Raw genomic sequence first — 57671 nt, 5'->3', positions numbered from 1 at the left:
GCGAGGAAGTCGTCGTAGGCGTAGGGGAAGTCCGGCCCGAACATGGTGATGGGCGGCTGGGCGTCCGCGTGGTGGGCGGCGGTGGGCACGGTCATCGGTTCGGGCTCCTTGCAGGCAGGTACATGAGGGGGGTGCGGGTGCGCGCGGGCAGGCGGGCGGGCGGCGCGGTGGCGCCGCTGCGGGGTCGTCCAGGCCGGTGTCAGGGCCGGCTGTGGGGGGGCCTTCAGGCCGCTTCCGGGGTCAGGTGAGCGAGCCGTAGAGGCCGGGGCGCCGGTCGGCGAGGTACGGGTTGTCCTCCCGCGACCGCTTGAGGAGACCGGCGTCGACGTCGGCGAACACCATTTCCGCGCCGCGTCCGGCCCTGGCGCGTACGGTCCCGTCCGGGCCGGCCAGACAGCTCAGGCCGACGAACTCGAAATCGCCCTCCGGGCCGACCCGGTTGACGTAGGCGATGTAGAGCTGACTCTCGAAGGCCCGTACCGGTACGAGCGACTCGGCGACGAACTGGAAGGGGTGCAGCTGGGCGGTGGGCACCAGCAGCAGGTCGGTGCCGGCCAGCGCGTGGGCGCGGACGTTCTCCGGGAACTCCACGTCGTAGCAGATCATCAGGCCGAGACGCAGCCCGCCCAGTTCGGCCTGGACGACCGGGGCGTCCCCCGGGGTGAACCAGTCGCGTTCGAAGCAGCCGAAGAGATGGGTCTTACGGTAGTTCGCCAGCGGCTGCCCGTCGGGACCGATCAGCCGCGCCGAGTTGTAGACCGCCGCGCCGTCGCGCTCCGGGTAGCCGTAGAGCACCGCGACGCCGTGCTCGGCGGCGATCCGGGCGACCGTCCGGGCGGCCGGACCGTCGGCGGTCTCGGCGAGCCGGTGCAAGTCCTCACCGATGGCGTAGCCGGTCAGGAACAGCTCCGGGCAGACCAGCAGCCCGGCACCGCCCGCCGCCGCTTCGCGCGCCGCGTCCTCGACGGCCTTCAGGTTGTACGCGACATCGCCGGACCGTCCCGAACTCTGGAGCAGGGCGGTGCGCAGCGACGACATGGGACCCCTCGGAGGACACGACTGGGCGGACCGGCCGGCCGGCCCGGGCGCTTCGGCTCCGCGGCGGCCCGGCGATCGGCGGGACGCCTAGACGGTACGGTTCGCCGAACCGCCCGTACAAGGCGTCACCATTGCGTGCAGCCGGGTGTTTCGTTGCGTGTTGTACGGCCGGTACGGCGATTCGTTGCGCCATGGGGTGCGGCAGGTGGTGCGGGGGTCATGAGACGACGCGCGCAGGCCGCCCGGGCCGGGTCGCCCTCCGGTCGCATCCCGGTTCCGCCGCGCGGCGGAACCGGGGTCGCCCCCAGGCGCGATGTGGCGCACGCGGCCGGACGGCATCGTATGAGGCGCCCGGAGAAGCCGGGCGAACGCTCACGATTCCGGCCGGTGGAGGTCCGTCATGCACCGTTCTGTTCACCGTCACGACGCCAGCACGCACCGCATCGCCCCACGCAGCACCACCCGCACCATCCGCATTACCCGCACCATTCGCACCACCACCCGGAGACGCCTCCGGGTCCTCGCCGTCCCGACGGCGGTCCTGCTGGCAGCGGGGGCGGGCGGCTCCGCGCTCGCCGTGCCCCCGCCCGACGCGGCGCACCCGGCGCCGCCCGCGGCCGCCGCGCGGAGCGCCGCCCACCGGCCCGACGACCCGCGGCTCACCGGGTCGGCGAAACTCCGCCGCGTCGACGGCGACGACGTCCGCTTCTCCTTCGACGCGCATTTCCGCCGGGACCAGACGCCCGGCGACGCGCGCGGCACCTTCGGTTTCCGGCACGTCGGCAAGACGGACAGCGGCTGGGCCAAGGGCCGTGTCGACTGCCTGGTGACCGGCGGGAAGGTCGCGACGGCCAGCGGCATCGTCACCGGGACCGACATTCCCGGACTCAAGGGCAAGCGGGTCGGGTTCTCCGTCCACGACGTCCGGGGCGGCCCCGACCGGCTGGGCTACAGCTGGGCCGCCACCCCGGGCCCCGCCACCACCAAGGATCTGCCCCGGTGCGTCAGCGCGGCACCGTTCGAGACGGTGGAGCGCGGTGACTTCACCGTCGTCCCGTGGGACGAACCGGTGCGCTGAGCGGGCCTGCCGCCGCTCCTCGTCCAGGGCCGGTACCTGCCGCGAACGACACCGAACACATGATCGCCCTGGCTACGATGTGTTCATGCTCGCGTACGCCCTACCGGCCCTGTTCTTCGTCCTGTTCGCGATCGGTGTGCTGCGCGACCGGCGCCGCTTCAGCAACGCCGTCTACCTGGGTCTCACCGTCGTCTTCCTGGTGCCGGCCCTGCTCCTGCAAGTGCCCCGGATGCCCACACTGGCGGCCGTGGCGGTCACCGTGCTCATCCTGCTGCTGCCGTCGCTCGGCGTCATCGTTCTCGGGGTCTTCCTGATCCTCAACGGCGTCAAGATGATCCGCAAGGAAGGCCGGAGCCTGGCGAATCTGCTGTCGCTGCTGGCCGGAGTCGGCATCTTCGGGGTCATCGCGCTGCTGATCACGGCCGTCGCCACCGGGTCGCGCACCCTGGTGGCGCTGGCGGGCACCACGCTGCTGATCGTCGGCTACGTGTCCTTCCTCTTCCTGTGCTTCGTCGGCTACGCGTTCCTCTACGGGCGGCTGCGGGTGCGCCGCGACGCCGACTTCGTGGTGGTGCTGGGCTCCGGGCTGATCGGCGGCACGCGCGTACCGCCGCTGCTGGCGAACCGGCTGGAGCGGGGCCGTGCGGTGTACGAGCGCCAGGCGCGGCGCGGCAACCCGCCGATGCTGCTCACCTCGGGCGGCCAGGGCCCCGACGAACAGCTCCCGGAGGCCCGGGCGATGGCCGCCTACCTGGTCGAGCGCGGCTTCCCGGCGGACCGGATCGTGTGCGAGGAGCAGTCCAGGACCACGGAGGAGAACCTGGCGTTCAGCAAGAAGATCATGGAGCAGGCGGTGCCGGACCACCGGTGCGTGATCGTCACGAACAACTACCACGTGCTGCGCGCCGCCATCCTGGCCCGCCGTGCCGGCGTCAACGGCCAGGTCGTCGGGGCCCCCACCGCCGCGTACTTCTGGCCGAGCGCCACCATCCGGGAGTTCGCCGCGGTCTTCCTCTCCTACAAGCTCGTCAACCTCGGCATCTGCGGACTGCTCGTCCTGTGCGGCGCACTCGCCCTGCTGAGCGTCTGAGCGGGACTGCCGAGGTTCACGGGAGGACGGGTCAGGCGGAGGGGACGGGCCGGAGGCGCATGGCGCCGGGGCCCGCCTGAACGGCGCTGTCGGAGCAGACCTCCCGGCCTTCGAAGGCGCGGGACAGGTCGAGGAACTCCGCACCCGCTGGGCGGGCGGCGGCAGCGAGGGTGGTGCTGATCTGTGGGACGAGTTCGTCATGGGCCCAGGTGAGGTCCTTGTCGAAGAAGGGGCAGCCGCTTCCTGACCTTCGGCCCCCAGGCCGGAGCGCAGGGGGGATCCGACCAGCTGCACGAAGTTCTTGGCGCAGGAGGTGATGACGTCCTCGAAGCCGAGGTCGTTGCCGCCGATGGAGACGACGACCGCGCGGACGGGACGGCCGGTCACGGCCTTCTGGAGCTGCCGGGCCTGGGACGGTCCGCCTTTGGCAGGGCTCCCGCCGTGCTCGGGCAGCAGAACGGCGGTGGAGGTGGCGCCTGAACAGGCGAGGTTGAGCCGTTGGGCCCGTAAGCGCGCGGAGTTGGCTTCGGCACTGTCCGAGCGGTTGCAGCCGTCGTCGTAGGACGTGCCGTACACCCGGTGCGGATCGGTCGTCTCCGTGGCGGGGGCGAAAGCGCGGTCGGTGCCCGAGGAGCCGTCGGCGCTCTCGTTGCTGTTGCCTGCCCGTCTGCCCGCCTCGCCGGAGATGAAGCTGTCGCCCAGCGACACCGCCCACGGCTCTTTTGCGGCTTTGCTTCCCGCATGTGCGGCATTGGTCGGCGTGCTGCCTGCCAGACACAGGGCAGCCCCCGCCGCAACGGTCACGGCCGTCAGGCCCCGTCGACGCCAAGAAGGGTGCATACCCTGTTGAATCCGCAGCGGAGAGCAGCGACACCCGCCCCGCGCCCGAAGTCCTTTCAACGAGTGAGGGGCTTCTCACTCGTTGACGGCAGGTGCAGGGCCTCAGCCCGGCGACCCCGAGCTGAAGCGGCGCAGCAGCGGGGAGAGGACCAGGACCGACTTGGTGCGTTCCACGAAGGGTTCGCCCGCGATGCGTTCCAGCACCCGTTCGAAGTGCCGCATGTCGGAGGCGAAGACCTGGACGATGGCGTCCGCCTCACCGGTGACGGTGGAGGCGGACGCCACTTCCGGATAGCGCGACAGACCCCGGTGGATGGAGTCCGGTGAGGTGTTGCGGCGGCAGAACAGCTCGATGAACCCCTCGGTCTCCCAGCCCAGCGCCGCCGGGTCGACCCGCACCGTGAACCCGGTGATGGCGCCTTCGGCGCGCAGCCGGTCCACCCGGCGTTTGACCGCCGGGGCGGAGAGCCCGACCTCCGCCCCGATGTCGGCGTAGGAGCGGCGGGCGTCCTCCGCCAGGGCATGGACGATGCGCTGGTCGAGTTCGTTCATCTGTCGCACTGCGGGTGGATCACTTCTCTGCGGTGGCCAATCGGGAGCGGCGGATGCCGTAGACGAAGTAGACCACGAGCCCGACGGCCATCCAGACACCGAAGACCACCCAGGTGACCGGGCCGAGGCTGCCCATCATGTACAGGCACAGCAGGAAGCCGATCGCCGGGAAGACCGGCGCCAGCGGCGTACGGAAGGTACGCGGCATGTCCGGCTTGGTGAAGCGCAGCACGATCACCGCGATGTTGACCAGCGCGAAGGCGAAGAGGGTGCCGATGCTGGTGGCGTCGGCGAGCTGGCCCAGCGGAACGGCGGCGGCCAGGATGCCGCAGAACAGCGAGACGATGACGGTGTTGGCGCGCGGGGCGCCGGTCTTCGGGTGGACCTTGGAGAACACCTTCGGCACCAGGCCGTCGCGGGACATCGCGAACAGGATGCGGGTCTGGCCGTACAGCACGGTCAGGACGACGCTGGCGATGGCGATGACGGCACCGGCGGCCAGCAGCACGGCCCAGAAGCTCTGACCGGTGACCTCCTTCATGATCCCGGCGAGCGCGGCCTCCGAGCCCTCGAAGCCCTGCCAGTTCTTGGCGCCCACCGCGACCGCCGCGACCAGGCAGTACAGCGCGGTGACGATGATCAGCGACAGCATGATCGCGCGCGGCAGGTCGCGCTGCGGGTTCTTGGCCTCCTCGCCCGCGGTGGAGGCGGCGTCGAAGCCGATGTAGGAGAAGAAGAGGGTGGCTCCGGCGCCGCTGACGCCGGCGATGCCCAGCGGCATGAAGTTGGCGTAGTTGCCCGAGGAGATGCCCTGGACGGCGACGCCGCAGAACAGCAGCAGCGCGATGATCTTGATGGTCACCATGATCGCGTTGGCGCGGGCGCTCTCCTTGGCGCCGCCCAGCAGGAAGACCATGGCGAGCATGACGACGATCAGCGCCGGCAGGTTGAAGATCCCGCCGTCGCCCGGCGGCGCGGACAGCGCGGCGGGGATGGTGACGCCGATCGTGCCGGACAGCAGCTCGTTGAGGTACTCGCCCCAGCCGACGGCGACCGCCGCGACGGAGACGCCGTACTCCAGGATCAGGCACCAGCCGCAGACCCAGGCGACCAGCTCGCCGAGGGTGGCGTAGGCGTAGGAGTACGACGATCCGGAGACCGGGATGGAGCCCGCCAGCTCCGCGTAGGACAGCGCGGAGAACAGCGCGGTGACGCCCGCGATGACGAACGAGATGATGACGGCCGGACCGGCCTTGGGCACCGCTTCGCCGAGCACGACGAAGATGCCGGTGCCCAGCGTCGCACCGATGCTGATCATGGTCAGCTGCCACATGCCCAGCGAGCGGCGCAGGGTGCCGCCCTCGCCCTGGCCGCCCTCGGCCACCAGCCGCTCGACGGGCTTGCGCCGCATGAGCCGAGCGCCGAGGCCCCCGGAAGGGGCGGGGGGCCGGGGATCGCTGCCCGCTGCGGGCGGGGCTGCGCCGTGCTCCAACACTGGGGTGGCTCCTTCATCGCTGCCGGTCACGGTGGCGGACGACCGACAGCGGTCCCCGTGCGCGGGTACGCCGAAACGACCCACGTCACGAAAGGGGGGAACCGCCGAGCAGGCGGTCCCCGCCACTCCACGTACAGCGCATGACTGTACGGGGCGCGTGTGAGCTGCCGTAATGCAGGTTCCTTGCGCAACAGTGAACTTTCGTTGCGCACCTTGTCGCGGAACGGTCGTTCGTTGCGCACAAACGACAAATCTCACCGGTCGGACGTTCCCGGCCGGTCCGCGCCACAAACGCGTCCGGCCCCGCACCGAAGCACTCGGTGCGGGGCCGGACGGCCGGTGCCCGGACGGGCGGCGGATCAGCTCCAGCTGGCGTGCAGCGGCTTGCCCTCCGCGTAGCCCGCGGCGCTCTGCACGCCGACGACGGCCTTCTCGGCGAACTCCTCCAGGGAGGCCGCGCCCGCGTACGTGCAGGAGCTGCGGACGCCCGCGATGATCGAGTCGATCAGGTCCTCGACGCCGGGGCGGGCCGGGTCGACGAACATCCGCGAGGTGGAGATGCCCTCCTCGAACAGGCCCTTGCGCGCCCGGTCGTACGCCGACTCCTCACTCGTACGGTTGCGGACCGCACGCGCCGAGGCCATGCCGAAGCTCTCCTTGTACGGGCGGCCGTCGGCGGTGTGCTGGAGGTCGCCGGGCGACTCGTACGTACCGGCGAACCAGGAGCCGATCATGACGTTGGACGCGCCCGCGGCCAGCGCCATCGCCACGTCGCGCGGGTGGCGCACGCCGCCGTCCGCCCAGACGTGCTTGCCGAACTTCTTCGCCTCGGCGGCGCACTCCAGGACGGCGGAGAACTGCGGGCGGCCCACGCCGGTCATCATGCGGGTGGTGCACATGGCGCCCGGGCCCACACCGACCTTGATGATGTCCGCGCCGGCCTCGATCAGGTCGCGCACGCCCGAGGCGGCGACGATGTTGCCGGCCACGATCGGCACCTGCGGGTCCAGCGCCCGGACGGCCTTGACCGCGCTGATCATGGACTCCTGGTGGCCGTGCGCGGTGTCCACCACGAGCGTGTCCACACCGGCCGCCAGCAGCGCCTTGGCCTTGCCGGCCACGTCGCCGTTGATGCCCACGGCGGCGGCGACGCGCAGCTTGCCGTCGGCGTCCGTGGCGGGCGTGTAGAGGGTCGCGCGGAGGGCGCCCTTACGGGTCAGGATGCCCGCCAGCATGCCGTCCGCGTCGACCGCCGGGGCCAGCTTGCGGTTGGCGGCGTCGAGCCGGTTGAACGCCTCGCGCGGGTCGATGTCCGCGTCCAGGACCAGCAGGTCCTTGGACATGACCTCGGAGACCTGGGTGAAGCGGTCCACGCCGGCCAGGTCGTGCTCGGTGACGATGCCGACCGGGCGGCCGCCCTCGACGACGATGCCCGCGCCGTGCGCCCGCTTGGGCAGCAGCGACAGGGCGTCGGCGACGGTGGAGACCGGGGACAGCACGATCGGCGTGTCCAGGACGAGGTGACGGCGCTTGACCCAGCCGACGACGTCGGAGACGACCTCGATCGGGATGTCCTGCGGGATGACGACCAGGCCGCCGCGGCGGGCCACGGTCTCGGCCATCCGGCGGCCGGCGATGGCGGTCATGTTGGCGACCACCAGCGGGATGGTCGTGCCGGTGCCGTCCGGCGAGGACAGGTCCACGCCCTGACGGGAGCCCACCGCGGAGCGGCCGGGCACCATGAACACGTCGTCGTACGTCAGGTCGTACGGCGGCTTGGCATCGTTCAGAAACTTCATACTGGCTCTCTCACCTGCGGGTTCACTGCTCGGGCGGGTGGGGAGTCAGCTTCCGAACCGGCACCGGTCAGGATGCGGCTCCTAGGACATCATCCCTGATGAACCCGGCCGGGGGCGAACCGGTGTTCCCGTACCCCCGCCGCGCGCCCCGCCCGGGACGGCGCCGGACACCGCGCGGCGATCTCTCACAGAACGCCACTTCGTGACTCCCCGTAACCGAAATGGCTGGTCTTCGACGGTACGGACGGCCGGTCACCTGCGGTTCGACGCTGATGTGACCATATGACGGGCCGGGAGGTTCTCGCTGGCCAGCAGGTGGGTAGAACCGTGTACAGGCCGCTTCGGGTGTCGATCCGGCGCGGCCTCCGGGCCACCGAGCGCCTGGGCGATCACTTCGCAAATGGATACGTACAGTAACCGCGACGCGCGGTGGAGCCCGGCCGGGCCGGGCGCAGCCGCACCGGCCGTGGGGGAAGGGGAGGACATGCGCGAAGTCCGACAGGGCGCCCTGCTGCTGCTCACGGCCGTGGCGGGGGCCGCCGTCGCCGCCTGCGACCTGGCACTGGGCCCCGATGTCAGCCTGGCCGGGCTGCTGCTGGTGGGCCCACTGGTGGCGGCGACGAGACTCGAAGGCGCGTGCACGGCCGTGGTCTCGTTCACCGCCCTGCTCCTGGGCGTGGCCGTCGCCGGACGCGAACACACCCTGGGCCGCACCGATCAGCTGCTGTCCCTGACCGTGCTCGCCGCCGCCGCTGCCTACGCGACCTGGGCCAGCGACCGGCAGGCCGCCCTGGACCACCAGCTCGCCGGAGTGGCGGCCGCGGCCCAGCGCGCCATCCTGCGGCCGACCTCGTTCCGGGTCAGCGGCGCCTCGGTCTGTGCCCGCTACCGCTCCGCCGCGCCCCGCGCCGTCATCGGCGGCGACCTGTACGCCTTCGCCGACACCCCCAGCGGGCTGCGGGTGCTGATCGGCGACGTACGCGGCAAGGGCCTGGAGGCCGTCCGCCTGTCCGCCGCGGCCATAGGGCACTTCCGCGACTGCGCCTACACCCGGAGCAACCTCGCCGAGGTGGCCGAGGAGGTCGACCGGCGGCTGATCGACGACCTCGGCCCCGAGGACTTCATCACCGCCGTGATCGCCGAGATATCCCCGGGCCGGCTCCGGCTCGTCAACTGCGGCCACCACCCGCCCCTGCACCTGCCCGCCGCCGGCCCGCCCGTCCTGCTCACCCCGTCCGAGCCGACCACCCCCATCGGGCTGCTGCCGCTGCCGCGCGTGCAGGAGGTGGAGCTGGCCCCCGGCGACCGGCTGCTGCTCTACACCGACGGCCTCGCCGAGGCCCGCGACCCCGACGGCACCATGCTCGACCTGGCCGGTCTCCTGCCGGCCTGCTCGCTGCCCGATCTCAACGACGCGATCGAGGCGGTGCTGTCGACGATGTGCCGGCACACCCACGGCGCCCAGGACGACGACGTCGCGCTCGTCCTGGTCGAGCTGGAGCCGAGCATGCCCCGGCAGCACCACGGCCGCACCCCGCCCGCCGTCACCCGCACGAGCGCCGAGCCCCCTGGTGGGCTGCGGAAACCGGCCGGCCGTCCTTCGCCCTCCGCGGCGGTGTCCGACTGAGCGCCGCGGTGTGCGGACCTCCGCGCCTGCGCACCTGCCCTGTCACGACTCCCGGTCCCGCCGCGCTTCCCGGCCCTGTCACGACTCCCGGTCCTGCCGCGCTGCCCGGCCCTGTCACAACTCCCGGTCCGCGCGCCCGTCACGGTGCCCGGCCCGGTCCTGGCTCCCGGTCCGCGCGCCCGTCACGGTGCCCGGCCCGGTCCTGGCTCCCGGTCCGCCGGCCGGCGCCGGACCCGTTCCGGCGGGTCCGTTCCGGCGCGCCCACCAGCTCGTCCAGTACGTCCGTCATGGTGACGAAGCCCAGCACCACGCCCTGCTCGCCGCTGACGGCGGCCAGCTGGGTGCCGGCCGTCCGCATCGCGGTCAGGGTGTCGTCGAGCGGGGTCCCGCAGCCGACCCGCGGCATCGGGCGCAGCGCGTCGCGGGGGAACGGCCGGTCCCGGTCGGTGACGCCGAGGGTGTCCTTGATGTGGAGGTAGCCGAGGACGGTACCGGCCGGCCCGGTGACCGGCAGCCGGGAGAAACCGGCGCGGGCCGCGATGCGTTCCAGCTCGTCCGGGGTGACGTCCCGGTCGACGGTGACCATCTCCGCCAGCGGGACCAGCAGCTTGCCGACCGGCCGCCGCCCGAGGGCCAGCGCGTCCCGCAGCCGCTCGCCGCCGGTGTCCGAGAGCAGCCCGGCATGGTGTGACTCCTGGACGATACGGGCGAGTTCCTCGTCGGTGAACGCGGCGGCGACCTCGTTCCTGGGCTCGGTCCTGAAGAGCCGCAGCAGGCCGTTGGCGAGGGCGTTGATGCTCACGACGACGGGGCGCAGCGCGCGGGTGAGGGCCACCAGCGGCGGCCCCAGCAGCAGCGCGGCGCGTTCCGGCGCGGCCAGGGCGACGTTCTTGGGCACCATCTCGCCGACGAGCATGTGCAGATACGTGGCCAGGCTCAGCGCCAGGACGAACGCGATCGGGTGGACCAGCCCGTGCGGAACGTGCAGCGCCTCGAAGGCGGGCTCGGCGAGGTGGGCGATGGCCGGTTCCGCCATCGCGCCGAGCACCAGCGAGGAGGCGGTGACGCCCAGTTGGGCGGTGGCGAGCATCTCGGAGAGGTGTTCCAGGCCCCACAGCACCCGGCCGGCCCGCCGGTCACCGGTCCTGGCACGCGGTTCGACCTGACTGCGCCGTACGGAGATCATCGCGAATTCGCCGCCGACGAAGAAGGCGTTGCTGAACAACGTCAGTACGGCGACGGCCAGTTGCACGGCGGTCACGGTCGCTCCCCTCCCCCGTCGGCGGCCCGGGCGCCCGGCGAGGACGAGCCGGCGGGCGCCGTCACCCGTACCCGCTCCGCCCGGTGCCGGCGCGCCGCCAGGACCGTCAGCCGCCAGCCGTCCGCCACCCCCACCTCGTCGCCGTCCGCCGGAATCCGGCCCAGCCGGGTGGCCAGCAGGCCCGCGAGCGTCTCGTACGGTCCGTCGGGCGCCTCCAGGCCGATCCCGGCCAGCCCGTCCAGGCGTACCCCGCCGTCCGCCTCCCAGGTGCGCGCCCCGGTCCGCAGCAGATCCGGGCCCGCCGCCGGGTCGTGCTCGTCCCGTACGTCGCCGACGATCTCCTCGACGATGTCCTCCAGGGTGACGATGCCGGCCGTACCGCCGTACTCGTCGATCACCACGGCCATGGTGCGGACCGTGCGCAGCCGGTCCAGCAGCCGGTCGACGGGCAGCGACTCCGGTACCGGCACGGGCTCGGCGGCCAGCTCCGCGACGGGGGTTGCGGCCCGCCGCTCCGGTGTGAGGGCGAGGACGTCGCGGATGTGGACGGTGCCCACGACCTCGTCCAGGGTGTCGCGGTACACCGGGAAGCGGGACAGCCCGGTGGCCAGGGTCAGCGTGGCCGCGTCGGCCGCCGTGGCGTGCGCCTCCAGGGCCCGTACGTCCACCCGTGGCGTCATGACGTTCTGCGCGGTCAGCTCACCCAGATGCAGGGTCCGGACGAACAGCTCGGCCGAGTCGGCCGGCAGCGCGCCCTCCTGCGCCGAGTAGCGGGCCAGGGAGACCAGTTCGGCCGGGCCGCGGGAGGACTCCAGCTCCTCGGTGGGCTCCAGGCCGAAGCGGCGTACGAGCCGGTTGGCGGACTGGTTCAGATGGCGGATGAACGGGGCGAACAGCGCGCTGAAGGCGCGCAGCGGTCCGGCCACGATCCGGGCCACGGCCAGCGGCCGGGAGATCGCCCAGTTCTTGGGCACCAGCTCGCCGACGACCATCAGCACCACCGTGGACACGCCGACGCCGAGCGCCGACGCGACGCCCGGGGCCACCGTTCCGGGCAGCCCGGCCGCGGTGAGCGGGCCGCGCAGCAGCGCCGCCAGGGACGGTTCCGCGAGCATGCCGATGACCAGGGAGGTCACGGTGATGCCGAGCTGGGCGCCGGACAGCTGGAACGCGAGCGCGCGGACGGCGCTCAGCACCCCTTCCGCGCCCCGCTCCCCCTCCTCGACCGCGCGCTCCACCGCGCTGCGCTCGACCGTCGTCAGCGAGAACTCCGCCGCGACGAACACGGCGCAGGCCAGCGTGAGCGCCAACGCCGCCAGTAGGAGCAACACCTCGGCCACCGCATCACCTCCCGCCGCACCTCGGTGCCCGGCGGTGGGCGGGCGAAACCTCGCGGGCGCGGGAGCGGGTGCGGGAGCGGGTGCGGGAGCGGGTGCGGGAACAGGCGCGGGAGCGGGCGCGGGCGCGGGAACAGGCGCGGGAGCGGACGCGTGTCCGGGGTGGCGGGCGGCTGCGGCTTCCGGCTCAGTACGCCCCGCTACGGCACCGGGCCCGCAGCCACCCGTGCGCCGCCCACGCGGCCGCCGCACCCACCGCGTACCAGAGCAGGTCCGGCGCGTTGAAGGTCGAGCCGAGCACCAGGCGGGCCACCGCACTGCGCCGGGAAAGCTCTGCCGGTACGTCGCTGAGCTGCGCGAACTCCACCGCCCAGCTGAAGGCCAGCGCCACCGCGGCCGCGACCGGCGGCCGGATGCGCGGCACGGCCAGCACCACCAGCGCCTGGACGAGCACGGTGTACAGCGCGTCACCCGCGTACTTGGCCACCTCGGGCCCCAGCCCCACGCGCGCCGCGCCGGCTCGCACACCGAGCCCTGCGGCAACCGTCAGCAGCGCGGCCACCCCTGCCACCAGCCGCGTCCTCGCCCCACCGCCGAAACCCGCCTCCCGCTGATCCCCGGCACCGGCCTTACCGCCTCGCGGCCCCCCACCCCCGTACGTCACGCCGTCCGTGCCCCCGGCTCCCGGCCCCGCGCCATCACGACGACCAGTCCGGTGTCCGTGTCCCGCCAGAAGCCCACCGCGTCCGCGATGACCTCCTCCGCGACGCTCCAGTCGTCGGGCGCGGCGGACGCGTACTGCTGCCAGCCGCACACCACCAGCACCCGGCCGCGGTCGGCAGGGCACCACGACAGGTCGGTGAGGCAGTCCGCGAGCGCGTCCCAGTTGCGGCCGAACCAGTCCGGCAGACGCAGGGCCCGCGCGCAGCGGTCCATGAACTCCGCCTTGCCGGTGACCCCTTCGAGGTCGAGCAGCGCACCGTGCCAGCCGGCCGCGCGCGCCGCGTCCAGCGCTTCGTGCGCGGGCCGGTCGTGCGGCCAGGGCACGACCCCGGGGGGCGTACTGCCGTCGAGCACCGCCGCGAGCGGCCGGGGCACGGGAGCCGTCATCGGAGCACCGCCTTGAAGGTCCGGTAGTGGTCGTCGGTGTAGTACGTCTCGTGGCTGTCGCCGGTGACGATCCGGCGCGCGCCGCGGTCCTTCGAACCCGGGGTGCGGACCGTGTACTCGTGGTAGTAGCCGCGCTTCTGCTTAGGGAGCTGCCGCTCGTGGTTGCCGAAGACCGTGCCGTCCTTGGGGTACGGGAACGGGCCGCGCGCGTCGATCAGCCGCAGCGTGTCGCGGGCCTGCTCGGGCAGCTTCTCGGCCGGTACGGTCGCCATGCCCTCGGCCCAGTCCGGCGCGGCGGCGCTCGCCGGGGGCGCCCCGTGCGTGGACTTCGCGCTCCCCTGTCCGCCGCCGCCTCCGGAGCAGCCGGACACCAACAGCAGCAGGCAGGCCAGCAGCGCAGCGAGTACGCCTGACGGCCGCGCGGGGAGCGGAGCGGATCACCATGCGCCGATGCTGTCACAGCCCGGCACGGGGTGCGCGCCCGCACCCCGTACAAGATCACTTGGCTGGCCGGTACCGGGCGGACAGCGGCTGCCGCACGGTCGGCCGGCGGCCGGTACGGGAGCCGGCAGCCGTCCACAGCCGTCCGCCCCGGGGCTCAGGCCCTACGCCGGTCGCCTCGCTCGGCCCCGTCCGGGTCCGCCCTCTCAGGCCCCGTCCGGATCCGCCCGCTCCAGCGCCGGACGCGGACCGGGCCCGGTCTCCAGCAGCAGATGATCGGCGGCGGCCGTGTCCGTCACCAGGCTGGTCACCAGCCCGGACCGCAGCACCGCGCCGATCGCCGCCGCCTTCTGCCGGCCGCCCGCGATGGCCACGACCTCGGGGATGCGCCGCAGCCGGTCCGCCTCGACCGTGATGCACCGCTCGCCCAGGTCCCGCCCGATGCGGCGGCCGTCGGCGTCGAAGAGGTGCGCGGACATCTCGGCGGCGGCGCCCAGCGAGGCGTAGTGCTCCCGCTCCTGCTCCGAGAGCATGTCGTAGACGGTGGAGATGCCCGGCGCCCAGGAGCCGATGGAGACACAGGCGACGGTGACCTTGTCGAAGTACTCGAACGCGCGGGCGATGCCGGTCTGGCCGCGCAGCGCGGCGGCCGTCGCCGAGTCGGGCAGCAGCATCGGCGCGTAGATCGGGTGCGCCTCGCCGCCGGAGACGTCGGCCGCCCGGCGCACCGCCTCGACCGAGCCGCGGTCCGCGGTCCCCGCGTCGTACACGCCGGTCAGCTGGACGACCGTGCACGGCGGGAGCCGGTGCAGCGCGGCCGCCATGTGGATGGTCGACCGGCCCCAGGCGAGACCGAGCACGTCCCCCTCGGTCACCAGCTCCCCCAGCAGGTCGGCCGCGACCTCGCCGAGATTCTCCGGGTCCGGGGCGTCGTCGGTGGCGTCGGCGGGCGACTCCACCACGACCGCGTGCCGCAGGCCGTAGCGGGCCCGCAGCGCGTCCGAACGCTCGGCGTCCAGCTCCGCCGGGACACGGATCTCGATCCGTACGAGGTCACGCTCCAGCGCCGTCTCCAGCACCCGGGCGACCTTGAAGCGGCTGACGCCGAACTCCTCGGCGATCTGGATCTTGGACTTGCCCTCCAGATAGAAGCGGCGGGCCATGGCCGCGGCCTGCACCAGCTCGGCGGGGCCCATTGCGGACTGCGGGCGGCTGGCAACCACGAGATTCTCCCCTTGTGCGCACCTGATCGAGTCTTTGCTCATCCTTGCAGAAACCCGAGGTGGTCGGGGACCATCACCGCCCCGGCCGTCGTGAACACCCGGTAGCGGCGACACCAAGAAACACCGGCGTACGGGGATCGGCGCGCGCTCCCCGCACACCACGTGCGGCGCCGGCGCCCGCGGCGGTCACCCGGGCGCCCCTGTGCCGGTGCGCGTCAGTGGGCGCAGCCCCAGCCGGCCGCGGCCGTCGCCGACTCCGCCTGCGCGCGCAGCTCGCGCACCGCCTTCGCCGGGTCGTCCGCGCCGTAGACCGCCGAACCCGCCACGAATACGTCCGCGCCGGCCTCCGCACACCGCTCGATCGTGGCCGCCGACACCCCGCCGTCCACCTGGAGCCACATCTCCAGCCCGTGCTTGGAGATCAGCTCCCGGGTCCGGCGGATCTTCGGCAGCATGATGTCCAGGAACGCCTGACCGCCGAAACCGGGCTCCACGGTCATGATCAGCAGCATGTCCAGCTCGGGCAGCAGGTCCTCGTACGGCTCGATCGGCGTGGCCGGCTTGAGCGCCATCGACGCCCGCGCGCCCTTGGCCCGGATCTCCCGCGCCAGCCGTACGGGCGCGGCCGCCGCCTCCGCGTGGAAGGTGACCGAACCGGCGCCCGCCTCGATGTACTGCGGCGCCCAGCGGTCCGGGTCCTCGATCATCAGGTGCAGGTCGAGCGGGGTGTCCGTCGCCTTGCTCAGCGCCTCGACGACCGGAGCGCCCAGCGTCAGGTTCGGCACGAAGTGGTTGTCCATCACATCGACATGCAGCCAGTCGGCGCCCTCGACGGCCTTCGCCTCCTCGGCGAGCCGGGCGAAGTCTGCGGACAGGATGCTGGGGTTGATCAAGGCCATACCTCCAGTATGTCCTGCCGCCCCGGACGCGCCTAAGCGGGTGGGCCGGGCCGCAGGTCAGGGGCGGTGCAGAGGGGCCACCGGGCGTACGGGAACGCCCCCGGCGTCCTCTCCGAGCCGCGAAACCAGCAAGCCGCCGGCCTTTCGTCCGCCCCAGGACGGACGAAAGGCCGGCGGCCGATGCGCAGAACCCGTCACCATCTCAGGGACCGGTCACGTCCCTGTCGCGCGCCGAACCCGCCGGCGCCTTCGGAGCTCAGCTCCAGCGCTGGTGCTTGATGCCGCCGTCGAAACCCGCGTACACGGGCGAGCCGGCGCTGGTCTTCGACCCGAGGGTGAGCCCGGTGGCCTTGTTCTGCAGGCGCCAGCCGAGGGAGTCCTTGAGCTCGCGCCACTTCTGGTTCTTGCCGCCGTTGCAGACGTTGGCGCGGACGGTGCCGTCCTTCTTGCTGTCGAGGCAGAAATCGTGGTCGGCGGACTTCAGGACGAAGGTTCCGTCGGACTGCTTGGTCTCCTTCCACTTCGCGGCAGCCCCGCAGTCGCCCACGCCGACCCAGAAGCCCCGGGCCACCAGGCACTTGCCGTTGCCCTTGTTCTTCCAGGTGACCGTCTTGCTGGCGGCGAACGCCTGTCCCGAGGCGCTGAACATCAGAGCGGGCGCGAGAACCGCGGTGGCCGCGACCGTACCGATCAGACGCTTCTTCATACTGTTTTTTCCCCGTTCCGAGGGTCGAATGACGACCCCGACAGCTTCGGCTGCCCCTCTGACAGACATCTGACAGAGAGCTGACAGCCGGTTCCTGAACCCCGTGGCGGCGTACGTGGACAAGGGCGGTCGACGCCTTGTCCGTACACGTGGTGGTGTGGGGCCCGACAAGCCTCAGGACCGCTCACCAGCGTCGGACCGCTCAGCAGCGTTCCGTGCCCGGCCTGTTCGCCGTCTCCCCACTCACGTCCCCGCGAGGTCCGTTCCCCGTGCCTGTCCGACACCTCTGCGGCCGTGATCCCCGTTGTCACCGGCAGCTTATCCCTGCATGATCACGTCAGGCAAAGTGCCCCTTGAGCAGCGGCGGAACGCTCTCCGGGCGTCACGCCGTCCGCCGCAGCAGCGCCAGATACATCGCGTCCGTCCCGTGCAGGTGCGGCCACAGCTGCACGTCCGGGCCGTCGCCCAGTGCGGGCACGCCCGGGATCAGCGGGCGGGCGTCGATCCACTCCGCCGTCACGTCCGCTCCGGCCCGCCCCTTGAGGACGTCCTCCACCACGGCGCGCGTCTCGGCCGGGTGCGGCGAGCAGGTCGCGTAGCCGACGACGCCGCCGACCCGCACCGACACCAGCGCCTGACGCAGCAGTTCCCGCTGCAGCGGCGCGAAGCCGTCCAGGTCCTCCGGGCGGCGGCGCCAGCGCGCTTCGGGGCGGCGGCGCAGCGCGCCGAGACCGGTGCACGGGACGTCCATCAGGACGCGGTCGAAGGAGCCGGGGCGCCACGGCGGGCGGGTGCCGTCGGCCGCGATGACCTCGTACGGGCCGGGGTTGCCGGCCAGCGACCGTGCCACCAGGCGCGCGCGGTGCGGCTGCTTCTCGGATGCGAGAAGCCGCGCACCGCGCTGCGCGGCGAGTGCGCCCAAGAGGGCAGCCTTGCCGCCCGGGCCCGCGCAGCCGTCCAGCCAGACGCGGTCGGTGCCTTCGACGGGCGCGTTGGCCAGCGCCGTCGCGACGAGCTGGCTGCCCTCGTCCTGCACACCGGCCCGGCCCTCGCGCACCGCGTCCAGGGCGCCGGGCTCGCCGCCCTCGGCGAGCCGTACCGCGTACGGGGACCAGCGGCCCGGCAGGGCGCTCTCCTCGCCCACGGCCTCGATGAGTTCCTCGGTGGTGGACCGGCCCGGCCGGGCCACCAGCGTGACCTCGGGCCGCTCGTTGTCGGCCGCCAGCAGGTCCTCCATGCCGGCGCGGCCGCCGCCGAGCGCGTCCCAGAGCGCCGAGACCACCCAGCGCGGGTGCGCGTGGACGATCCCCAGGTGCTCCTCGGGGTCGTCGTCGTACTCGGGCGCGACGCGCTCCAGCCAGCCGTCCATGTCGTCCGCGGCGATCTTGCGCAGCACCGCGTTGACGAACTTGGCCCGCCCGTCGCCCAGCACCACACGCGCCAGTTCGACGGTCGCGCTCACCGCGGCGTGCGTCGGGATGCGGGTACCGAGGAGCTGGTGCGCACCGAGCGACAGGACGTCCAGGACCGGCGGGTCCACCTCCCGCAGCGGCCGGTCCACGCAGCGCGCGATGATCGCGTCGTAGGTGCCCTGCCGCCGCAGCGTGCCGTACACCAGCTCGGTCGCCAGCGCCGCGTCCCGCCCGTCGAAGTCCTCGTTCTCCCGTGCCTTGCGCAGCATCGGGGGCAGCACCAGGTTGGCGTACGCGTCCCGCTCGTCGACGGCCCGCAGCGCCTCGAAGGCGAGTATCCGGACCGGGTCCTTCTTGGGCCGGCGGTAGGGCTTGCTGGGACGACGCGACTGACCACTCACGAGAAATGTGCTCCGCTGTTACGAGACGAGGTTCGCCCCCAGCCTACGTGGCACGGCGGGGCGCGCCACGGGGCGGTACGAGGCCGGACGGCCCACAGCTCACCCGGGCCCTCACCGCCGCCCCGCCCCGTCCCCGCTCAGCTCCTCCCCTGCGCCCCTCACACTCCCCTTCACTCCCCTTCACTCCCCCAGCCGCTCGCCCTCACCGATCCGCACCCCGCGCGCCCAGTCCGCGCCGCGCATCGGCTTCTTGCCCTGCGGCTGTACCCACTGCAGTTCCACCGCGTGGCTGCCCGTGCCGGCGTACACCGCCTTCTTGGTGACGGCGAGTTCGCCGGGGGCCAGGTCCGAGCGGTCGGTCACCAGCCCGACCGTCATCAGCTTCAGCCGCTCGCCCCGGAAGACGGTCCACGCGCCGGGCGCGGGCGCACACCCGCGCACGACCCGGTCCACGCGCAGCGCGGGCGCCGTCCAGTCCACCTTCGCGTCCTCGACCTCAAGTTTCGGCGCGAGGGTGATGCCGTCGGCCGGCTGCGGCACCGGTGTGAGCGTGCCGTCCTCGATGCCGTCCATGGTGGCCGCGAGCAGCCCGGCCCCGGCGAGGGCCAGCCGGGTCAGCAGATCGCCGCTGGTGTCGGTGGCCCGTACCTCCTCCGTCACCACCCCGAACACCGGCCCGGAGTCCAGCCCTTCCTCGATGAGGAAGGTGGAGGCGCCGGTCACCTCGTCGCCCGCCAGGACCGCGTGCTGCACCGGGGCGGCGCCGCGCCAGGCGGGGAGCAGCGAGAAGTGCAGGTTGACCCAGCCGTGCGCGGGAACGTCCAGGGCCACCTTGGGGAGCAGCGCCCCGTAGGCCACCACCGGGCAGCAGTCCGGCGCGATCTCCCGCAGCCGGGCGAGGAAGTCCTCGTCGCGCGGCTTGGCGGGCTTGAGCACCTCGATGCCGGCCTCCGCCGCGCGCTCGGCGACCGGGCTGGCGACCAGGCGCCGGCCGCGGCCGGCGGGGGCGTCGGGCCGGGTGACGACGGCGACGACCTCGTGCCGGTCCGAGGCGATCAGGGCATCCAGGGCGGGTACGGCGACCTCGGGGGTGCCGGCGAAGACGAGCCTCATGGGTGGCGTACTACCTCTCACACGCTGCGGAACGGCGCACCAGTCTATGGGCCACACCTTCGGGGGGCGTGCGAACAGACGCGCGCCCCTCATTGGAACCCGTACGCCCCCATACCGTGACCGAAGCCGCGTCTGTCGCGTTGGTCAAGCAGCATTGACCGACCGGGCCGCCCTCGCGGCCCGCTCGTTTTCACCTTTTGTCACGTTCCTCTGCACATTCAACGCCGGTTCGAGAGGCTTGTTCATGGCCGACCACGCAACCCACGACGCCCAGGCACGCGCCAGCCTGCACCTTCTGGTACGGGACATCGAGCGGGTCCGCCGGCAGGTGGACGCCCTGCGCACCCTGACAGCTCAGCTCGGCAACGTCTACCGGCCGCGGCGCACCGGCCCGTCCGCCGGCTTCGTCGTCTACGGGCGCGCCCCTGCCCCGACCGTACGTCTCGCCCAGGAACTGCGCGACAGCGTCGAGACCCTCGTCACGGCGGCGGTGGACTTCGACCGTTCGCTGGGCTTCTCCTGGGACGCGGTGGGTTCCGCCCTGGGCGTCACCAAACAGGCCGTGCACCGCCGTTACGGCGCCCGCCGCTCCACTTCCCAGCCCGGCCCGGAGAACGGCGAGGCGGTCCGTACGCCCGAGCCTTCCGCTGCCCGCAGCCTGGCCGTCTCCCCCGGCCTGCCGGGCGCCCCGGCCGTCCCCGCCGCGCGCGCTCTGCCGGGGCAGTCCTCCGTCCCCGCACGGGAAGAAGCGCGCCCCGGCGTCTTCCCCGGCCCCCGCAACGGCTGACCGCGCCCACCGCCCCGGCCCGCCCCGGGGCGGCCTCCTTGTCCCCCACCCCAGCCGCGTCCGCACCATCAGCCCCACGGAAACGCTGTCCGCCGACACCACGGAAGCCGGTCGATCCGCCGGCACCCCGGCAGCCCTGTCCGGCGGCACCCAGGCGCCCCTGCCCGGCAGCACCACGGAGGCCGGCCCCTCCGGCAGCGCCACGGAGGCCGGGCTGTCCGGCAGCATCCGGGAAGCCGGCCCGCCCGGCAACACCCCGGAAGCCGGCCCGCCCGGCAACACCCCGGAAGCCGGCCCCTCCGGCAACACCCCGGAAGCCAGCCCGCCCGGCAACACCCCGGAAGCCGGCCCCTCCGGCAACACCCCGGAAGCCAGCCCGCCCGGCAACACCGCGAGCACATCGTCCGCCCCCACCGCGCCCCCGTCCGACCCCACCGCGCCCCCGTTCGCCGTCCCCCGTCCGCCGTCCGCCATCCGCCTATCCGAGATCGGGCGGATCCACCCGCACCCGTACTGCCTCCCCCTCCCGTTTGACCAGCCGCGCCGCCTGCGCCGTCTTCAACGCCGCCGCCAGCGCGGCACCCTGGCCGGGGCGTACCCGTACCAGCGCCCGTTCCCATTCCTCGCCGGGCGGCGGGTCCCCCGGCCGGCGCGGCCGCCCCGCGTCGGGAGCCGGCACCGGTACAGGGCCCAGCACCTCGGCGCCCTCCGGCAGCGCGGCCGCCGCGAGCATCTCCGCCACGTCCTCGGGGCGGCCCGTCACCGACGCCATCCGGGACACCGGCGGGAACCCCAGCTCGGCCCGCTCCGCCAGCTCGCGCACCGCGTGCCCCGCCGGATCCCAGCGCACCAGCGCCTGTACGGGGCGCAGCGTCGCCTCCGCGATGACCGCGACCGTGCCGCCCTCGGCATGGCCCCGGACCAGCGCCGCGGCCTGCAGCCAGCGCCGCAGCGCCTCCTCGCCCGCCCGCAGGTCGGGGCGGCTCAGCAGCGCCCATCCGTCCAGCAGCAACGCGGCGGCGTAACCGCCCTCGGCGACCGGCTCCGCCCCCGGCGTACTCACCACCAGGGACGGGACACCGGGCACCGTGTCCAGCACATGATCACGCCCCGACGTACGCACCGGCACGGCCGGAAACGCCCGCCCCAGCTCCTCCGCCGTCCTCCGGGCCCCCACGATCTGCGCCCGCAGCCGTACGCCCCCGCACTCCCCGCAACGCCAGTCCCCCTCCTCACGCCCGCACCAGCCGCACCGCAGCTCGCCCGCGTCCCGCGCCTCCAGCGGCCCCGCGCAGGCCCGGCAGCGCGCGGGCTCCCGGCAGCGCTCGCACGCCAGCCGCGGTACGTACCCCCGCCGTGGCACCTGCACCAGCACCGGCCCGCGCTGCAGCCCGTCGCGCACCACCTGCCACGCCAGCGTCGGCAGCCGCGCGGCCCGCGCCGCCGCGTCCCGCGCCTCGTCGGCGTCACCGACCGTACGGACCAGCGGCGCCGCGGCCCGCACCTGCTCACGCTCGGCCGTCAGCGGCCGTGCCCAGCCCGTCTCCACCAGCTGCGCCGCCTCGACCGTGCAGCTCAGCCCGCCCAGCAGGAACCCTGCGCGCTCCGTGACCGACCGCTGCAACAGCACTTCCCGCGCATGCGGCTGCGGTGCGTGCGGATCACTGTGACTACCGTCCCCGTCATCCCAAATAGCCACCAACCCGACATCCCGCACCGGCGCGAACATCGCCGCCCGCGTCCCGATCACCGCCCGCACCGCACCCCGGCTGACCGCCAGCCACCGGCGGTACCGCTCCTCGGGCCCGGCATCGGCACTCAGCACCACATGCCGCCCTTCCCCGATCAGCTCCCCCAGCGCCGCGTCCACCCGCGCCGCGGCCCGCCCGTCCGGCAGCACGGCCAAGGCGCCACGCCCGGACGCCAGCGTCGCGGCCATCGCCCGCGCCAGCTCCTGCGGCCAGTGCGGCCCCGGCAACGCCGTCCACACGGCACGCGGCGCGTCCCCCCGCCCCAGCGCCGCCAAGAACCCCGGCCCCGCCGGATACCTCTCCCAACTCCCCGCCTCCGGCATCACATTGGGCGGCAGCGGCGCACCACTCCCCTTCCCCTCCGCCTTCGCCCGCCGCGGCGGCACCGCCAGCTGCACCACGTCCGCGAGCGTGCCGGCATACCGGTCGGCGACGGCGCGGCACAGCCCCAGCAACTCCGGCGACAGCACCGGCTCGGACGACAGCACCTGCGCGATCGGCGCCAGCACCCCCCGGAACTCGCTCTCCGCCACCCGCTCCACCACGAACCCGCTGACCAGCTTCCCCCCCTCCCGCCGGCCCCCCTTCTCCCCGGCCCCGAACCGCACCCGCACCCGCACCCCCGGCTGCGCCTCCGCGTCCATCGCCGCCGGCACCGCATAGTCGAAATACCGGTCGAGATGCACCAGCCCCTTGTCCACCAGCACCCGCGCCACCGGCAACCGCTCCGCCAGCTCGGCCCCCCGCCACGTCCGCGGCTTCGCCCGCGCCGCCTTCGTCCCCCGCACCGCCTCCCGAATCAACGCAAGCTGCTCCGGGCCGGCACCTTGCTCGTCGTCTTGCCTGCTCACGGGATCAGGTTTAGCAGATGGGACTGACAGTGCGATCCGGGCCGAATGCTCACGCCCGACTGCTGCATCGCTCCGGTCCTCGGCCTGGGCTCAGCACCAGGCACTCGGCGAGCCGGCCGACCAATCCATCCGGACAGGCCCGGCCCTTGCCGACCGGCCACCGTCCTGCGTTCCCCCCTCCACTGCGCTGCGGCACCATGTACCCGTGCATCCGGGAAACTCAGCGCACCGCAGCGAGGACACGTCACCACGGAACGGCAGCAGCGTTCCAGCGCGACACTGGCCGGAATCGACTTTGCTCGGCCGTCTGCCGGAGCGCTGCCGAGAGGTCCTTCTGCAACTGGGCACCGTCGTGCACTATCCGACACACCGCACTCTTCTGCGGCAAGGCGACGGCGGCAGGCACGTGCTGTTGCTCACCCGGGGTGTCGTCAAGGTGGAGTCGCACTCGGAAGGCGGTTACGCGATGCTGCTGGCCGTCCGTGTTGCCGGGGACCTGGTAGGAGAGATGGCCGCCTTTGAGGGCCGGCCCCGTTCCGGTTCGGTGGTCGCCTGCGGCGATGTATCGGCTCGCGTCATCCAGATGGAAGCTTTGACCGCGTACCTGACGCGGCACCCTGATGCGATGGTGGCTGTCCTCGGGATGCTCAGCGCCCGCCTGCGCTGGGCGAACAGGCGTCGGCTGGACTTCCGGGCCTACCACGCCTCGGTCCGGTTGGCCCGGGTTCTCGTCGAGACGGCCCAGACGTACGGGCACGCACCTCAGTCGGCCCCTCGGCACTGGCTGCTCGGTGTGACGCTGACCCAAGCGGAACTCGCCTCACTCGCCGCCCTCGGGCTGGCCACCACGGAAAAGGCACTCGCTGACCTTGCCAAGAGGGGTCTGGTGGAACGCGGGTACCGCGAAATCATCATCAGCGACATCTCGCGACTGCGCGCATTCGCGAGATTGAGCAGCGAGAATCCCTACTGATACGGAATCTCCTGCTCGCCGCCCTCCTAACCTCGCCGTCAGCGCTTCGCCGAAGCGTCGCGCTTCACCGAGGAAGAGGGGAACCGTCACGTGTCCGTACGGACCGGCTACCGCCACAGCACTTGTCTCGCCTTGGACGTGCAGGCGTACGGGGGGAATAACGACCGGCGGCAATCGGAGATCCAGCACGAGCTGCCGCGGCTACTCGAACAGGCGGCACACAGGGCCGGGCTGGACCGCTCCCGCTGGCACTTCCAGCCCAAGGGCGATGAGCAGTTGGCTGTCCTCCCCATGGACGGGAGTGAACCACGCGTCATCGACGACTACATGCGGCACATCGCCTCCGAACTTCATCAGCACAACCGGCTGCGCGTCGAAGAGGCCTGGCTGCGACTGCGTGCCTCCGTCCACCACGGTCTGGTGGAGGTCGCGGACAACGGATTCGCCGGCCGGACCGTGGTCACCACGTCTCGGCTGCTGGCTTCCGACGTCCTGCACCGGGCGCTGAAAGCCGCGGACCAGGCCGACCTCGTGGTGGCACTGTCCGACGACGTGTACGACGCCACAGTGGTCGGCGGCCACACCACTCTTCGCCCCGACGCCTTCCGGCCCGTGACGATCCACGAGAAGGAACTGCGAACAGTGGCCTGGCTATGGGCCCCCGGGGACGACGTGCACCGCTTGGACCTCGGCGCGTACGACACATCACCCCGAGACCGAGACATGCCGGATTCCCACGGCCCGCGGCAGCGGGACAAGGACTGGCAGGCAGGCCCGGTCGCATCGGCCGGCACCGGAGCGGACGACCACCGAATGCCGCCTCCCGTCCACGGACATCAGGTCAGCCAGAACAACTTTCACGACCCGGTGAACGCCCCGGGCAGCGTTTTCGGCATCAGCAACTCCCATGGCTGAGTTCGGAGAGCCTCCACGCTTCGCCGCGGAGCCGAACGGCCACGACGCCAACGCAGGCGAGCGGCCATTCGATGACCACCCCGCACACAACGCTCCCGGCCCTGAACCGGTCAGCAACTCCGACGGGCCGGAACTTTTCCGACACGGCGGCCACGAACAGGATCAGGACGAACAAGGCTATCGGGAACTCGACCAGGTTCTCGGGCAACGCGTCGTCAACTACTTTTACGGTCACGTCAACGCCACAGACGCGACGTTCGGCTTCGGTTCTCCTTCCTCACCCGGTCTCGCCCCGGGCCTGGTGGAGCCGGACGAAATCGACCTGTTACTGCGGGACTTCCTGCATCCGGACGGATATGACGCCGCCGCCGGGAAACTGCAGTCGAAAAACCTTCTGATTCTGGTGGGTGAAGAGGGAAACGGGCGGCGCGCAGCAGCCTTCTCGCTACTACGCGACCTCTTGGGCGAGGACGTCGCTCTCCGCAGCCTGTCTCCTGCCAATTCACTGGCACAACTGGCCTCCCCAGGAAGCCTGAAGCCTCGTTCCGGGTATGTCATACTCGACTATCTCGGAGAAACCGGTACGAACGCCGTGCAGGATTTCGAAATTCGTCGCTTGCGGACGGAGCTGCGACGGCATCGGTCCTTCCTGGTGATCACTTCCTCTCCAGCCGCACAGCAACGTCTGGCGCTCAGAGAATTCTCCGTTCCCTGGAGTCCACCAGACCCACTCGATCTTTTCGACCACTGCGCCGGTAACCGCCTCCCACCTGACACGCCGGAAACCGTGACGGCGGAACTGCGGGCACGTGTCAGGGAACTCCGCAAGCCTGCCGATGTCGTTGCGGTGGCGAACAATCTCGGTGGAGGCGTGAACGCTGCGCTCGAAACTCTGCGGGACAGCACGAAAGAGTGTGTCCAGCAGTGGTTCGACAACAAACCCGAGGCCAAGGACCTACTACCGGTCGCAGCTCTTGCCTTCGCGAACGGCCTTCCCGAACGGACCTTCGAAGAGCTTGCGGTGTCTCTGGACCATTGCGTCCGGAACATGGGCAAGTCGGCCGGTGATCTCTTCGATGAGGACGAACCGCCACAACAACCGGCAGTATCGATCGACCAGACTCGTGTCCGCTGGAAACAACGTGCCGTAGGCATCGCCGAAGCGGTGCAGCGGGCTGATGACGGCGAAGACCGCTGCCGCAGCGAGCGGCGCGTCGAATTCACGTCTCCACGCGTCCGCGACCTGGTGATCGGCGACCTGCACGATCGGTACGGATACGAATTGTGGTATCCGCTGCGCCAGTGGCTGGAGCAGCTCAGCGTCGAGGGCAGCCTGGCCGTCCGGCAGGAGGTGGCGCGCGGCGTCGCCCTCCTCGCCCGGTACGCGCTCGCCGAGGTGGAGGAGAAACTGCTGGAGGTGTGGGCCGGCGGAGTGAGCAGCCAGCGCGTCACCGCGGCCTCCGTCCTGCAGTTCATGTGCGCTGACGAACAGCTCGCGGGGCAAGCTTTGACCCTGGCGTTGAGCTGGGTGGAGGGCCGCGGGCAGGAACGCGCCATCACCGCCACCATGGCGCTCGCCGGTGAACTCGGTTCGATCTACCGTCTCGATTCCCTGCACTGGCTCTGGGTCCTCGCATCACGCGGTGAACGGATCGCGAGCGCGGCCCGGCGGGCGCTGGTGCTGCTCCTGGCCACCGCCGAGCACGAACCGGAACGGGCACGTCTCGTCCTGCGGTATCTCCGCACACAGGCGCGGTACACGCCCAGCGGTAAAGCCCGGGGCATCACGCTGGGCATCATCGTTCAGGTCCTGGGTGCCAGGCGGCTGAGTTCCGAAGAACCGCTTGCGGCATTTCTGCTGCGCACGGACCCCAGCCTCGCCGACCAGTTCGGCGCACTGTGGCTGACCGTGTTGCACAGCCCCTGTCGGTCGAGCGCTATCGCCGAATTGTGCCGGACGCTGGTCGCCTTGCGTGAAGACGAGGCGGCGTCCTCCTTGGTCCGCCTGCTCGGCGAGACCATGCGGGACGGCATGAACGAACAGCAGCGGGCAGCCCTGCGCAACGATCTGCCGGCGGCACTGCACCATCCCCGGTATTCATCTCCCGGAATTCAGCAACTGGCCCGCCTGCTGCTCAATTCCGGCGCATGACCGCCACGAACGCCATGGACATGTGCAACCTACGCAGGAGGCCGACGAAGTGACCTACCCAGTAGTGACGGAACAAGCACTGGCTCCGATCCAGCGAGGGTTTTTCTCCCGACGGCGGCGCACGGACGTCCCCCAGTTGCCGCCAGGAGCGGTGTATGTCTTCCAGGTAGGCGGACGGTACAGCGCCTACCCCGAAGGGATCGCGTTCGACCCGGCGAACGCGGAGGCGGTCGACGCCACCTCGGTCAGTCTGGTCGACATGCGTGCCCGATTGGTCGAGGCCGAGAGGGTCATCCCCTCGGTGAGCGAGGCCGACGCCTTCACCGTCAGAGCGACCTTCACCTGCCAGGTGACCGATGCCGCCACCGTCGCCCGGCAAGGCGTCATCGACGCGGCGATCCCCCTGCGCGCCTATCTGTCGGGGGAAGACCAACTGTCACGCGTGAGCGCGGCGCACCGCATCGAAGAAGTCAATGCCGTGCGCGAGCAGGTGACCCACAGGATGAACGCGTACACCACCATCGTGCCACCGCGCATCGTCGGAATGAGTGTGGAATATGTGGGCATCGAGGTGCTGACACCTGACGACCTGCGCACCTGGGAACAGGAAGTGCGGGACGAACGCCGGATGCGGGAAATGGTCCGCGGCCAGCGTGAGTTCGAGTCGGACGACGTGCATCGCATCGCGGATCTCCTCTCCCAGGGCAGTCACTACGTGGACGCGTTCGGTGTGGCCAGGGAAGACATCAGCATCCATGCCATCGCCGCACGTGTTCACCAGGCATTCGCCGACGACAAGGCATATGACCGACAGGTTGCTTCACAGGACAAACATCGGGCTCACGAGCGCGAGTCGGCTGAACGGGACAGGCGTCAGGCACTGTTGCTGGCTGTACTGAACCACGCGCGAGAATCCGGTTACGTCGACCACCAGTTGTTGCAGCAGTTGCTGGACTTCGGTAACAGGGCGGCGGCGCCGAACACCTCGCAAGCCACAGGCGCCCTTCCGCATGCCGCCGCCACATCGCGGTCCGCGGGTGACGCCTCCTACGGCGACCGTCACGGCTTCATCAAAGACGAGGACGATCTTCTTGACTGACCTCTTCAAGCCGCCGGACGGTTTCGGCAGGACGGAATCCCACCGGCTGCACGATCGTCTTTCCCGCAGGTTGAGGGCTTTGACCGGTGTGGACGAAGAGCTGCTCGCCTGGGTCTGGCACGAGCGCAGCAAGTACACAGCGCTCGGGGGTGTCGTTCTGGGCACGTCCGCTGTCGCCGCATTCTCGATGTGGAACTTCGCCAACGAGGCGGTCGGTGAAAGCACCTTCCTGGCATTGTTGCCCGCGGCGCTGTGGATGCTGTTCGTGCTCAATCTGGACCGCTGGCTGATCGCTCCGCAGCCCGGCCTCAAGCGGCGTGCGGCTCCACTCCTGCTGCGTCTCGTCATCGCCTTCTTTTTGGGCACCGTGGTGGCCGAGCCGCTGGTGCTGCGCATCTTCCAGACCGCAGTGGAAGAGCATGTGCAGGACCAGCGGAACGCGGTGGTGGACCGCTTGCGCAGCGATCTCTTGCGGTGCAACGCCGACCCGTCACGACCGAACCGAACCCCGACCGCCGACTGTTCGGACCATCTGCTCTCCTTCCCTGCGTCACCGGCAAGCGGGTATGAGGAGATCGGCTCACTGCGCAAGGACGCAGCCGCGCTCCAGAAGCGGGTCGACCGGGACACCAACCGCCTGGAGTATCTCGATGCCCAGGTCCGGGACGAATGCAGGCGCCTGATCCGTGACATGCGCACCGGGCTTCTGCAGCGCACGTCGGAGTGCCTGAGGTTGCGTGAGAAGGCCAGGGACTATCGGACCACACACGACACGGTCGCCAACGAACGACGGTTGGCGGAGATGTACCAACAGATCAAAGACGGTGGAAGCCGACTGGCCGGCTCGCGAGACGCCTTCCTCGAAGCCCGTGACAAGGAGATCACCCGGCGCGTCGCCCAGGAACGCGCGAAGCAGCGTGGCATCGGCATCCTGGAGAGGATGCAAGCGCTGGAAGCGCTTGCCGGTAAGAATGCCACGCTGCTGACCGGCGTCTGGGTGGTGCGGCTTCTCTTCATCCTCGTCGATGTCCTGCCGGTTCTCGCCAAGCTGCTCGGCAGCGCGAACAGCTACGACCGGTTGCTGTCGGCCCGGAGCCAGAGCGCGGTGACGATTCACGAGGAAGCCGTGCGGACGGCTGAGCGGCAGGCCATGGCGGCCTCGGAAATAGTGCGTGAGGAATGCGAAGACCGGGTCAGACGGCACAAGGCCGAGATCGACGCGGACCGTCGCGAGCACGTGGCGGCCATGCACATCCGGGTCAGCCAGGCAGTGAACGCGTTGGAGGACGAGATGCGACGCTCCTCTTCGGTCTGATTCCACGCCGGACCACGACGGTTCCTCCCGCGGACATCTGATGCACACATCTTGCTCGGCACTCCTGCCGACTGCACGTTCACAGAAGGGAACCGGTGTGGTGGGACCTGGCAGGCATGAGGAAGCGGACAACGAAACACGCCTTGCCCGCACCCTGCTGTCCGAAACACGCGAGGAAATGCTGAAAGCGGACCACAAGGCCAACGTTGTCCTGACCGTCCTGGGCATGGCTCTGACCGCCCTGGTCAGCGCCGTGGGCGCAGGTGGCGTGCGGCCATTGACCTATTCGGCAAGCGCCCAATCGCTCTTCTGGGCCGGCTGCGCGGCCGTCGCGCCGTCGTTCCTGCTCCTGGGGCTCGCTATCGTCCCGCGCACAGGAATCGGCCGCCGGGACCGTACCCACTACTTCGGTGACGTGGCTTCCGGGGTGACCGTGTGGCAACTGAAAGCCAGGATGCAGCAGACAGATGTCCATGAGCGGGACGTCAGCCAATTCGCGGTGTTGTCCGTACTGGTCACCGTGAAGTACCGGTGCATACGCCGCGCGATGATCTGGGGCGGTGTGTTCTTGTTCCTGACCACGGTCGGCATTCTGCTGGGAATCTCGTTACGTTGACCGCACAGACCCGTGGCAGGAACCGTCAGATCTTTGCCGGTCTCTGTTTTCCCGTCCGGACCGACCACGGACCAACGAAGTTCGCTCCTCCCGGAAGAGCCCCGGCTCCGGCCCGCCGAAGCAGGCCGGAGCCGGGGTCTTTGAGTGCTGAGCGGAGCCTTACAGCCCCACAGCCCCCCGCAGCGCCTCCACCCGATCCGTCCGCTCCCAGGTGAACTCGTCCAGTTCGCGGCCGAAGTGGCCGTAGGCGGCGGTCTGGGCGTAGATGGGGCGGAGGAGGTCGAGGTCGCGGATGATGGCGGCCGGGCGGAGGTCGAAGACCTCGGCGATGGCGTTCTCGATCTTGTCGACGTCGACGGTGGCGGTGCCGAAGGTCTCGACGAACAGGCCCACCGGCTCGGCCTTGCCGATGGCGTAGGCGACCTGGACCTCGCAGCGGGCGGCCAGCCCGGCCGCTACGACGTTCTTGGCGACCCAGCGCATGGCGTAGGCGGCCGAGCGGTCGACCTTGGACGGGTCCTTGCCGGAGAAGGCGCCGCCGCCGTGGCGGGACATGCCGCCGTACGTGTCGATGATGATCTTGCGGCCGGTCAGGCCGGCGTCGCCCATCGGGCCGCCGATCTCGAAGCGGCCGGTGGGGTTGACCAGCAGGCGGTAGCCGTCGGTGTCCAGCTTGATGCCGTCCTCGACGAGCTGGTTGAGGACGTGCTCGACGACGAACTCGCGGATGTCGGGGGCGAGCAGCGAGTCGAGGTCGATGTCCGAGGCGTGCTGGGAGGAGACGACGACCGTGTCGAGGCGGACGGCCTTGTGGCCGTCGTACTCGATGGTGACCTGGGTCTTGCCGTCGGGGCGCAGGTACGGGATGGTCCCGTTCTTGCGGACCTCGGACAGGCGCCGGGAGAGGCGGTGCGCGAGGTTGATCGGGAGCGGCATCAGCTCCGGGGTCTCGTCGCAGGCGTAGCCGAACATCAGGCCCTGGTCGCCCGCGCCCTGCTTGTCCAGCTCGTCCTCGTCGCCCTCGACGCGCTTCTCATAGGCGGTGTCGACGCCCTGGGCGATGTCGGGGGACTGTGCGCCGATCGAGACGGAGACGCCGCAGGAGGCGCCGTCGAAGCCCTTCTTCGACGAGTCGTAGCCGATCTCCAGAACCTTGTTGCGCACGAGGTTGGGGATGTCGGCGTACGCCTTCGTCGTCACCTCGCCGGCCACGTGGACCAGGCCGGTGGTGATCAACGTCTCGACGGCGACCCGGGAGGTCGGGTCCTCCTTCAGGAGGGCGTCGAGAATGGTGTCGCTGATCTGGTCAGCGATCTTGTCGGGGTGACCCTCGGTGACGGACTCCGAGGTGAACAGGCGGCGGGACACATCGCTCCCTGGGGTTGCAGCGGCTGCTGGCTGATCATTGGCGGAAAGGCCGAGAGCTGCGCTCGGCGCGATCCGGGGCCAGTTTATCGGTCATGAGCCGCGTTCGGGCACGTAGTCTCGATTTCTGGACCTACCGTGACCTGGGACACCTTGCCGGGGAGGGGAAGATCTCGTTCCGGCAAAGGGTCCGGGAGCGGTTTCCGATCATGTGGTGGGCGGGGTGGGAGAGGGCTACGGGGCGGTCAGGCGGGGGGCCACGAGGTCCCAGATCCGGTCCGAGAGGGCTTCCTTCGGGCCGTACGGTACGGGGGTCTCGGCGCCGTCGGCGGCCAGGATCACCGCCTCGTTCGCGGCCGATCCGAACGCCTTGTGGTCGCCGACCTCGTTGACGACCAGCAGGTCGCACCCCTTTCGGGTGAGTTTGGCGCGGCCGTTGGCGAGGACGTCGTCGGTTTCGGCGGCGAAACCGACGATCACCTGGCCGGGGCGAGGGCGGTCTGCGGAGATCTCGGCGAGAATGTCCGGATTGCGGACCAGAGCCACCGGCTCGGGCTCCTGGCCGTCCTTCTTCTTGATCTTGCCGGTGGCGTACGCGGCGGGACGGAAGTCCGCCACGGCTGCCGCCATCACCACCGCGTCGGCGTCCGCTGCGGCCTTCAGTACGGCCTCGCGCAGCTGGACGGCCGTACCGATGTGCACGACGTCGACCCCGGCCGGGTCGGGCAGCTCGCTGTTGCCGGCGACGAGGGTGACGCGGGCGCCGCGGGCCACGGCGGTGCGGGCGAGCGCGTACCCCTGCTTGCCGGAGGAACGGTTGCCCAGGAAGCGGACGGGGTCCAGGGGCTCGCGGGTGCCGCCGGCGCTGATGACGACGTGCCGACCGGAGAGATCACGCCCCAGCCCCTGCGGGCCGCGGGCCAGGACGCGGCGGCAGGTCTCGAAGATCTCGGCCGGGTCGGGGAAGCGGCCCTTTCCGGTGTCCACGCCGGTCAGGCGGCCGACGGCGGGTTCGATGACCACCGCGCCGCGGCGACGCAGCGTGGCGACGTTCTCCTGGGTGGCCGGGTGCTCCCACATCTCGGTGTGCATCGCCGGGGCGAAGATCACCGGACAGCGGGCGGTGAGGAGGGTGTTGGTGAGCAGGTCGTCCGCCAGGCCGTGGGCGGCCTTGGCCAGCATGTCGGCCGTACAGGGGGCCACCACGACCAGGTCGGCGGACTGGCCGATGCGGACGTGCGGGACCTCGTGGACCGACTCCCAGACCTCGGTGGAGGCCGGGTTGCCGGAGAGGGCGGCCCAGGTGGCCTCGCCGACGAAGTGCAGGGACGCCGCCGTCGGCACGACCCGGACGTCGTGCCCGGACTCGCTGAGCCGGCGCAGCAGCTCGCACGCCTTGTACGCGGCGATGCCGCCGCTGACGCCGAGGACGACCTTGGGCCGGCGCTCCGGGCCACTCCCGACCGCCGCGCCGCTCCCGACCGCCTCACCACTTCCGCCCCCCGGGCCGCTCCCGACCGCCGCGCCGCTCCCGCTCCCCGTGCCGCTCCCGGCCGCCTCGCCGGTTCCCCGCGCCGCGCCGCTCCCGTGCACCGGCCCGGCGACCGGCTGCTGCGGCTCCGGCTGTGTCGGCTTGTCCATCGCGTTCTCTCCCCACGCCGTGGGTTCCGTCCCCGCGGGGTGCGGACCCGGTTGGTCATCTGTCCCATGACACACCAAGGGCCCGGCAGCGGCGCTGCCGGGCCCTTGGAGAAGGCATCGGGGCGGAATCCTCAGGACGCCGTACCGCTCGACGCCGCACTGCTCACTGAGCCGGGCCCTCGACGGCCTCGGAGGTCAGCAGGCCCGCGTTGATCTCACGGAGCGCGATGGACAGGGGCTTCTCGTGCACGTGGGTGTCGACCAGCGGGCCGACGTACTCCAGCAGACCCTCACCGAGCTGCGAGTAGTACGCGTTGATCTGACGCGCGCGCTTGGCGGCGTAGATCACGAGGCTGTACTTCGAGTCGGTGGCCTCGAGCAGCTCATCAATCGGCGGGTTGATGATGCCCTCGGGCGCGGTGATGGAAGAGGACACTCTCTGCCTTCCGAAGGGGGTGTGAATCGGTGTAAAGATCAAAGAACCTTCATCAAGGCTAGCAGCTCGCGGCTGACGTCCTCGACGGAGGTGTTGACCAGGGTGACGTCGAACTCGGTCTCGGCGGCGAGCTCGACCTTGGCGGCCGCCAGGCGGCGCTCGATGACCTCGGGCGCCTCCGTACCCCGGCCGGTGAGCCGGCGGACCAGCTCCTCCCAGCTCGGCGGGGCCAGGAAGACCAGCTGGGCCTCCGTCATGGACTCGCGGACCTGCCGCGCGCCCTGGAGGTCGATCTCCAGCAGGACGGGCTCGCCTGCCTCCAGGCGGTCCTGGACGGCCTTGCGCGGCGTGCCGTAGCGGTTGCCCGCGAATTCGGCCCACTCCAGCAGTTCGCCGTTGGCGACGAGCTTGTCGAATTCCTCGTCGTCCACGAAGAAGTACTGGACGCCGTGCCGCTCCCCGGGGCGCGGCTTGCGGGTGGTGGCCGACACCGAGAGCCAGACCTCGGGGTGGACCTTGCGCATATGGGCGACGACCGTGCTCTTCCCGACCCCGGAGGGGCCGGAGAGCACGGTCAGCCGCGGACGGGAGTCCGGGGATACGGGGGATGAGCCCCGGGGTGTTGCAGCCATGCGGCGATTATTCCAGTTCCCCGGCAGTGCCAGAAAACTCAGCCGGCCTTGCTGCCGAACTCTCGCTCCAGGGCAGCGATCTGGTTGGTGCCCAGACCGCGGACCCGGCGGCTCTCGGAAATGCCGAGCCGCTCCATGATCTGCTTGGCGCGGACCTTGCCCACGCCGGGCATGGACTCCAGGAGGGCGGAGACCTTCATCTTGCCGATGACGTCGTTCTCCTGGCCCTGCTTGATGACGTCATGGAGGGAAGCGCCGGAGTTTTTGAGCCGATTCTTGACCTCGGCGCGCTCCCGGCGAGCCGCGGCGGCCTTCTCGAGCGCGGCTGCGCGCTGTTCAGGGGTAAGGGGCGGAAGAGCCACGCCTACGTCACCTCGGATGTCGAACTGTCGGATAAGGACCGGTGTGGAACCTAGTCGCCCCGCATCTGCGGGGCAACGAGCAACGCGCTTACGTGCACTGCTCTCGTCGGAGACTAGCGGCCAAGGCGCTCGGAGTCAGCGAGAACAGACGAAAAGTCCTGGTCAGACTCTGCTGACCGGGACATATCGGGACTAAAGTCCCTGCCGTTCGACCGGTGTACGCACCTCGTCGACCGCGGTACGCACCTCGTCGGCACATCCGAGGGCGGCCGCGCGGAGCGCCGCGACGTCCGGACCGTGCCGCAGCACCCCCCGGCTGACGCTCGGCACGACGTTGCGGACCGCGTCCCCGAAGACCCGCGGAAGGTCAGCGGGGGTCGCGCCCTGCGCACCGATGCCGGGCGCGAGCAGCGGCCCGCCGGTCGCCAGGTCGTACGAGGACAGGTCGCCGAGCGTGGCACCGACGACGGCTCCGTACGAGCCCAGCTCGCCCCGGGAGGCGGCGTCGGCGTTCGCCGCCTTCAGGTGGCCCAGCACGGTCGCGGCGACGGTGCGGCCGTCGGCCCGTACGGCGTGCTGGACCTCCTGGCCCTCGGGATTCGAGGTCAGGGCGAGGGCGAACAGGCCGCAGCCGTTCTCCCGGGCCAGGTCGACGGCCGGGGCGAGCGACCCGAAGCCCAGGTACGGGCTGACCGTGACCGCGTCCGAGAACAGCGGGGAGGCCGGATCCAGGTAGGTGGCGGCGTACGCGGCCATGGTGGAACCGATGTCGCCGCGCTTGGCGTCCATCAGCACGAGGGCACCGGCCTCCCGGGCCGCCGCGACGGTCTCCTCCAGGACGGCGATGCCGCGCGAGCCGAACCGCTCGAAGAAGGCGGACTGCGGCTTGAGGACGGCGACACGGTCGGCCAGCGCCTCGACGACGGTCCGCGAGAAGGCTTCCAGGCCCGCCACGTCGTCGCTCAGGCCCCAGTCGGCCAGCAGCGAGGCGTGCGGGTCGATGCCGACGCACAGCGGGCCGCGTGCGTCCATGGCGGCCCGCAGGCGGGCGCCGAAGGGTACGGGGCTCACTCGGAGGTCACCTTCTTGTGCTCGGCGCCGACCGCGTCGGCGAGGGTGGCGTACGGGCTGTTGCGCAGGCGGGCGGCCAGGCCCTTGTGGATCGCGCGGGCGTAGAACGGGCCCTCGTAGATGAAGGCGCTGTAGCCCTGTACGAGCGTGGCACCGGCGAGGATGCGCTGCCAGGCGTCCTCGGCGTTCTCGATGCCGCCGACGCCGACCAGGGTGACGCGGTCGCCGACACGGGCGTACAGGCGGCGCAGCACCTCCAGGGAGCGGGCCTTGACCGGGGCGCCGGACAGTCCGCCGGTCTCCTGGACGAGGGCCGGGTCGGAGGCCAGGCCGAGGCTGTCGCGGGCGATGGTGGTGTTGGTGGCGATGATGCCGTCCAGGCCCAGTTCCACGGCGAGGTCGGCGACCGCGTCCACGTCCTCGTCGGCCAGGTCCGGAGCGATCTTGACCAGCAGCGGGACGCGGCGGCCCTGGACGGTGCGGTCGGCCGCCTCGCGGACCGCGGCGAGCAGCGGGCGCAGGTGGTCGACGGCCTGGAGGCTGCGCAGGCCGGGGGTGTTCGGCGAGGAGACGTTGACGACCAGGTAGTCGGCGTGGCCGGCGAGGCGCTCCGTGGAGGTCACGTAGTCGGCGATCGCCGCGTCCTCCGGGACGACCTTGGTCTTGCCGATGTTGACGCCCAGCGTCGTACGGAAGACCGGGTTGCGGGCCGCCAGACGGGCCGCCACGGCCGCCGAACCGTCGTTGTTGAAGCCCATGCGGTTGATGAGCGCGCGGTCCGGCACGAGGCGGAACAGGCGCTTCTTGGGGTTGCCCGGCTGCGGCTCGGCAGTGACCGTGCCGATCTCGACGTGGTCGAAGCCGAGCATGGCCATGCCGTCGATGGCGACGGCGTTCTTGTCGAAGCCGGCGGCCAGCCCGAAGGGACCGTGCATCCGGCGGCCCAGGGCCTCGGTGCGCAGCTCCTTGTAGCGGGGGGCCAGGACGGCCGCGGCGAAGGTGCGCAGCACCGGGATGCGCGCGGCCAGCCGGATCCAGCGGAAGGCCAGGTGGTGGGCCTTCTCGGGGTCCATGCGCTGGAAGATCAGTTTGAAGAGGAGGGAGTACACGAGCGGGCGGGGCCTTCCGCGGGTCGAGGAGGTCGGAGGGGACAGCGCTCATGAGCGGTCCGGGGGCGGGGGCTCATGAAGAGGGGGACACCGCGGTGGTGTCCCCCTCCGGTGGCCCTACTCCTCGCGGGCCGCGGTCAGCTGCCGCGCGTGTTCCTGGAGGGAGCGCACGCCCACGTCGCCGCGGGACAGCGCCTCGATGCCCTGGACGGCGGCGGCCAGCGCCTGGACCGTGGTCAGGCACGGGACGGCGCGGGCGACGGCCGCGGTGCGGATGTCGTAGCCGTCCAGGCGGCCGCCGGTGCCGTACGGCGTGTTGACGATGAGGTCGACCTCGCCGTCGTGGATGAGCTGGACGATGGTCTTCTCGCCGTTGGGGCCCTCGCCCTCGCTCTTCTTGCGCACCACGGTGGCGTTGATGCCGTTGCGGCGCAGCACCTCGGCGGTGCCGGAGGTGGCGAGCAGCTCGAAGCCGTGGGCGACCAGTTCCCGCGCCGGGAAGATCATCGAGCGCTTGTCGCGGTTGGCGACGGAGACGAACGCGCGGCCCTTGGTGGGCAGCGCGCCGTACGCGCCGGCCTGCGACTTGGCGTACGCCGTGCCGAAGACCGAGTCGATGCCCATGACCTCGCCGGTGGAGCGCATCTCCGGACCCAGCACGGTGTCCACGCCGTGCCCCGCGGCGTCGCGGAAGCGCGACCAGGGCATCACGGCCTCCTTGACGGAGATCGGCGAGTCCAGCGGGAGCGTGCCGCCGTCACCGCTCTTCGGCAGCATGCCCTCGGCGCGCAGCTCGGCGACGGTGGCGCCCAGCGAGATGCGGGCGGCGGCCTTGGCCAGCGGTACCGCGGTGGCCTTGGAGGTGAAGGGCACGGTGCGCGAGGCGCGCGGGTTGGCCTCCAGCACGTACAGGATGTCGCCGGCCATCGCGAACTGGATGTTGATCAGTCCGCGCACGCCGACGCCCTTGGCGATGGCCTCGGTGGAGGCGCGCAGCCGCTTGATGTCGTAGCCGCCGAGCGTGATGGGCGGCAGGGCGCAGGCGGAGTCGCCGGAGTGGATGCCGGCTTCCTCGATGTGCTCCATGACGCCGCCGAGGTAGAGCTCGTGGCCGTCGTAGAGGGCGTCCACGTCGATCTCGATGGCGTCGTCCAGGAAGCGGTCGATGAGGACCGGGTGCTGGTCGATCAGGCCGGCGTGCCGCTCCAGGTACTCGCCCAGCGACGGCTCGTCGTAGACGATCTCCATGCCGCGGCCGCCGAGCACGTAGGACGGCCGGACCATGACCGGGTAGCCGATCTCGGCGGCGATGCCCTTGGCCTCGGCGAAGGAGTAGGCGGTGCCGTACTTGGGGGCGGGCAGGCCCGCGTCGGTCAGCACCTGGCCGAACGCGCCGCGCTCCTCGGCCAGGTCGATGGCCTCGGGCGAGGTGCCGACGATCGGTACGCCGTTGTCCTTGAGCGCCTGCGCCAGGCCCAGCGGGGTCTGGCCGCCGAGCTGGACGACGACGCCGGCGACCGGGCCCGCCGCCTGCTCGGCGTGCACGATCTCCAGCACGTCTTCGAGCGTCAGCGGCTCGAAGTACAGGCGGTCGGAGGTGTCGTAGTCGGTGGAGACGGTCTCCGGGTTGCAGTTGACCATGACGGTCTCGTAGCCCGCGTCGGAGAGCGCGAAGGAGGCGTGCACGCAGGAGTAGTCGAACTCGATGCCCTGGCCGATGCGGTTCGGGCCGGAGCCCAGGATGATCACGGCGGGCTTCTCGCGCGGCGCGACCTCGCTCTCCTCGTCGTAGGACGAGTAGAAGTACGGGGTCTTCGCGGCGAACTCGGCGGCGCAGGTGTCCACCGTCTTGTAGACGGGGCGGACGCCGAGCGCGTGCCGGACCTCGCGGACGACGTCCTCGGTCAGGCCGCGGATCGCGGCGATCTGGGCGTCGGAGAAGCCGTGCCGCTTGGCGTACGCCAGGACCTCGGGGCCGAGCTGGTCGGCGGCCGCGATCTCGTCGGCGGTCTCCTTGACCAGGAACAGCTGGTCCACGAACCACGGGTCGATCTTCGTGGCGTCGAAGATCTCCTCGGGGGTGGCGCCGGCCCGGATCGCCTGCATGACGGTGTTGATCCGGCCGTCCGTGGGGATCTCGGCCTTGACCAGCAGCTCCGCCTTGTCACCGGGGTCGCCGGTGAACTCGAACTGGCTGCCCTTCTTCTCCAGCGAGCGCAGCGCCTTGTTCAGCGCCTCGGTGAAGTTACGGCCGATGGCCATCGCCTCGCCGACCGACTTCATGGTGGTGGTCAGCCGGGCGTCCGCCGCCGGGAACTTCTCGAAGGCGAAGCGCGGGACCTTGACGACGACGTAGTCGAGGGTGGGCTCGAAGGACGCCGGGGTCTGCTCGGTGATGTCGTTGGGGATCTCGTCGAGCGTGTAGCCGACGGCCAGCCGGGCAGCGATCTTCGCGATCGGGAAGCCGGTGGCCTTGGAGGCGAGCGCCGAGGAGCGCGAGACGCGCGGGTTCATCTCGATGACGATGACCCGGCCGTCGACGGGGTTGACGGCGAACTGGATGTTGCAGCCGCCGGTGTCCACGCCGACCTCGCGGATCACGGCGATGCCGACGTCCCGCAGGATCTGGTACTCGCGGTCGGTGAGCGTCATCGCCGGGGCGACGGTGATGGAGTCGCCGGTGTGCACGCCCATCGGGTCGAAGTTCTCGATGGAGCAGACGACCACGACGTTGTCGTTCTTGTCGCGCATCAGCTCCAGCTCGTACTCCTTCCAGCCGAGGATGGACTCCTCCAGGAGCACCTCGGTGGTCGGCGACAGGGCCAGGCCCTGGCCGGCGATGCGGCGCAGCTCCTCCTCGTCGTGGGCGAAGCCGGAGCCGGCGCCGCCCATGGTGAAGGAGGGGCGGACGACGACCGGGTAGCCGCCCAGCTCCTCGACGCCCTTCAGGACGTCGTCCATGGTGTGGCAGATGTAGGAGCGGGCGGACTCGCCGTGGCCGATCTTGCGGCGGACGGCCTCCACGACCTCCTTGAACAGGTCGCGGTCCTCGCCCTTGTTGATCGCCTCGACGTTGGCGCCGATCAGCTCGACGCCGTACTGCTCCAGGGTGCCGGACTCGTGCAGCGAGATCGCGGTGTTCAGCGCGGTCTGGCCGCCCAGGGTGGGCAGCAGGGCGTCCGGGCGCTCCTTGGCGATGATCTTCTCGACGAACTCCGGGGTGATCGGCTCGACGTAGGTGGCGTCGGCGATCTCCGGGTCGGTCATGATCGTGGCCGGGTTGGAGTTGACCAGGATGACCCGCAGGCCCTCGGCCTTCAGGACCCGGCACGCCTGGGTGCCGGAGTAGTCGAACTCGGCTGCCTGGCCGATGACGATCGGGCCGGAGCCGATGACCAGGACGGACTGGATATCGGTGCGCTTAGGCACGCTGGCCCTCCATGAGCTGGACGAAGCGGTCGAACAGGTAGGCCGCGTCGTGCGGGCCCGCGGCGGCCTCGGGGTGGTACTGGACGCTGAAGGCCGGCCGGTCCAGGAGCTGGAGCCCCTCCACCACGTTGTCGTTGAGGCAGACGTGGGAGACCTCGGCGCGCCCGTAGGGGGTCTCGGAGATCTTGTCGAGCGGCGCGTCGACGGCGAAGCCGTGGTTGTGCGCGGTGACCTCGACCTTGCCGGTCGTACGGTCCTGCACCGGCTGGTTGATGCCGCGGTGCCCGTACTTCAGCTTGTACGTGCCGAAGCCCAGCGCGCGGCCGAGGATCTGGTTGCCGAAGCAGATGCCGAACAGCGGCGTGCCGCGCTCCAGGACCGCCTGCATGACGGAGACCGGGTGGTCGGCAGTGGCCGGGTCGCCCGGCCCGTTGGAGAAGAACACACCGTCGGGGTCGACGGCGTACACGTCCTCGGCGCTCGCCGTGGCGGGCAGCACGTGCACCTCGATGCCGCGCTCGGCCATGCGGTACGGGGTCATGCCCTTGATGCCCAGGTCGACCGCGGCGACCGTGAAGCGCTTGGTGCCCTGCGCGGGAACCACGTACGCCTCCTTGGTGGCCACCTCGGCGGACAGGTCGGCGCCCTTCATCTGCGGGGCCGACTGCACCTTGGCCAGCAGCGCCGCCTCGTCGGCGAGGCCGGTGCCGGCCGGGCCGTCGAGCGCCGGGCCGGAGAAGATGCCGACCCGCATCGCGCCGCGCTCGCGCAGGTGGCGGGTGAGGGCGCGGGTGTCGATGCCGCTGATGCCGACGACGCCCTGGGCGGCCAGTTCGTCGTCGAGGGTGCGGGCCGAGCGCCAGTTGGACGGGGTGCGGGCGGGGTCGCGTACGACGAAGCCGGAGACCCAGATGCGGGCGGACTCCGGGTCCTCGTCGTTGACGCCCGTGTTGCCGATGTGCGGGGCGGTCATGACGACGACCTGGCGGTGGTACGAGGGGTCGGTCAGGGTCTCCTGGTAGCCGGTCATGCCGGTGGAGAACACCGCTTCGCCGAAGGTCTCCCCCACGGCCCCGTAGGCGCGGCCGCGGAAGCTGCGGCCGTCCTCCAGGACGAGTATGGCGGGAGCCTTCGCGGCTGCCCTGGTGGAGGTCGTCATCGTGCGCCTTCCGTTTCGGTGATCTTGCTGCTCTTGATGTTCTCGCTGGTCAGCTCGGTCAGAGCGGTGACCCATGCGGTGTGCTCGGCGGCCCGGTCGGACCGGAAGCCGGAGTCGAGTTCCTTGTCGCCGTGCGCCCAGGTGATCACCAGCAGGCCGCCCTCGGGCAGGACCTTGCCGGCGATGCCCTTGTCCAGGCGGGCACCGCGCAGCGCGGCGGCCGGGACGAAGAAGTCCTGCGCGCCGGGCCGTACGACGTCCAGGCCGGCGTCCGTCAGGGTCAGCTCGGCGCGGCTGCGGGTGCCCAGGCCGCGTGCGACGACGCGGTCCAGCCACTGTCCGGCGGTCGTCGAACCGTGGTAGCGGCCGGTCATCGTCAGCAGCGGCTCCCCGGCGTCCTCGGGCGCCGTGGGCAGCTCGGGCAGGTCGCCCTGGAGGGTGCCGCGCCACTTCCAGCCCTCGCGCATCAGCCAGTACAGGAGCGCGACGAACAGGAGCAGTCCGACGACCCAGCCGATCCGGGCCGCCCAGTCGGTGACCTCGGCGGACTTCTGCTCGGCTGCCAGTTGGATGATTGAAGATGTCACGCCAGTTTCCCGTCCACGACCGTTGCCCGGCCCCGCAGGAAGGTGTGGGTCACGCGACCCGGCAGCTCACGGCCCTCGTAGGGCGTGTTGCGGCTGCGGGACGCGAAGCCCGCGGGGTCCACGGGTCCACGGTATGCCGGATCGAGCAGCGTGAGGTTGGCGGGCTCGCCAGGCGAGACCGGACGGCCGTGCCCCTTGAGACGGCCGATCTGCGCGGGGCGGCCGGACATCCGGTCGGCGACGCCCGCCCAGTCCAGCAGACCGGTGTCGACCATCGTGTGCTGGACGACGGAGAGCGCCGTCTCCAGGCCGACCATGCCCATGGCGGCCGCGCCCCACTCGCAGTCCTTGTCCTCGTGCGGGTGCGGGGCGTGGTCGGTGGCGACGCAGTCGATGGTGCCGTCGGCCAGCGCCTCGCGCAGCGCCAGCACGTCGGCCTCCGTACGCAGCGGCGGGTTCACCTTGTAGACGGGGTTGTAGGACCGGACCAGCTCGTCGGTCAGCAGCAGGTGGTGCGGGGTGACCTCGGCGGTGACGTTCCAGCCCTTGGACTTGGCCCAGCGGACGATCTCGACGGACCCGGCGGTGGACAGGTGGCAGATGTGCACCCGCGAACCGACGTGCGCGGCGAGCAGCACGTCCCGCGCGATGATCGACTCCTCGGCCACCGCCGGCCAGCCGGCCAGGCCCAGCTCGGCGGAGACGATGCCCTCGTTCATCTGAGCGCCCTCGGTCAGCCGGGGCTCCTGGGCGTGCTGGGCGATCACGCCGTCGAACGCCTTCACGTACTCCAGCGCGCGGCGCATGATCACCGCGTCGTCCACGCACTTGCCGTCGTCGGAGAAGACCCGGACGCCCGCGGCCGAGTCGTGCATGGCGCCCAGCTCGGCGAGCTTCTTGCCCTCCAGGCCCACGGTCACCGCGCCGACCGGCTGCACGTCGCAGTAGCCGGACTCCTTGCCCAGGCGCCAGACCTGCTCGACGACGCCCGCGGTGTCGGCGACGGGGAAGGTGTTGGCCATGGCGTGCACGGCGGTGAACCCGCCGACGGCGGCGGCCTTGGTGCCGGTCAGGACGGTCTCGGAGTCCTCACGGCCCGGCTCGCGGAGGTGGGTGTGCAGGTCGACCAGGCCGGGCAGCAGGATCCGGCCCGCGGCCTCGACGACGGTGGCGTCCTCGGTACCGGCCAGTTCGTTGCCGACGGCGGTGATCACGCCATCGGTGATCAGGACGTCCTGCGGCTCGCCACCCAGGACGTTCGCCCCGCGGATCAGGGTCTTGCTCATTACTTGCTCTCCTCGAAACGCGCGGCTTGGGGCGTAGTGGTGGTGACGGCGGGTTCGTTCCCGCCCAGCAGCAGGTACAGGACGGCCATCCGGATGCTGACACCGTTGGCCACCTGCTCGACGGCGGTGCAGCGCGGCGAGTCGGCGACCTCGGCGGTGATCTCCATGCCGCGGTTCATCGGGCCGGGGTGCATCACGATCGCGTGGTCGGGCATCCGGCTCATCCGGTCGCCGTCCAGGCCGTAGCGCCGGGCGTACTCCCGCTCGGTGGGGAAGAAGGCGGCGTTCATCCGCTCGCGCTGGACGCGCAGCATCATCACCGCGTCCGACTTGGTCAGCACCGCGTCCAGGTCGTAGCTGACCTCGCACGGCCACCGCTCGACACCGACCGGCACCAGCGTGGGCGGCGCGACCAGCGTCACCTCGGCGCCCAGGGTGGTCAGCAGGTGGACGTTGGAGCGGGCGACCCGGCTGTGCAGGATGTCGCCGACGATGGTGATGTGGCGGCCGGACAGGTCCTGGCCCGCGCCGTCGGTCAGGTGCCGGCGCATGGTGAAGGCGTCCAGCAGCGCCTGGGTGGGGTGCTCGTGCGTACCGTCGCCGGCGTTGACCACCGAACCGCCGATCCAGCCGGAGGTGGCCAGGCGGTGCGGGGCGCCGGAGTCGCCGTGCCGGATGACGACGGCGTCCGCGCCCATCGCCTCCAGGGTCAGCGCGGTGTCCTTCAGCGACTCGCCCTTGGAGACGGACGAGCCCTTCGCGGAGAAGTTGATGACGTCCGCCGACAGCCGCTTGGCGGCCGCCTCGAACGAGATGCGGGTGCGCGTGGAGTCCTCGAAGAAGAGGTTGACGACGGTGCGTCCGCGCAGGGTGGGGAGCTTCTTGATCGGCCGGTCCGCCACCCGGGCCATCTCCTCGGCGGTGTCGAGGATCAGGACGGCGTCGTCGCGGGTGAGGTCGGCGGCCGAGATGAGATGACGCTTCATCCGGTTTTCTCCGTGGGTGAGGGAGGTGTACGGGTATGTCCGTCGAGCAGGCATGACTGGCGGCCCGGCCGTACCGGGTCCGTCCAGAGGGGCGCTACTGCTCGCCGGCCGGGGCGGTCTGCTTGACGCCGAGCAGCACGGCGTCGCGGCCGTCCTCCTCGGTGAGCTGGACCTTGACCGTCTCCCGCAGCGACGTGGGGAGGTTCTTGCCCACGTAGTCGGCACGGATCGGCAGCTCGCGGTGGCCGCGGTCGACCAGGACGGCGAGCTGCACGGCGCGCGGCCGGCCGATGTCGTTGAGGGCGTCGAGGGCGGCACGGATGGTCCGGCCGGAGAAGAGCACGTCGTCGACGAGGAGGACCACCCGGCCCTCGATGCCGTCACCGGGGATGTCGGTGCGCGCGAGGGCGCGCGCCGGGCCCAGGCGCAGGTCGTCGCGGTACATCGTGATGTCGAGCGAGCCGACCGGTACCGCGCGGCCGGTGATCTCTTCGAGCTTGGCGGCCAGCCGGCGGGCGAGGAAGACCCCGCGGGTGGGAATGCCGAGGAGCACCACGTCGTCGGCGCCCTTGGCGCGTTCGACGATCTCGTGGGCGATGCGGGTGAGCATGCGCGTGATGTCCGGGCCTTCGAGGACCGGACGCGCAGCGTTGGAGCTGGGGGCGTCCATGACGAACGGACCTCCTTCTCCGCCTCACAGGACGGACTTTAAAGGACGTCGGGGTTACGCCGTTCACGGTACCAGGAGCCACGGCGGGGTCCGAGCGCACCCCTTCGGGGCCACCGTGTGACTCATTCGGCTTGACGACGCCGAATTACGCTGCGTAACCTCACAGTGAGTTACCAGCCGCGCGGCCCGCGCCGCACGTCTACACAGCGTCCGGGGAGCTTTATGTCCAGCGAATACGCCAAACAGCTCGGGGCCAAGCTCCGCGCCATCCGCACCCAGCAGGGCCTCTCTCTCCACGGTGTCGAGGAGAAGTCCCAGGGCCGCTGGAAGGCCGTCGTGGTGGGTTCGTACGAGCGCGGCGACCGTGCCGTGACCGTACAGCGCCTGGCCGAGCTGGCCGACTTCTACGGTGTGCCGGTGCAGGAACTGCTGCCGGGCACGACCCCAGGCGGAGCGGCCGAGCCGCCGCCGAAGCTGGTCCTGGACCTGGAGCGCCTGGCCCACGTCCCCGCCGAGAAGGCCGGCCCGCTGCAGCGCTACGCCGCCACGATCCAGAGCCAGCGCGGCGACTACAACGGCAAGGTCCTCTCGATCCGCCAGGACGACCTGCGCACCCTCGCCGTGATCTACGACCAGTCGCCCTCCGTGCTGACCGAGCAGCTGATCAGCTGGGGCGTGCTGGACGCCGACGCGCGCCGCGCGGTGCAGCACGAGGACATCTGACCCCGTACGGCGTCACCTGCAGAAACGTACCGCCGCTTCCGACTCCGTCGGGGCGGCGGTTTTCTGTGCACCGGTACCTGCGGCGCTCACTCCTGCCCCGCACGTGCGAAGGGCCCGGAGCGTCGATACGCTCCGGGCCCTTTCACGGGATCCACCGCCGCCTCAGCGCGCCTCGCGCCGCAGGCTGGGCTTCAGTTCCTTCAGGCGGGCCAGCAGGCCGTTGACGAAGGCCGGGGATTCGTCCGTGGAGAACTCCTTGGCCAGCTGCACCGCTTCGTCGATCGCCACGGCGTCCGGCGTCTCGTCCACCCAGATCAGCTCGTACGCGCCGAGCCGCAGGACATTGCGGTCGACCGTCGGCATCCGGTCCAGCGACCAGCCGACGGAGTAGGTGTCGAGCAGTTCGTCGATGCGCTCGACGTGCTCCGCGTACCCCTCGACCAGTTGCAGGGTGTACTCGTTGACCGGCGGCTGCCGCGGATCGGTCCGGGCGTGCCGCATCCAGTCCGCCAGCACGGACTGCACGTCGGCACCGCGCTGGTCGGCCTCGAAGAGGATCTGGAAGGCGCGCTTACGGGCCTTGTTACGGGCGGCCACGGTTAGCTGTTCACCCGGCCGAGGTACTCGCCGGAGCGGGTGTCGACCTTGATCTTCTCACCGGTCGTGATGAAGAGCGGCACCTGGATCTGGTAGTCGGTCTCCAGGATGGCGGGCTTGGTGCCACCGGTGGAGCGGTCGCCCTGGACGCCCGGCTCGGTCTCCTTGATGACCAGCTCGACGGCGGCCGGCAGCTCGACGTAGAGCACCTCGCCGTCGTGCTGCGCCACGACGGCCTCGAAGCCTTCGAGCAGGTAGTTGGCGGCGTCACCGACGGTCTTGCGGTCGATGTGCAGCTGGTCGTAGGTGTCCATGTCCATGAAGACGAAGTACTCGCCGTCCATGTACGAGAACTGCATCCCACGCTTGTCGACGTTGGCCGTCTCGACCTTCACACCGGCGTTGAAGGTCTTGTCCACCACCTTGCCGGACAGCACGTTCTTGAGCTTGGTGCGGACGAAGGCGGGGCCCTTGCCGGGCTTGACGTGCTGGAACTCGACGACGGACCAGAGCTGGCCGCCTTCGAGCTTGAGCACCAGGCCGTTCTTGAGGTCGTTCGTGGAAGCCACGGTTGCGGAATCTCCTGGACTGCGGGTGGTGGGACCCCGGGCAGCCGCGCGTCGAACCGGGTCCGGCTCAGAGCGCGAGCAGCTCCTTGGTCGTGATCGTGAGTAGCTCGGGCCCGCCGTCCGCCTCGGGGCGGACGACGAGTGTGTCGTCGATCCGGACGCCGCCGCGGCCCGGGATGTGAATCCCCGGATCGACGGTGACCGGCACGCAAGCGTCCAGTTTACCCATGGCCGCAGGTGACAGCCGAGGGTCCTCGTCGATTTCGAGTCCCACGCCGTGTCCGGTACCCGGCCCCAGGCGCTCGCCGTGGCCCGCGCCGACCAGCACCTGACGTGCCGCCCGGTCCACCTCGCGGCACTCCACACCCGGTGCCAGTGTCTCCCGCCCGGCTCGCTGGGCTGCGAAAACAAGGTCGTACAGCTCGATCTGCCAGTCCGCCGGCGTGGTGCCGATGACGAAGGTACGGCCGATCTCGCAACGGTAACCGCGGTAGTTCGCCCCCAGGTTGACGGTCAGGAAGTCACCTTCCTCGACCCGCCGGTCGGTGGGCAGATGTCCGGGACGTCCCGAATGCGGCCCTGCGGCGACCGAGGTGGCGAAGGCCGGGCCGTCCGCACCGTGGTCGACCAGACGGCGCTCCAGTTCCAGGGCGAGGTGCCGCTCCGTACGGCCCACCAGGATCGACTCCAGCAACTCGCCGAGGGCCTGGTCGGTGATCTCCGCGGCGATCCGCAGGCAGGAGATCTCCTCGTCGTCCTTGACGACCCGCTGCGCCTCGACGGCGCGGGCGAGGTCGGCGAGCCGCAGCCGGGGCGCCACCTGGGCCAGCGCGCGGTGCCGGGCGACCGTGAGGTGGTGCTCCTCGACGGCGAGCGAGCCCGCCCCCGCCCGCGCGGCCTGGTCGGCGGCGGCCACCACCGGGTCGCCGTCCCGGGTGGGCAGCTCGGAGACCCGCAGCTCCTCGGCGGGCCGTCCCTCCGAGGGGTCGCCGCTGAGCGGCCCCTCGGTCAGCAGGAGGTCGTCGTCGGGGCCGAGCAGCAGGGCCGCGCCGGGCGGTGCGCAGCCGGCGAGGTAGCGGACATTGGCGGGACGCGAGATCAGCGCCGCGGCGCTGCCGGCGGCGGCGCAGCGGTCGCGCAGCCGCGTACGCCGGGCCGAGTAGAGCTCGGACATGCACCGAGCGTACGGGCCCTGGTCGGGCCCGGCCGGTCGGGCGGGTCCGGGTGGGGGATTCGGCGGCGGGACCGTCCGGGGGGCGTGCGGCGGACCTGGCTGGGGACGCGCGGCGGGTGTGGCCGGACGGTCAGGGTCGGACTGACGGCGCCGTACGGACCGGACCCCGATGGGCTCGGCTGTCCGGTGGCGTGGACGTGGTCGTGGTCGTGAGGCTCCACCCCTCGTGGCCCTCGTGGCCCTCGTGGCCTCATGGCTGCATGAAAGGCGTACAGGGAGAGGACGAGGCGGCGGCACGGGGCCGGGTGCCGCCGCCTTGGGGAACCGGTCTACCCGGCCCGGTTCTCCGTGTGCTCGGGCAGGCAGAACAGCAGGGCCCACAGCAGGGCCAGGAGACCACCGACCCACCACAGCACGGTGATGAACGCTTCGCGGTTGAGTGCGGCCTCGGGTGAGCCGCCGGTGGTCGCGAAGAACACCAGCGCGGTCAGCGCTGTGCCCAGGGCGATGCCCAGGTGCATGACGGTGTTGAACAGGCCCGAGGCGGACCCCGCGTCCTCGTGCGGGACCTCGGCCAGCGACATGTCGGCGAGCGGGCCGCCGACCATGCCGAGGCCGAACCCGATCAGTATGACCGGAGCAGTCATCGCCACGAGGCTCAGGGCCGCCTGGGCTGTTTCGATCTGGAGCCCGTAGGCGGCCGTCGAGGCGAGCGTGACGAGAGCTCCGGCTTGCGGCAGCCGGCGGGCGAAGCGCCCGCCGCTCCTCGCCACGACCGTCGCACCGCCCAGCTCTCCGACGGAGAGCAGCACGAAGGCCAGGGCCGCGTGGAAGGGGCTCATGCCCAGCCCGTGCTGGAGGTAGAGGGTCCAGGTCATGAAGAACAGCCCGCACAGCAGGCCGTGCACCAGCTGTGCGGCCATGCCGCCGGAGAACTGCCGGCCCCGGAAGAGGGACAGAGGTACGAGCGGGGCGTTGCCCTGCTTGCGCTTCTGGTGCCGCAGGAAGACGCCGAGGACGAGCAGGCCCGCGGCGAGCAGGGCGAAGCACCACAGCGGCCAGTGGTGGAGGTGCCCCTCCGTGAGGGGGAATACGATCAGGACGACGGCCGACGCGGACAGGAGCATGCCGGTCAGGTCGAGCCGGTTGGCCTTCTGCACCGTCGACTCGGGGACGAACCTGCGCCCCAGGAGGAGCACGGCGAGGCCGACGGGCACGTTGACCAGGAAGATCGGCCGCCAGGACAGCCCGAACAGGTCCGACTCGGTCAGCAGGCCGCCCATCACCGGGCCCAGGACATTGGCGAGCGACATGACGGCCCCGTACAGGCCGAACACCTTGCTGCGGTTCTGCCCCTCGAAGGTGACATGGAGGGTGGCCAGGATCTGCGGGATCATCACGGCCGCCCCCACGCCTTGGAGCGCGCGGGCGGCGATCATCATGCCCGGCCCGTCAGCGAGGCCGCACAGCAGTGAGGCCGTGGTGAACACGACGGTGCCGATGAGGAGGATTCTGCGGCGGCCGTAGAGGTCGCCGAGGCGTCCGCCGGTGATCAGTCCGACGGCGATGGGCAGTGAATAGCCGGTGGTCAGCCACTGCACCGTGTCCGGTCCGGCGCCAGTGGACTCCTGGATCGCGGGCAGGGCGGTCAGGACGACCGACTGGTCGATCATATCCATCAGCTCGGCGCCCAGAAGCACCAAGAGGGCGATCCAGGCCGCCGGGCCCATCTTCGACAGACCGGGTGCGGGCCGGGCCGGGGGCTGGGTGGTGGTGTGCTTCGGCTCGTTGTCGAGCGCGGAGGAAGACACGACGGGAAACTCCTGATCCAAAGGGATCGGGGAGCTCTGCCGACAGCCGCACCAGGTCCGGAAAGCACGAAACCCGGGGCAGACGGCAGAGCTGCACCCGGGAAGGAAAACTGCGGGGGAGGGTGACGCAACTCAGGCCAGCGCGGCGTCCGCCCCGGACACGTGCGACACAACAGCACGCGGGGAACGCGGACGACTACATGGCCTGGTTAATAGGTCGCCACCTCAAGGTCGACACAGGAGGAACAGGAAATCCGGTCGCTGCCACCGATACCTCGGCACAGGAACTTTTGCACGCTACGACATCCCGGGCTCCCGACGCAAACAAGACGTCTGTGACAGCGTCCGAGGCACGACAGCCCCACAGGAAGCCTCCCCGAGCGACGCGGACGACGCCGAACGCCCCCGGCTCGCACTGCCGGGCCGAACTCGCCTCACCCTGCCGCTCGCACTCCACTCCGGCGTGGTTGCCCGCACTTGCGACACCGGCCGCTTCAGTACGGGACCGCTTCAGCGCGGGACCGCTTCAACCCGCGGCCTTCGAGGTCACAGGTCACCGGCCAAGCGGGCAGGTGACCCTACGGGGCGAATCGAACAAGATCGTCCCCCCGGCGGGGGCATACCCGGAGGGGACGGCGGGAACCCCGGGCACCCCGGTATCCCCGAGAATCCCGGGGTCGGGGCAGGGGCCGCAGGAGGGAATGCCGGGGCAGGGGCGGCCGCGGCAGGGAGTGCCGGGCCGGGGCTGCGGCCTCTTCCGGGTCCCCTACCAGCTCGGCGGGCTCGCGATGCTGCGGGCGACCACGTCGTCCAGGAGGCGGGCCGTGGTGGGTACGTCGTGTGCGGAGTTGTCGATGATGGGCAGGCCGGAGCCGTACCAGCCCGCCATCCGGCCGTGGATGCGGGCGACCTCCTCGTCGGAGAGGCGCCGGTTGCCCGTGCGGCGGGCGTTGCGCTCCAGGACGATCTCCAGGCCCGGCAGCAGCACGATCGGCAGCAGGCCGGGGCCCACGTGGCGCTTCCAGCCGCCGAGGCCGATGACCGGGCGGTCCGGGAAGACGGCGTCGTCGAGGATGCAGGAGATGCCGTTGGCGAGGAAGTTGCGGGCCGCGAAGCCGCAGGTGCGGCGGGCCAGGCGGTACTGCGCCTCGGAGTGGTCGTTCCAGCCCGACTGGGGGTCGGCGAAGCCGGACCGTACCCATTCGCGGACGTCGTCGAGGCTGATGTGCGCGGTGGGCACCCGGCGGGTGTCGGCCCAGTGCCGGGCGACGCTGGTCTTGCCGGCGCCGGCCGGGCCGATGAGCAGCACGGCCACGGCGGCGTGCGCGGCGTCCGGCGCGGAAGCACCGGCGGGCGGGCTGGGCAGCGCCACGGGGGCGCCGGGCGGGAGCTGGATGTGCCCGGTGGCCTCGGCGGGCGGCGGCGCGGTCGGCGCGCCGTGCGGCGGGGCGGCGGGCGGCGGGGGCGCGGGCCAGCCGGGCGCGGGCGGCGCGGCCTGCGGCTGGTGCTGATGCTGGTGCGGCGGTATGGGGTGACCGGGACCGGGATGCGGGGTCATCGCGGCCCCGTGGCCGGGCACCGGCCCGTGAGGCGGTGGCAGCGGAGTCCCCCCTGCGTGCTGCATCCGGTGGCTCTCCGTCTCGTGCGGTCGAATGCTCGTGGCCGCCCGGGGCATGCGCGGTGCTCGCGGTACGGGCGGGAGTTGCGTCCGTACGGTGTTCGCGTGTCCGGCGCGCCGGGCGTCCGGCCCGGGTGGGCCGAGGTGGTTGTCCGGCGAACGGTACCCGCAGAACATGGCCGCGGTCCTCCCCCGGCAGGGGCAGCCGGTGTCCCCCGGTCGTCGGCTCTGCGACGGCCGGGGGACGGCGCGGTGTGCGGGGCGGGCCGGGCTCAGGCGGTGAGTTCGGCGGCCAGTGCGCGCAGCGCGAGTTCGTAGGAGCCGATGCCGAAGCCGGCGATCGTACCGCTGGCCACCGCCGCGATCACCGAGTTGTGGCGGAACTCCTCGCGGGCGTACGGGTTGGAGATGTGCACCTCGACGAGCGGCGCGGTGCGCTGGGCGGCGGCGTCCCGCATGGCGTACGAGTAGTGCGTGAACGCGCCGGGGTTGAGGACGACCGGAAGCGATCCGTCCGCCGCCTCGTGCAGCCAGCGCACCAGCTCGCCCTCGTCGTTGGTCTCCCGGACCTCCGCCTCGAAGCCCAGTTCCTTGCCGAGCGCCGTGCACCGCTCGACCAGCCCGGCGTAGGACGTGGCGCCGTACACGTCGGGCTCGCGGGAGCCCAGGCGGCCGAGGTTGGGCCCGTTGAGGACCAGCACGCGCCTCACGCGGCGATCTCCGCGTGCGCGGCGAGCAGCATCGCCGGGTCCGGGCCCTCCAGGACGGTGGGCTTGGCCAGGCCGTCCAGGACGATGAAACGCAGCCGGTCGCCGCGCGTCTTCTTGTCGACCTTCATCGTCTCCAGCAGCTTGGGCCACTGGTCGCCGCGGTAGGTCAGCGGCAGGCCGACCGCGCCCAGGACGGCGCGGTGCCGGTCGGCGGTCGCGTCGTCCAGCCGGCCGGCGATCCGGCCCAGCTCGGCGGCGAAGACCATGCCGACGGAGACGGCGGCGCCGTGCCGCCAGTTGTAGCGCTCGTTCTTCTCGATGGCGTGCGCCAGGGTGTGCCCGTAGTTGAGGATCTCGCGCAGGCCGGACTCCTTGAGGTCCGCGGAGACGACCTCGGCCTTGACCCGGATGGCGCGCTCTATCAGCTCGGCGGTGTGCGGCCCGTCGGGGCGCTTGGCGCCCTCGGGGTCGGACTCGATCAGCTCCAGGATCGCCGGGTCGGCGATGAAGCCGGCCTTGATGACCTCGGCGAGCCCGGACACGTAGTCGTGGACCGGGAGGGAGTCCAGCGCGGCCAGGTCGCACAGCACACCGGCCGGCGGGTGGAAGGCGCCGACCAGGTTCTTGCCCTCGGCGGTGTTGATGCCGGTCTTGCCGCCGACCGCGGCGTCCACCATGCCGAGCACGGTGGTCGGTACGGCGATCCAGCGCACCCCGCGCAGCCAGGTCGCGGCGACGAAGCCCGCGACGTCGGTGGTGGCGCCGCCGCCGACGCCCACGATCACGTCGGTGCGGGTGAAGCCGGTCTGGCCCAGCGCCTTCCAGCAGTACGCGGCGACCTCGGCGGTCTTGGCCTCCTCGGCGTTGGGCAGCTGGACGGCGATGGCCTCGTAGCCCTGGCCCGCCAGGTCCTCGCGCAGCGCCTCGCCGGTGGCGGCCAGCGCCTCCGGGTGCAGCACGGCGACGCGCTGGGCCTTCTTGCCGATCAGGCCCGCCAGCTCGCCCAGCAGCTGCCGGCCGACCAGGACCTCGTACGGGTCGGTGCCCGCGGTGCCGCCGACCTGGATACGGGTGGCCTGCTCCGTCACGGGTGTTCCTTCCTCCCGGGCGTGCCGGGGGCCGCGGCGTCCGCCGCCGGCGTCCCGGCCTCCGGTGATGTGTGTAGCTGCAATGCGTCCAGTACGGCCGCGGCGACCTCTTCGGGCGTCCGGCTGTCCGTGGCGACCACGGCGCGCGCGACCTCCGTGTACAGCGGGCGGCGCGCCTCCATCAGCTCGCGCCACCGCTGCCGCGGGTTGACGGCGAGCAGCGGGCGCGGCGCGTCCAGCCCCACGCGCCGTACGGCGTCGGCCAGTTGGACGTCCAGGAAGACGACCGGCAGGCCGGTCAGCAGGGCGCGGGTGCCCTCGTCCATGATCGCGCCGCCGCCGAGCGAGAGCACCCCGGGGTGGCTCTCGACCGCGGCGCGTACGGCCTGTCGCTCCAGGTCACGGAAGTGCGGCTCGCCGTGGTCGATGAAGATTTCCGGGATGGGCTTGCCCGCGCCCGCCTCGATGTCCGCGTCGGTGTCGCGGTACCCGGCGCCGAGCCGCTCGGCCAGCAGGGCCCCCACGGTGGACTTCCCCGCGCCCGGGGGGCCCACCAGCACCACGAGCGGCGGCGTCACTTGATCGCCAGGCCGTCGAGGAAGGACCGCACGTTGCGGCGGGTCTCCGGCACGCTGTCGCCGCCGAACTTCTCCGCCACCGCGTCGGCCAGCACCAGCGCGACCATCGCCTCGGCGACGATGCCGGCCGCGGGGACCGCGCACACGTCGGAGCGCTGGTGGTGCGCCTGCGTGGCTTCGCCGGTGGCGACGTCGACGGTGGCCAGCGCGCGCGGGACGGTCGCGATGGGCTTCATCGCGGCCCGTACGCGCAGCAGCTCGCCGGTGGTCAGGCCGCCCTCGGTGCCGCCGGAGCGGCCGGTGGTGCGGCGGATTCCCTCGTCGGTCGAGACGATCTCGTCGTGCGCCTTGGAGCCGGGCACCCGGGCCAGGTCGAAGCCGTCACCGACCTCGACGCCCTTGATGGCCTGGATGCCCATGAGGGCACCGGCCAGCCGCGCGTCCAGCCGCCGGTCCCAGTGGACGTGCGAGCCGAGGCCCACGGGCACGCCGTACGCCAGCACCTCGACGACGCCGCCGAGGGTGTCGCCGTCCTTGTGGGCCTGGTCGATCTCGGCGACCATCGCCGCGCTCGCCTCGGGGTCCAGGCAGCGGACCGGGTCGGCGTCCAGGCGCTCCACGTCCGAGGGCTTCGGCACCACGCCGTACGGCGCCTTGGCGGCGGCCAGCTCGACCACGTGCGAGACGATCTCGATACCGGCCGTCTCCTTGAGGAAGGAGCGGGCGACCGTGCCGAGGGCGACGCGGGCCGCGGTCTCGCGGGCGGAGGCGCGCTCCAGGATCGGGCGGGCCTCGTCGAAGCCGTACTTCTGCATACCGGCCAGGTCGGCGTGGCCGGGGCGGGGCCGGGTCAGCGGGGCGTTACGGGCCAGTTCGGCCAGCTCCGCCTCGTCGACCGGGTCGGCCGCCATGACCTTCTCCCACTTGGGCCACTCGGTGTTCCCGACCATGATCGCGACCGGCGAGCCGAGGGTGCGTCCGTGCCGGACACCGCCGAGGAAGGTGACCTCGTCGCGCTCGAACTTCATGCGGGCACCGCGGCCATAGCCGAGCCGGCGACGGGCCAGGGCGTCCGCCACCATGTCCGTGGTGATCGGGACGCCGGCCGGGAGGCCCTCCAGCGTCGCCACGAGTGCGGGGCCGTGCGACTCCCCCGCCGTCAGCCAGCGCAACCTGCTCAACGATGCTCCTCATGTCCTGCTACTGCGCGAACAGTCTTCCCCTGATCCTCCCACGTCCGCGCCGGTGCACCGCTGCCCGTCCAGGAACCGGACCACCGGCCGGACGGGCCGGACGGGTCACCGCCCCGCGAGCGCCGCCTCCCCCGCCGCGCGCATCGCTTCCAGGGGCGCCGGGGACCGCCCCGTCATCTGCTCCACTTGCAGTACGGCCTGGTGGACGAGGAGGTCCAGGCCGCCCACGACCGCCCCGCCGCGCGCGCCCCACGCGGTGGCGAGGGTGGTCGGCCAGGGCTCGTACAGGACGTCGAAGAGGGTGCCGGGCTGTTCGAGTACCTCGGCGGCCAGCGCGTCGGTGGTCCCGGCCGGAGTGGTGGCGATCACCAGCGGCGCCTCGAAGGCCCCGGCGGCCTGCGACCAGTCGGCCGTACGGACGGCGACGCCCAGCCGCTCGCCCCAGCCGCGCATCTCCGCTGCGCGCGCCTCGCTGCGTACGTAGGCGGTCACCTCGCCCGCACAGATGCGGGACAGGGCCGCGAGCGCGGAGGAGGCGGTGGCACCGGCGCCCAGGATCGCGGCCCGTTCGACCTGCTGCACACCGCGCTCGCGCAGGGCGGCCAGCATGCCCGGGATGTCGGTGTTGTCGCCTGTGCGCCGCCCGTCCTCGGTGAAGACGACGGTGTTCACGGCCTCCACGGAGGCGGCGGTGTCGCTGATCCCGTCCAGCAGCGGGATCACCGCGCGCTTGAGCGGCATGGTCAAGGAGAGGCCCGCCCAGCCGCCGTCCAGCCCGGCCATGAAGCCGGGCAGCGCGGCCTCGTCGATCTCGTGCCGGCCGTACTCCCAGCCGGTCAGGCCCAGTTCGGTGTAGGCGGCCCGGTGCAGGACCGGGGAGAGGGAGTGGGCGATCGGCGACCCGAGGACCGCCGCACGGTGACGGCCCTGGACTTCACTGGACATGGTGCTCCTCAGCTCGGACCCGCGAAACGATAGACGAACCGCGCGCGGGGGCCGAGGCGCCCCCGGTCCCGGCCGGGCCGCCCGTCTTCCGGCGGCCCGGCCGGGACCGGCCCGTGCCTCCTACCGCTTGCGCTTGTTGAACTCCGCGACCAGCTTCTCGTGGTCTGTCAGGTTGGTCGTGAAGTCCGTCTTCTTGCCGTCGATCGAGATGAAGAACAGCCACTTGGCGCTCTGGTCCGGGTCGATCGACGCCTTCAGCGCGTCCTCGCCCGGGTTGCCGATCGGGCCGGGCGGCAGGCCCTTGTAGAAGTACGTGTTGTACGGGTCGTCGTAGTTGCGGATCTCGCGCGTACTGATGTCGATCTTGCTCTGGTTCTTCAGGTAGTTGTACGTGGAGTCGAATTCGAGCTTCTGGTTGGTGACCGTGTTGCTCGTCGCCAGCCGGTTGTAGACGACCGCGGCCATCTTCCGGAAGTCGTCGTGGGTGATGCCCTCGGCCTGGGTGAGGCTGGCGACCGTGATCAGGTCCAGCGGCGACTTCAGGTCCAGCTTCCTGGCGTTCTCCTCCAGGTCGTACTTGGCGTACTCCCGGTTGGCCCGCGCCACCATCTCCTTGAGGACGTCCTCCGGCTTCGCCTTGCCGCTGACGCTGTAGGTGGACGGGTAGAGGAACCCTTCCAGCGGGTCCTTGATCTTCGGGTTGCTGTTCGCCCAGGAGGGCAGCCCGAGGTTCTTCACCTGCGCGGCGGCGACCTCCTTGGTCGTGCCGGACTTCAGGTGCAGCTTCTTGTCGATCAGGTCGTAGACGGCACCGTTGCGCAGGCCCTCGCGGACCGTCAGGCCGTTGCGGCTCTTGGGGTCCAGCATGAGCTGCACCGCGGACGCCGCGGACATCTGCTTGCGCAGCGAGTAGGCGCCGGCCTGGAGCTGCTTGCCGCTCGCCGCCTCCGTGAAGGCGTCCGCGCTCTTGACGACGCCCGCCTCCTTGAGGATCAGGCCCATCTTCAGGAGGGAGGCGCCGGACGGGATCTGGACCTGGACGTCCCCGCTGCCCTCGCCCTCGAAGTCGGGAGCCGAGCCGAAGTGGCTCTGCCAGAAGTCGTAGCCGAAGTAGGCGACACCGCCACCGCCGACGACGAAGACACCGGCGACGATCAGGCAGGCCATCCGGCTGCGCTGTTTGCTCTTGCGGCCGCGGCGCTCGCGGCCGGCGCGGCGTTCCTCGCGCGGGTCGGTGTCGTCGTCGTAGCCGTCGTCGCCGTCCCGGTCGTCCTTGAAGAAGGAGTGCGCCGGGTCGCGTACCTGCTCGTCCTGCTCGGGACCGGGAGCGGCCCGGAAGTCGTCGCCGGGCGGGGACGGGTGCGGCGGCTGGCTCAAGTGCTCCGGCCGTACCGCCTCGAACTGGGCGGTCTGGGCGATCCGGTCCCCCTGCTCGCCCTGTCCCTGCGGTCCGTGCGGACCGGGCTGGCCGTGCGGCCCGGACTGTTCGTGAGGACCGGGCTGCCCGTGGGGCCCCGGCTGTCCGGCCTGCCCGTGGGCCCCCGGCTGCCCTGCCTGGCCGTGCGGCTCCGGCTGCCCCGCCTGCTGCTGCCGGAGGTGCTGGGGCTGCGGCGGCGGGTAGGCGTCCTGCGTCCCGTAGTAGTCGGGGCTCTGGCCGCTGTACGGGTCGACCGGCGGGTGCTGCCCGTACGGGTCGTACGGGGCGCCGCCCTGGGAGGCGTCCCAGCCGCCGCCGTACTGCTGCTGGACCGGAGGGTACGGGCCGGACAGCTCGTCCCACTGCCGGTCCTGCGGCTGCTGCCCGTAGGGCTGCTGCGGACCGCCATGGCCACCGTGCGGCTGACCGCCGTGACCGCCATGCTGCGGACCACCGTGCTGCTGGCCACCATGGCCACCGTGCTGGCGGCCCTCCTGCTGCTGACCGCCGTAAGCGTTCTGCTGCTGCGGGCCGCCGTACTGCTCCCCGTAGGGACCTTGCTGAGGTTGTTGCGGCTGGCCCCCGTAACGACCCTGGTCTCCGTAGAGAGGGTCGTCGGGATGCCACGGTTCGG

51 protein-coding genes (2 of these 51 only partly in view) are annotated in these 57671 nt (G+C 71.6%); 11 read left to right on the top strand and 40 right to left on the bottom strand.

The annotated features are described in order from the left end of the window. Together OEIGOIKO_RS35125 and OEIGOIKO_RS35120 are read right to left on the bottom strand one after the other, a co-directional pair. On the bottom strand, positions 1 to 95 hold the beginning of the coding sequence (locus tag OEIGOIKO_RS35125; RefSeq protein ID WP_125057415.1) for a flavin monoamine oxidase family protein. 1606 nt of this gene lie to the left of the window's left edge; only the first 95 of its 1701 coding nucleotides appear in the window; its start codon is at positions 93 to 95; its stop codon lies beyond the left edge, outside the window. 145 nt (positions 96 to 240) lie between these two features. Continuing rightward, complete coding sequence (locus tag OEIGOIKO_RS35120; protein WP_125057414.1) at positions 241 to 1038, bottom strand: carbon-nitrogen hydrolase family protein; 798 nt, start codon at positions 1036 to 1038, stop codon at positions 241 to 243. 400 nt (positions 1039 to 1438) lie between these two features. Between OEIGOIKO_RS35120 and OEIGOIKO_RS35115 the strand changes: the two genes are divergently transcribed. Together OEIGOIKO_RS35115 and OEIGOIKO_RS35110 are read left to right on the top strand one after the other, a co-directional pair. Beyond that, positions 1439 to 2116, top strand: a complete 678-nt coding sequence (locus OEIGOIKO_RS35115) for a hypothetical protein (protein WP_125057413.1) — start codon at positions 1439 to 1441, stop codon at positions 2114 to 2116. An 85-nt stretch (positions 2117 to 2201) separates the two neighbouring features. Then, on the top strand, positions 2202 to 3206 hold the full coding sequence (locus tag OEIGOIKO_RS35110; protein ID WP_125057412.1) for a YdcF family protein: 1005 nt from the start codon (positions 2202 to 2204) through the stop codon (positions 3204 to 3206). Between the two features lie 942 nt (positions 3207 to 4148). Here OEIGOIKO_RS35110 and OEIGOIKO_RS35100 read toward each other — a convergent pair. From OEIGOIKO_RS35100 to OEIGOIKO_RS35090, 3 genes are all read right to left on the bottom strand, one after another. Next, positions 4149 to 4598 carry an Lrp/AsnC family transcriptional regulator gene (locus OEIGOIKO_RS35100; protein WP_030017398.1) on the bottom strand — a complete coding sequence of 150 codons (450 nt, stop codon included), beginning with the start codon at positions 4596 to 4598 and terminating at the stop codon, positions 4149 to 4151. Between the two features lie 19 nt (positions 4599 to 4617). Beyond that, on the bottom strand, positions 4618 to 6093 hold the full coding sequence (locus OEIGOIKO_RS35095; protein ID WP_125057411.1) for an amino acid permease: 1476 nt from the start codon (positions 6091 to 6093) through the stop codon (positions 4618 to 4620). A gap of 359 nt (positions 6094 to 6452) precedes the next feature. Further along, complete coding sequence (locus OEIGOIKO_RS35090) at positions 6453 to 7892, bottom strand: GuaB1 family IMP dehydrogenase-related protein (RefSeq protein WP_125057410.1); 1440 nt, start codon at positions 7890 to 7892, stop codon at positions 6453 to 6455. A 484-nt stretch (positions 7893 to 8376) separates the two neighbouring features. Between OEIGOIKO_RS35090 and OEIGOIKO_RS35085 the strand changes: the two genes are divergently transcribed. After that, positions 8377 to 9519, top strand: coding sequence for a PP2C family protein-serine/threonine phosphatase (locus OEIGOIKO_RS35085; RefSeq protein WP_125057409.1), 1143 nt, complete (start codon positions 8377 to 8379; stop codon positions 9517 to 9519). 139 nt (positions 9520 to 9658) lie between these two features. On the opposite strand, the gene OEIGOIKO_RS35080 is transcribed toward OEIGOIKO_RS35085, so the two are convergent. The 10 genes from OEIGOIKO_RS35080 to fmt all read right to left on the bottom strand — a co-directional run bounded on the left by OEIGOIKO_RS35080 (position 9659) and on the right by fmt (position 19422). Further along, a complete protein-coding gene (locus OEIGOIKO_RS35080) occupies positions 9659 to 10780 on the bottom strand; it encodes a hemolysin family protein (RefSeq protein ID WP_125057408.1) in 1122 nt (373 codons plus the stop codon). Continuing rightward, entirely contained in the window at positions 10777 to 12120 is a 1344-nt protein-coding gene (locus OEIGOIKO_RS35075) for a hemolysin family protein (RefSeq protein WP_125059358.1), read from the bottom strand. Before OEIGOIKO_RS35075 ends, OEIGOIKO_RS35080 begins: the two co-directional genes overlap by 4 nt. A gap of 184 nt (positions 12121 to 12304) precedes the next feature. Continuing rightward, positions 12305 to 12688 carry a ribosomal maturation YjgA family protein gene (locus OEIGOIKO_RS35070; protein WP_246177733.1) on the bottom strand — a complete coding sequence of 128 codons (384 nt, stop codon included), beginning with the start codon at positions 12686 to 12688 and terminating at the stop codon, positions 12305 to 12307. A gap of 89 nt (positions 12689 to 12777) precedes the next feature. Beyond that, positions 12778 to 13227: a barstar family protein gene (locus OEIGOIKO_RS35065; RefSeq protein ID WP_125057407.1), complete on the bottom strand. Its 450-nt coding sequence runs from the start codon at positions 13225 to 13227 to the stop codon at positions 12778 to 12780. Beyond that, positions 13224 to 13598, bottom strand: a complete 375-nt coding sequence (locus tag OEIGOIKO_RS35060; RefSeq protein WP_371858993.1) for a guanyl-specific ribonuclease — start codon at positions 13596 to 13598, stop codon at positions 13224 to 13226. The genes OEIGOIKO_RS35065 and OEIGOIKO_RS35060 overlap by 4 nt, the downstream gene beginning before the upstream one ends. Before the next feature lie 276 nt (positions 13599 to 13874). Beyond that, positions 13875 to 14864: a sugar-binding transcriptional regulator gene (locus tag OEIGOIKO_RS35055; RefSeq protein ID WP_030999354.1), complete on the bottom strand. Its 990-nt coding sequence runs from the start codon at positions 14862 to 14864 to the stop codon at positions 13875 to 13877. Positions 14865 to 15106: 242 nt separating this feature from the next. After that, on the bottom strand, positions 15107 to 15790 hold the full coding sequence (rpe, locus tag OEIGOIKO_RS35050) for a ribulose-phosphate 3-epimerase (RefSeq protein ID WP_125057405.1): 684 nt from the start codon (positions 15788 to 15790) through the stop codon (positions 15107 to 15109). A 256-nt stretch (positions 15791 to 16046) separates the two neighbouring features. Continuing rightward, positions 16047 to 16496: an RICIN domain-containing protein gene (locus tag OEIGOIKO_RS35045; RefSeq protein ID WP_170251946.1), complete on the bottom strand. Its 450-nt coding sequence runs from the start codon at positions 16494 to 16496 to the stop codon at positions 16047 to 16049. Between the two features lie 382 nt (positions 16497 to 16878). Continuing rightward, positions 16879 to 18309, bottom strand: coding sequence for an RsmB/NOP family class I SAM-dependent RNA methyltransferase (locus OEIGOIKO_RS35040; protein WP_125057403.1), 1431 nt, complete (start codon positions 18307 to 18309; stop codon positions 16879 to 16881). 180 nt (positions 18310 to 18489) lie between these two features. Next, a complete protein-coding gene (gene fmt / locus OEIGOIKO_RS35035; RefSeq protein ID WP_125057402.1) occupies positions 18490 to 19422 on the bottom strand; it encodes a methionyl-tRNA formyltransferase in 933 nt (310 codons plus the stop codon). A 244-nt stretch (positions 19423 to 19666) separates the two neighbouring features. On the opposite strand from fmt, the gene OEIGOIKO_RS35030 reads away from it, so the two are divergent. Next, positions 19667 to 20209 (top strand): hypothetical protein, encoded by a 543-nt coding sequence (locus tag OEIGOIKO_RS35030; protein ID WP_125057401.1) that lies wholly within the window; start codon positions 19667 to 19669, stop codon positions 20207 to 20209. Positions 20210 to 20687: 478 nt separating this feature from the next. On the opposite strand, the gene OEIGOIKO_RS35025 is transcribed toward OEIGOIKO_RS35030, so the two are convergent. Further along, the gene (locus OEIGOIKO_RS35025) at positions 20688 to 22811 is read right to left on the bottom strand and encodes a primosomal protein N' (RefSeq protein ID WP_125057400.1); all 2124 of its coding nucleotides are present in this window, start codon (positions 22809 to 22811) and stop codon (positions 20688 to 20690) included. A gap of 205 nt (positions 22812 to 23016) precedes the next feature. Between OEIGOIKO_RS35025 and OEIGOIKO_RS35020 the strand changes: the two genes are divergently transcribed. The 6 genes from OEIGOIKO_RS35020 (at position 23017) to OEIGOIKO_RS34995 (ending at position 29881) form a co-directional block, all read left to right on the top strand. Next, positions 23017 to 23784: a Crp/Fnr family transcriptional regulator gene (locus OEIGOIKO_RS35020; RefSeq protein WP_246177731.1), complete on the top strand. Its 768-nt coding sequence runs from the start codon at positions 23017 to 23019 to the stop codon at positions 23782 to 23784. A 90-nt stretch (positions 23785 to 23874) separates the two neighbouring features. Beyond that, positions 23875 to 24699: a hypothetical protein gene (locus tag OEIGOIKO_RS35015; RefSeq protein WP_125057399.1), complete on the top strand. Its 825-nt coding sequence runs from the start codon at positions 23875 to 23877 to the stop codon at positions 24697 to 24699. Next, positions 24692 to 26851 carry a hypothetical protein gene (locus OEIGOIKO_RS35010; protein WP_125057398.1) on the top strand — a complete coding sequence of 720 codons (2160 nt, stop codon included), beginning with the start codon at positions 24692 to 24694 and terminating at the stop codon, positions 26849 to 26851. Before OEIGOIKO_RS35015 ends, OEIGOIKO_RS35010 begins: the two co-directional genes overlap by 8 nt. Positions 26852 to 27002: 151 nt before the next feature. After that, positions 27003 to 27950 (top strand): hypothetical protein, encoded by a 948-nt coding sequence (locus OEIGOIKO_RS35005; protein WP_246177729.1) that lies wholly within the window; start codon positions 27003 to 27005, stop codon positions 27948 to 27950. Further along, on the top strand, positions 27943 to 29265 hold the full coding sequence (locus OEIGOIKO_RS35000; protein ID WP_246177727.1) for a DUF4407 domain-containing protein: 1323 nt from the start codon (positions 27943 to 27945) through the stop codon (positions 29263 to 29265). The genes OEIGOIKO_RS35005 and OEIGOIKO_RS35000 overlap by 8 nt, the downstream gene beginning before the upstream one ends. A 97-nt stretch (positions 29266 to 29362) precedes the next feature. Next, complete coding sequence (locus tag OEIGOIKO_RS34995) at positions 29363 to 29881, top strand: Pycsar system effector family protein (protein ID WP_125057395.1); 519 nt, start codon at positions 29363 to 29365, stop codon at positions 29879 to 29881. Between the two features lie 159 nt (positions 29882 to 30040). Here OEIGOIKO_RS34995 and metK read toward each other — a convergent pair whose 3' ends face one another. The 13 genes from metK to pyrR form a co-directional block, all read right to left on the bottom strand. Further along, a complete protein-coding gene (metK, locus tag OEIGOIKO_RS34990; RefSeq protein ID WP_030999375.1) occupies positions 30041 to 31249 on the bottom strand; it encodes a methionine adenosyltransferase in 1209 nt (402 codons plus the stop codon). Between the two features lie 231 nt (positions 31250 to 31480). After that, positions 31481 to 32887: a bifunctional phosphopantothenoylcysteine decarboxylase/phosphopantothenate--cysteine ligase CoaBC gene (coaBC, locus tag OEIGOIKO_RS34985; protein WP_246177725.1), complete on the bottom strand. Its 1407-nt coding sequence runs from the start codon at positions 32885 to 32887 to the stop codon at positions 31481 to 31483. A gap of 163 nt (positions 32888 to 33050) precedes the next feature. Next, on the bottom strand, positions 33051 to 33323 hold the full coding sequence (gene rpoZ / locus OEIGOIKO_RS34980) for a DNA-directed RNA polymerase subunit omega (protein WP_003982715.1): 273 nt from the start codon (positions 33321 to 33323) through the stop codon (positions 33051 to 33053). A gap of 38 nt (positions 33324 to 33361) precedes the next feature. Then, positions 33362 to 33955, bottom strand: a complete 594-nt coding sequence (gmk, locus tag OEIGOIKO_RS34975; RefSeq protein WP_125057394.1) for a guanylate kinase — start codon at positions 33953 to 33955, stop codon at positions 33362 to 33364. Positions 33956 to 33993: 38 nt separating this feature from the next. Further along, positions 33994 to 34317 carry an integration host factor gene (locus tag OEIGOIKO_RS34970; RefSeq protein WP_030999380.1) on the bottom strand — a complete coding sequence of 108 codons (324 nt, stop codon included), beginning with the start codon at positions 34315 to 34317 and terminating at the stop codon, positions 33994 to 33996. 192 nt (positions 34318 to 34509) lie between these two features. Beyond that, entirely contained in the window at positions 34510 to 35388 is an 879-nt protein-coding gene (pyrF, locus tag OEIGOIKO_RS34965; RefSeq protein ID WP_125057393.1) for an orotidine-5'-phosphate decarboxylase, read from the bottom strand. Beyond that, positions 35385 to 36497 (bottom strand): quinone-dependent dihydroorotate dehydrogenase, encoded by a 1113-nt coding sequence (locus OEIGOIKO_RS34960; protein WP_125057392.1) that lies wholly within the window; start codon positions 36495 to 36497, stop codon positions 35385 to 35387. Before OEIGOIKO_RS34960 ends, pyrF begins: the two co-directional genes overlap by 4 nt. 117 nt (positions 36498 to 36614) lie before the next feature. Further along, positions 36615 to 39926: a carbamoyl-phosphate synthase large subunit gene (carB, locus tag OEIGOIKO_RS34955; RefSeq protein ID WP_125057391.1), complete on the bottom strand. Its 3312-nt coding sequence runs from the start codon at positions 39924 to 39926 to the stop codon at positions 36615 to 36617. Next, the gene (gene carA / locus OEIGOIKO_RS34950) at positions 39919 to 41085 is read right to left on the bottom strand and encodes a glutamine-hydrolyzing carbamoyl-phosphate synthase small subunit (protein WP_125057390.1); all 1167 of its coding nucleotides are present in this window, start codon (positions 41083 to 41085) and stop codon (positions 39919 to 39921) included. The genes carB and carA overlap by 8 nt, the downstream gene beginning before the upstream one ends. Further along, positions 41082 to 41672, bottom strand: a complete 591-nt coding sequence (locus tag OEIGOIKO_RS34945) for a PH-like domain-containing protein (RefSeq protein WP_125057389.1) — start codon at positions 41670 to 41672, stop codon at positions 41082 to 41084. The genes carA and OEIGOIKO_RS34945 overlap by 4 nt, the downstream gene beginning before the upstream one ends. Next, on the bottom strand, positions 41669 to 42958 hold the full coding sequence (locus tag OEIGOIKO_RS34940; protein WP_125057388.1) for a dihydroorotase: 1290 nt from the start codon (positions 42956 to 42958) through the stop codon (positions 41669 to 41671). The genes OEIGOIKO_RS34945 and OEIGOIKO_RS34940 overlap by 4 nt, the downstream gene beginning before the upstream one ends. Next, positions 42958 to 43944 (bottom strand): aspartate carbamoyltransferase catalytic subunit, encoded by a 987-nt coding sequence (locus OEIGOIKO_RS34935; RefSeq protein WP_125057387.1) that lies wholly within the window; start codon positions 43942 to 43944, stop codon positions 42958 to 42960. Before OEIGOIKO_RS34935 ends, OEIGOIKO_RS34940 begins: the two co-directional genes overlap by 1 nt. A gap of 94 nt (positions 43945 to 44038) precedes the next feature. After that, positions 44039 to 44614, bottom strand: coding sequence for a bifunctional pyr operon transcriptional regulator/uracil phosphoribosyltransferase PyrR (gene pyrR / locus OEIGOIKO_RS34930; RefSeq protein WP_030999392.1), 576 nt, complete (start codon positions 44612 to 44614; stop codon positions 44039 to 44041). Positions 44615 to 44836: 222 nt separating this feature from the next. On the opposite strand from pyrR, the gene bldD reads away from it, so the two are divergent. Then, a complete protein-coding gene (gene bldD, locus OEIGOIKO_RS34925) occupies positions 44837 to 45337 on the top strand; it encodes a transcriptional regulator BldD (protein ID WP_003982726.1) in 501 nt (166 codons plus the stop codon). A gap of 162 nt (positions 45338 to 45499) precedes the next feature. On the opposite strand, the gene nusB is transcribed toward bldD, so the two are convergent. The 11 genes from nusB to mltG form a co-directional block, all read right to left on the bottom strand. After that, on the bottom strand, positions 45500 to 45934 hold the full coding sequence (nusB, locus tag OEIGOIKO_RS34920; RefSeq protein WP_030999394.1) for a transcription antitermination factor NusB: 435 nt from the start codon (positions 45932 to 45934) through the stop codon (positions 45500 to 45502). A gap of 2 nt (positions 45935 to 45936) precedes the next feature. Further along, positions 45937 to 46503, bottom strand: a complete 567-nt coding sequence (gene efp / locus OEIGOIKO_RS34915) for an elongation factor P (protein WP_125057386.1) — start codon at positions 46501 to 46503, stop codon at positions 45937 to 45939. Positions 46504 to 46570: 67 nt separating this feature from the next. Next, positions 46571 to 47677 (bottom strand): aminopeptidase P family protein, encoded by a 1107-nt coding sequence (locus OEIGOIKO_RS34910; protein ID WP_125057385.1) that lies wholly within the window; start codon positions 47675 to 47677, stop codon positions 46571 to 46573. 329 nt (positions 47678 to 48006) lie between these two features. Then, positions 48007 to 49488, bottom strand: coding sequence for an MFS transporter (locus OEIGOIKO_RS34905; RefSeq protein WP_125057384.1), 1482 nt, complete (start codon positions 49486 to 49488; stop codon positions 48007 to 48009). Positions 49489 to 50254: 766 nt separating this feature from the next. Beyond that, positions 50255 to 51112, bottom strand: a complete 858-nt coding sequence (locus tag OEIGOIKO_RS34900) for an AAA family ATPase (protein WP_125057383.1) — start codon at positions 51110 to 51112, stop codon at positions 50255 to 50257. 266 nt (positions 51113 to 51378) lie between these two features. After that, entirely contained in the window at positions 51379 to 51816 is a 438-nt protein-coding gene (aroQ, locus tag OEIGOIKO_RS34895) for a type II 3-dehydroquinate dehydratase (protein WP_125057382.1), read from the bottom strand. Continuing rightward, a complete protein-coding gene (gene aroB, locus OEIGOIKO_RS34890; protein ID WP_030999404.1) occupies positions 51813 to 52904 on the bottom strand; it encodes a 3-dehydroquinate synthase in 1092 nt (363 codons plus the stop codon). The genes aroQ and aroB overlap by 4 nt, the downstream gene beginning before the upstream one ends. Further along, a complete protein-coding gene (locus tag OEIGOIKO_RS34885) occupies positions 52901 to 53482 on the bottom strand; it encodes a shikimate kinase (protein ID WP_125057381.1) in 582 nt (193 codons plus the stop codon). Before OEIGOIKO_RS34885 ends, aroB begins: the two co-directional genes overlap by 4 nt. Beyond that, positions 53479 to 54663: a chorismate synthase gene (gene aroC / locus OEIGOIKO_RS34880; RefSeq protein WP_125057380.1), complete on the bottom strand. Its 1185-nt coding sequence runs from the start codon at positions 54661 to 54663 to the stop codon at positions 53479 to 53481. Before aroC ends, OEIGOIKO_RS34885 begins: the two co-directional genes overlap by 4 nt. Before the next feature lie 117 nt (positions 54664 to 54780). Continuing rightward, the gene (locus OEIGOIKO_RS34875; protein ID WP_125057379.1) at positions 54781 to 55620 is read right to left on the bottom strand and encodes a shikimate dehydrogenase; all 840 of its coding nucleotides are present in this window, start codon (positions 55618 to 55620) and stop codon (positions 54781 to 54783) included. Between the two features lie 120 nt (positions 55621 to 55740). Continuing rightward, positions 55741 to 57671: the 3' portion of an endolytic transglycosylase MltG gene (gene mltG, locus OEIGOIKO_RS34870; RefSeq protein ID WP_125057378.1), read on the bottom strand. Its footprint extends 28 nt past the window's final position; 1931 of the gene's 1959 nt are visible here — the last part of the coding sequence; its start codon lies off the right edge, out of view; its stop codon occupies positions 55741 to 55743.

Origin of the sequence: Streptomyces paromomycinus (assembly GCF_003865155.1) — a bacterium.
Taxonomy (GTDB): Bacteria; Actinomycetota; Actinomycetes; order Streptomycetales; family Streptomycetaceae; genus Streptomyces; species Streptomyces chrestomyceticus.
This window is presented reverse-complemented; position numbering and strand designations above follow the sequence as displayed.

Coding starts and splice junctions, on each gene's coding strand:
- OEIGOIKO_RS35120 (WP_125057414.1), bottom strand. CDS start 1,038: ATGTCGTCGCTGCGCACCGCCCTGCTCCAGAGTTCGGGACGGTCCGGC.
- OEIGOIKO_RS35115 (WP_125057413.1), top strand. CDS start 1,439: ATGCACCGTTCTGTTCACCGTCACGACGCCAGCACGCACCGCATCGCC.
- OEIGOIKO_RS35110 (WP_125057412.1), top strand. CDS start 2,202: ATGCTCGCGTACGCCCTACCGGCCCTGTTCTTCGTCCTGTTCGCGATC.
- OEIGOIKO_RS35100 (WP_030017398.1), bottom strand. CDS start 4,598: ATGAACGAACTCGACCAGCGCATCGTCCATGCCCTGGCGGAGGACGCC.
- OEIGOIKO_RS35090 (WP_125057410.1), bottom strand. CDS start 7,892: ATGAAGTTTCTGAACGATGCCAAGCCGCCGTACGACCTGACGTACGAC.
- OEIGOIKO_RS35085 (WP_125057409.1), top strand. CDS start 8,377: ATGCGCGAAGTCCGACAGGGCGCCCTGCTGCTGCTCACGGCCGTGGCG.
- OEIGOIKO_RS35065 (WP_125057407.1), bottom strand. CDS start 13,227: ATGACGGCTCCCGTGCCCCGGCCGCTCGCGGCGGTGCTCGACGGCAGT.
- OEIGOIKO_RS35055 (WP_030999354.1), bottom strand. CDS start 14,864: ATGGGCCCCGCCGAGCTGGTGCAGGCCGCGGCCATGGCCCGCCGCTTC.
- rpe (WP_125057405.1), bottom strand. CDS start 15,790: ATGGCCTTGATCAACCCCAGCATCCTGTCCGCAGACTTCGCCCGGCTC.
- OEIGOIKO_RS35045 (WP_170251946.1), bottom strand. CDS start 16,496: ATGAAGAAGCGTCTGATCGGTACGGTCGCGGCCACCGCGGTTCTCGCG.
- fmt (WP_125057402.1), bottom strand. CDS start 19,422: ATGAGGCTCGTCTTCGCCGGCACCCCCGAGGTCGCCGTACCCGCCCTG.
- OEIGOIKO_RS35030 (WP_125057401.1), top strand. CDS start 19,667: ATGGCCGACCACGCAACCCACGACGCCCAGGCACGCGCCAGCCTGCAC.
- OEIGOIKO_RS35010 (WP_125057398.1), top strand. CDS start 24,692: ATGGCTGAGTTCGGAGAGCCTCCACGCTTCGCCGCGGAGCCGAACGGC.
- coaBC (WP_246177725.1), bottom strand. CDS start 32,887: ATGGACAAGCCGACACAGCCGGAGCCGCAGCAGCCGGTCGCCGGGCCG.
- gmk (WP_125057394.1), bottom strand. CDS start 33,955: ATGGCTGCAACACCCCGGGGCTCATCCCCCGTATCCCCGGACTCCCGT.
- carA (WP_125057390.1), bottom strand. CDS start 41,085: ATGACGACCTCCACCAGGGCAGCCGCGAAGGCTCCCGCCATACTCGTC.
- OEIGOIKO_RS34940 (WP_125057388.1), bottom strand. CDS start 42,958: ATGAGCAAGACCCTGATCCGCGGGGCGAACGTCCTGGGTGGCGAGCCG.
- OEIGOIKO_RS34935 (WP_125057387.1), bottom strand. CDS start 43,944: ATGAAGCGTCATCTCATCTCGGCCGCCGACCTCACCCGCGACGACGCC.
- pyrR (WP_030999392.1), bottom strand. CDS start 44,614: ATGGACGCCCCCAGCTCCAACGCTGCGCGTCCGGTCCTCGAAGGCCCG.
- bldD (WP_003982726.1), top strand. CDS start 44,837: ATGTCCAGCGAATACGCCAAACAGCTCGGGGCCAAGCTCCGCGCCATC.
- OEIGOIKO_RS34910 (WP_125057385.1), bottom strand. CDS start 47,677: ATGTCCGAGCTCTACTCGGCCCGGCGTACGCGGCTGCGCGACCGCTGC.
- OEIGOIKO_RS34900 (WP_125057383.1), bottom strand. CDS start 51,112: ATGCAGCACGCAGGGGGGACTCCGCTGCCACCGCCTCACGGGCCGGTG.
- OEIGOIKO_RS34875 (WP_125057379.1), bottom strand. CDS start 55,620: ATGTCCAGTGAAGTCCAGGGCCGTCACCGTGCGGCGGTCCTCGGGTCG.